At 72.6% G+C, this 57,542-nt stretch carries 50 protein-coding genes and 1 pseudogene (2 of these 51 running past the window's edge); 30 read left to right on the forward strand and 21 right to left on the reverse strand.

Going from position 1 to position 57,542, the window contains the following annotated elements; translation table 11 throughout:
* The 4 genes from AB0O48_RS26095 to AB0O48_RS26110 all read right to left on the reverse strand — a co-directional run.
* Positions 1–139, reverse strand: the 5' portion of a protein-coding gene (locus AB0O48_RS26095; RefSeq protein WP_357253262.1) for a nuclear transport factor 2 family protein. It extends 239 nt beyond the left edge of the window; the window shows 139 of its 378 coding nt (coding positions 1–139); the start codon lies at positions 137–139; the stop codon falls past the left edge of the window.
* A gap of 104 nt (positions 140–243) precedes the next feature.
* Entirely contained in the window at positions 244–663 is a 420-nt protein-coding gene (locus tag AB0O48_RS26100; RefSeq protein ID WP_357253260.1) for an ATP-binding protein, read from the reverse strand.
* A 247-nt stretch (positions 664–910) separates the two neighbouring features.
* Positions 911–1,747 (reverse strand): oxidoreductase, encoded by an 837-nt coding sequence (locus AB0O48_RS26105; RefSeq protein ID WP_357572921.1) that lies wholly within the window; start codon positions 1,745–1,747, stop codon positions 911–913.
* Between the two features lie 33 nt (positions 1,748–1,780).
* The gene (locus AB0O48_RS26110) at positions 1,781–2,113 is read right to left on the reverse strand and encodes a nuclear transport factor 2 family protein (RefSeq protein WP_357253256.1); all 333 of its coding nucleotides are present in this window, start codon (positions 2,111–2,113) and stop codon (positions 1,781–1,783) included.
* A 214-nt stretch (positions 2,114–2,327) separates the two neighbouring features.
* On the opposite strand from AB0O48_RS26110, the gene AB0O48_RS26115 reads away from it, so the two are divergent.
* A complete protein-coding gene (locus AB0O48_RS26115; protein ID WP_357253254.1) occupies positions 2,328–2,714 on the forward strand; it encodes a DUF2267 domain-containing protein in 387 nt (128 codons plus the stop codon).
* Positions 2,715–2,758: 44 nt separating this feature from the next.
* On the opposite strand, the gene AB0O48_RS26120 is transcribed toward AB0O48_RS26115, so the two are convergent.
* Positions 2,759–5,164 carry a ricin-type beta-trefoil lectin domain protein gene (locus tag AB0O48_RS26120; protein WP_365068897.1) on the reverse strand — a complete coding sequence of 802 codons (2,406 nt, stop codon included), beginning with the start codon at positions 5,162–5,164 and terminating at the stop codon, positions 2,759–2,761.
* A gap of 248 nt (positions 5,165–5,412) precedes the next feature.
* Entirely contained in the window at positions 5,413–6,234 is an 822-nt protein-coding gene (locus tag AB0O48_RS26125) for a copper resistance protein CopC (RefSeq protein WP_357572923.1), read from the reverse strand.
* A 145-nt stretch (positions 6,235–6,379) separates the two neighbouring features.
* On the opposite strand from AB0O48_RS26125, the gene AB0O48_RS26130 reads away from it, so the two are divergent.
* The 3 genes from AB0O48_RS26130 to AB0O48_RS26140 are packed head-to-tail and all read left to right on the forward strand — an operon-like array spanning position 6,380 to position 8,997.
* Entirely contained in the window at positions 6,380–6,844 is a 465-nt protein-coding gene (locus AB0O48_RS26130) for a hypothetical protein (RefSeq protein WP_357572924.1), read from the forward strand.
* Between the two features lie 5 nt (positions 6,845–6,849).
* Positions 6,850–8,190 (forward strand): hypothetical protein, encoded by a 1,341-nt coding sequence (locus AB0O48_RS26135; RefSeq protein WP_365068899.1) that lies wholly within the window; start codon positions 6,850–6,852, stop codon positions 8,188–8,190.
* Positions 8,191–8,226: 36 nt separating this feature from the next.
* Positions 8,227–8,997 (forward strand): nucleotidyltransferase domain-containing protein, encoded by a 771-nt coding sequence (locus tag AB0O48_RS26140; protein WP_365068901.1) that lies wholly within the window; start codon positions 8,227–8,229, stop codon positions 8,995–8,997.
* A gap of 16 nt (positions 8,998–9,013) precedes the next feature.
* On the opposite strand, the gene AB0O48_RS26145 is transcribed toward AB0O48_RS26140, so the two are convergent.
* Complete coding sequence (locus tag AB0O48_RS26145) at positions 9,014–10,408, reverse strand: FAD-dependent oxidoreductase (RefSeq protein WP_357253244.1); 1,395 nt, start codon at positions 10,406–10,408, stop codon at positions 9,014–9,016.
* Positions 10,409–10,624: 216 nt separating this feature from the next.
* Between AB0O48_RS26145 and AB0O48_RS26150 the strand changes: the two genes are divergently transcribed.
* Positions 10,625–11,098 (forward strand): hypothetical protein, encoded by a 474-nt coding sequence (locus tag AB0O48_RS26150; protein ID WP_365068903.1) that lies wholly within the window; start codon positions 10,625–10,627, stop codon positions 11,096–11,098.
* A gap of 218 nt (positions 11,099–11,316) precedes the next feature.
* Here AB0O48_RS26150 and AB0O48_RS26155 read toward each other — a convergent pair whose 3' ends face one another.
* Both AB0O48_RS26155 and AB0O48_RS26160 read right to left on the reverse strand, forming a co-directional pair.
* Positions 11,317–12,936 carry a DivIVA domain-containing protein gene (locus tag AB0O48_RS26155; protein ID WP_357253240.1) on the reverse strand — a complete coding sequence of 540 codons (1,620 nt, stop codon included), beginning with the start codon at positions 12,934–12,936 and terminating at the stop codon, positions 11,317–11,319.
* 231 nt (positions 12,937–13,167) lie between these two features.
* The gene (locus AB0O48_RS26160; RefSeq protein WP_365068906.1) at positions 13,168–14,742 is read right to left on the reverse strand and encodes a bifunctional NAD(P)/FAD-dependent oxidoreductase/class I SAM-dependent methyltransferase; all 1,575 of its coding nucleotides are present in this window, start codon (positions 14,740–14,742) and stop codon (positions 13,168–13,170) included.
* 76 nt (positions 14,743–14,818) lie between these two features.
* On the opposite strand from AB0O48_RS26160, the gene AB0O48_RS26165 reads away from it, so the two are divergent.
* On the forward strand, positions 14,819–15,397 hold the full coding sequence (locus AB0O48_RS26165) for a helix-turn-helix domain-containing protein (protein ID WP_365068907.1): 579 nt from the start codon (positions 14,819–14,821) through the stop codon (positions 15,395–15,397).
* A 41-nt stretch (positions 15,398–15,438) separates the two neighbouring features.
* Entirely contained in the window at positions 15,439–16,032 is a 594-nt protein-coding gene (locus AB0O48_RS26170) for a hypothetical protein (protein WP_365068909.1), read from the forward strand.
* Between the two features lie 80 nt (positions 16,033–16,112).
* Here the strand turns inward: AB0O48_RS26170 and AB0O48_RS26175 are convergent, their stop codons facing one another.
* The 3 genes and pseudogenes from AB0O48_RS26175 to AB0O48_RS26185 form a co-directional block, all read right to left on the reverse strand.
* A complete protein-coding gene (locus AB0O48_RS26175; protein WP_365068976.1) occupies positions 16,113–19,808 on the reverse strand; it encodes a hypothetical protein in 3,696 nt (1,231 codons plus the stop codon).
* Positions 19,809–19,844: 36 nt separating this feature from the next.
* Positions 19,845–20,864: pseudogene (locus AB0O48_RS26180) on the reverse strand (choice-of-anchor A family protein); the annotation flags it as partial.
* 270 nt (positions 20,865–21,134) lie between these two features.
* Positions 21,135–21,464, reverse strand: a complete 330-nt coding sequence (locus AB0O48_RS26185; protein ID WP_357253233.1) for a TraR/DksA C4-type zinc finger protein — start codon at positions 21,462–21,464, stop codon at positions 21,135–21,137.
* Between the two features lie 543 nt (positions 21,465–22,007).
* On the opposite strand from AB0O48_RS26185, the gene AB0O48_RS26190 reads away from it, so the two are divergent.
* The 7 genes from AB0O48_RS26190 (at position 22,008) to AB0O48_RS26220 (ending at position 27,721) form a co-directional block, all read left to right on the forward strand.
* Complete coding sequence (locus AB0O48_RS26190) at positions 22,008–22,991, forward strand: dehydrogenase (RefSeq protein ID WP_357253231.1); 984 nt, start codon at positions 22,008–22,010, stop codon at positions 22,989–22,991.
* 2 nt (positions 22,992–22,993) lie between these two features.
* Positions 22,994–23,392, forward strand: coding sequence for a 6-carboxytetrahydropterin synthase (locus AB0O48_RS26195; RefSeq protein ID WP_355029810.1), 399 nt, complete (start codon positions 22,994–22,996; stop codon positions 23,390–23,392).
* Entirely contained in the window at positions 23,392–24,474 is a 1,083-nt protein-coding gene (locus tag AB0O48_RS26200) for a glycosyltransferase family 4 protein (protein WP_357253443.1), read from the forward strand. The genes AB0O48_RS26195 and AB0O48_RS26200 overlap by 1 nt, the downstream gene beginning before the upstream one ends.
* Positions 24,471–25,289, forward strand: a complete 819-nt coding sequence (locus AB0O48_RS26205) for a class I SAM-dependent methyltransferase (RefSeq protein ID WP_365068913.1) — start codon at positions 24,471–24,473, stop codon at positions 25,287–25,289. The genes AB0O48_RS26200 and AB0O48_RS26205 overlap by 4 nt, the downstream gene beginning before the upstream one ends.
* A 66-nt stretch (positions 25,290–25,355) precedes the next feature.
* Positions 25,356–26,294, forward strand: a complete 939-nt coding sequence (locus AB0O48_RS26210) for a lysylphosphatidylglycerol synthase transmembrane domain-containing protein (protein WP_357253227.1) — start codon at positions 25,356–25,358, stop codon at positions 26,292–26,294.
* Between the two features lie 57 nt (positions 26,295–26,351).
* The gene (gene ribA, locus AB0O48_RS26215; RefSeq protein WP_357253225.1) at positions 26,352–27,017 is read left to right on the forward strand and encodes a GTP cyclohydrolase II; all 666 of its coding nucleotides are present in this window, start codon (positions 26,352–26,354) and stop codon (positions 27,015–27,017) included.
* Positions 27,014–27,721 carry a dihydrofolate reductase family protein gene (locus AB0O48_RS26220; RefSeq protein ID WP_357253222.1) on the forward strand — a complete coding sequence of 236 codons (708 nt, stop codon included), beginning with the start codon at positions 27,014–27,016 and terminating at the stop codon, positions 27,719–27,721. The genes ribA and AB0O48_RS26220 overlap by 4 nt, the downstream gene beginning before the upstream one ends.
* Here the strand turns inward: AB0O48_RS26220 and soxR are convergent.
* Positions 27,688–28,194, reverse strand: coding sequence for a redox-sensitive transcriptional activator SoxR (gene soxR / locus AB0O48_RS26225; RefSeq protein WP_357253220.1), 507 nt, complete (start codon positions 28,192–28,194; stop codon positions 27,688–27,690). The genes AB0O48_RS26220 and soxR overlap by 34 nt on opposite strands.
* Positions 28,195–28,279: 85 nt before the next feature.
* Here soxR and AB0O48_RS26230 point away from each other — a divergent pair, with 85 nt between their 5' ends.
* The 4 genes from AB0O48_RS26230 (at position 28,280) to AB0O48_RS26245 (ending at position 33,059) form a co-directional block, all read left to right on the forward strand.
* Positions 28,280–29,167 (forward strand): NmrA/HSCARG family protein, encoded by an 888-nt coding sequence (locus AB0O48_RS26230; protein ID WP_357253218.1) that lies wholly within the window; start codon positions 28,280–28,282, stop codon positions 29,165–29,167.
* Positions 29,168–29,201: 34 nt separating this feature from the next.
* On the forward strand, positions 29,202–29,663 hold the full coding sequence (locus AB0O48_RS26235) for a GNAT family N-acetyltransferase (protein WP_365068917.1): 462 nt from the start codon (positions 29,202–29,204) through the stop codon (positions 29,661–29,663).
* Positions 29,664–29,734: 71 nt separating this feature from the next.
* Positions 29,735–32,449, forward strand: a complete 2,715-nt coding sequence (locus AB0O48_RS26240; RefSeq protein WP_365068919.1) for an Hsp70 family protein — start codon at positions 29,735–29,737, stop codon at positions 32,447–32,449.
* A 37-nt stretch (positions 32,450–32,486) separates the two neighbouring features.
* On the forward strand, positions 32,487–33,059 hold the full coding sequence (locus tag AB0O48_RS26245; RefSeq protein ID WP_357253212.1) for a nucleosidase: 573 nt from the start codon (positions 32,487–32,489) through the stop codon (positions 33,057–33,059).
* A 10-nt stretch (positions 33,060–33,069) separates the two neighbouring features.
* Here the strand turns inward: AB0O48_RS26245 and AB0O48_RS26250 are convergent, their stop codons facing one another.
* Both AB0O48_RS26250 and AB0O48_RS26255 read right to left on the reverse strand, forming a co-directional pair.
* Positions 33,070–34,248: a low temperature requirement protein A gene (locus AB0O48_RS26250; protein WP_365068921.1), complete on the reverse strand. Its 1,179-nt coding sequence runs from the start codon at positions 34,246–34,248 to the stop codon at positions 33,070–33,072.
* 123 nt (positions 34,249–34,371) lie between these two features.
* Complete coding sequence (locus tag AB0O48_RS26255) at positions 34,372–35,553, reverse strand: low temperature requirement protein A (RefSeq protein ID WP_365068923.1); 1,182 nt, start codon at positions 35,551–35,553, stop codon at positions 34,372–34,374.
* 169 nt (positions 35,554–35,722) lie between these two features.
* Here AB0O48_RS26255 and AB0O48_RS26260 point away from each other — a divergent pair, with 169 nt between their 5' ends.
* From AB0O48_RS26260 to AB0O48_RS26275, 4 genes are all read left to right on the forward strand, one after another.
* Entirely contained in the window at positions 35,723–36,571 is an 849-nt protein-coding gene (locus AB0O48_RS26260) for a S1 family peptidase (RefSeq protein ID WP_365068924.1), read from the forward strand.
* Positions 36,572–36,668: 97 nt separating this feature from the next.
* On the forward strand, positions 36,669–37,691 hold the full coding sequence (locus AB0O48_RS26265) for a sugar kinase (protein WP_357253204.1): 1,023 nt from the start codon (positions 36,669–36,671) through the stop codon (positions 37,689–37,691).
* Between the two features lie 131 nt (positions 37,692–37,822).
* Positions 37,823–38,434, forward strand: a complete 612-nt coding sequence (locus AB0O48_RS26270; RefSeq protein WP_357253202.1) for a bifunctional 4-hydroxy-2-oxoglutarate aldolase/2-dehydro-3-deoxy-phosphogluconate aldolase — start codon at positions 37,823–37,825, stop codon at positions 38,432–38,434.
* Between the two features lie 225 nt (positions 38,435–38,659).
* Positions 38,660–42,373, forward strand: coding sequence for a S8 family serine peptidase (locus tag AB0O48_RS26275; protein WP_365068926.1), 3,714 nt, complete (start codon positions 38,660–38,662; stop codon positions 42,371–42,373).
* A 55-nt stretch (positions 42,374–42,428) separates the two neighbouring features.
* On the opposite strand, the gene AB0O48_RS26280 is transcribed toward AB0O48_RS26275, so the two are convergent.
* Positions 42,429–44,477 (reverse strand): penicillin acylase family protein, encoded by a 2,049-nt coding sequence (locus AB0O48_RS26280; protein ID WP_365068928.1) that lies wholly within the window; start codon positions 44,475–44,477, stop codon positions 42,429–42,431.
* A gap of 184 nt (positions 44,478–44,661) precedes the next feature.
* Here AB0O48_RS26280 and AB0O48_RS26285 point away from each other — a divergent pair, with 184 nt between their 5' ends.
* The 5 genes from AB0O48_RS26285 (at position 44,662) to AB0O48_RS26305 (ending at position 50,548) form a co-directional block, all read left to right on the forward strand.
* On the forward strand, positions 44,662–46,200 hold the full coding sequence (locus tag AB0O48_RS26285) for an aspartate aminotransferase family protein (protein ID WP_365068930.1): 1,539 nt from the start codon (positions 44,662–44,664) through the stop codon (positions 46,198–46,200).
* 62 nt (positions 46,201–46,262) lie between these two features.
* The gene (locus AB0O48_RS26290) at positions 46,263–47,540 is read left to right on the forward strand and encodes a SidA/IucD/PvdA family monooxygenase (RefSeq protein ID WP_357253442.1); all 1,278 of its coding nucleotides are present in this window, start codon (positions 46,263–46,265) and stop codon (positions 47,538–47,540) included.
* On the forward strand, positions 47,537–48,160 hold the full coding sequence (locus tag AB0O48_RS26295) for a GNAT family N-acetyltransferase (protein WP_365068932.1): 624 nt from the start codon (positions 47,537–47,539) through the stop codon (positions 48,158–48,160). The genes AB0O48_RS26290 and AB0O48_RS26295 overlap by 4 nt, the downstream gene beginning before the upstream one ends.
* The gene (locus tag AB0O48_RS26300) at positions 48,157–49,998 is read left to right on the forward strand and encodes an IucA/IucC family siderophore biosynthesis protein (protein ID WP_357572311.1); all 1,842 of its coding nucleotides are present in this window, start codon (positions 48,157–48,159) and stop codon (positions 49,996–49,998) included. Before AB0O48_RS26295 ends, AB0O48_RS26300 begins: the two co-directional genes overlap by 4 nt.
* Positions 49,999–50,047: 49 nt before the next feature.
* A complete protein-coding gene (locus AB0O48_RS26305; protein ID WP_357253190.1) occupies positions 50,048–50,548 on the forward strand; it encodes an anthrone oxygenase family protein in 501 nt (166 codons plus the stop codon).
* Positions 50,549–50,580: 32 nt separating this feature from the next.
* Here AB0O48_RS26305 and AB0O48_RS26310 read toward each other — a convergent pair whose 3' ends face one another.
* Positions 50,581–51,063 carry a MarR family winged helix-turn-helix transcriptional regulator gene (locus AB0O48_RS26310; protein WP_357253189.1) on the reverse strand — a complete coding sequence of 161 codons (483 nt, stop codon included), beginning with the start codon at positions 51,061–51,063 and terminating at the stop codon, positions 50,581–50,583.
* A 136-nt stretch (positions 51,064–51,199) separates the two neighbouring features.
* Between AB0O48_RS26310 and AB0O48_RS26315 the strand changes: the two genes are divergently transcribed.
* Entirely contained in the window at positions 51,200–51,760 is a 561-nt protein-coding gene (locus AB0O48_RS26315; protein WP_357253187.1) for an NAD(P)H-dependent oxidoreductase, read from the forward strand.
* A 74-nt stretch (positions 51,761–51,834) separates the two neighbouring features.
* Here AB0O48_RS26315 and AB0O48_RS26320 read toward each other — a convergent pair whose 3' ends face one another.
* The gene (locus AB0O48_RS26320) at positions 51,835–52,764 is read right to left on the reverse strand and encodes an SDR family NAD(P)-dependent oxidoreductase (RefSeq protein WP_365068935.1); all 930 of its coding nucleotides are present in this window, start codon (positions 52,762–52,764) and stop codon (positions 51,835–51,837) included.
* Positions 52,765–52,882: 118 nt separating this feature from the next.
* Between AB0O48_RS26320 and AB0O48_RS26325 the strand changes: the two genes are divergently transcribed.
* Positions 52,883–53,788 carry a LysR family transcriptional regulator gene (locus tag AB0O48_RS26325; RefSeq protein WP_365068937.1) on the forward strand — a complete coding sequence of 302 codons (906 nt, stop codon included), beginning with the start codon at positions 52,883–52,885 and terminating at the stop codon, positions 53,786–53,788.
* Positions 53,789–53,800: 12 nt separating this feature from the next.
* Here AB0O48_RS26325 and AB0O48_RS26330 read toward each other — a convergent pair whose 3' ends face one another.
* Complete coding sequence (locus AB0O48_RS26330) at positions 53,801–55,003, reverse strand: FAD-dependent oxidoreductase (protein WP_365068939.1); 1,203 nt, start codon at positions 55,001–55,003, stop codon at positions 53,801–53,803.
* 126 nt (positions 55,004–55,129) lie between these two features.
* Here AB0O48_RS26330 and AB0O48_RS26335 point away from each other — a divergent pair, with 126 nt between their 5' ends.
* Complete coding sequence (locus AB0O48_RS26335; RefSeq protein ID WP_357253172.1) at positions 55,130–56,422, forward strand: MFS transporter; 1,293 nt, start codon at positions 55,130–55,132, stop codon at positions 56,420–56,422.
* On the opposite strand, the gene AB0O48_RS26340 is transcribed toward AB0O48_RS26335, so the two are convergent.
* Together AB0O48_RS26340 and AB0O48_RS26345 are read right to left on the reverse strand one after the other, a co-directional pair.
* Positions 56,403–56,888, reverse strand: coding sequence for a GNAT family N-acetyltransferase (locus AB0O48_RS26340; RefSeq protein WP_357253170.1), 486 nt, complete (start codon positions 56,886–56,888; stop codon positions 56,403–56,405). The genes AB0O48_RS26335 and AB0O48_RS26340 overlap by 20 nt on opposite strands.
* 48 nt (positions 56,889–56,936) lie before the next feature.
* Positions 56,937–57,542 carry the 3' portion of an aminoglycoside phosphotransferase family protein gene (locus AB0O48_RS26345; protein WP_365068940.1) on the reverse strand. Its footprint extends 405 nt past the window's final position, so the window shows 606 of its 1,011 coding nt (coding positions 406–1,011); its start codon lies off the right edge, out of view; it ends in the stop codon at positions 56,937–56,939.

Here is a 57,542-nt window from a genome sequence, read left to right on the forward strand (position 1 = left end):
ACGTCCCGCCGCCCGGGCCGACGGCGATCAGCTGGTCGACGAGCAGTTGGTCGAGGGCGGCCACGTCGCCGGCCCGCTGGGCGGCCTGCAGGGTCCGCTCGGCATCGAGCAGCTCTGCCTCACGTGCGCTGTCCGGCATTGTGGCGTCCTCCCGATCGGTGTCGGCCCGGTGTCACCATCAGCCCGGGCTGTCCGCATTGTGGCAGCCGGCGCAGCCCGCGGCGGGTGGATCGCCGGCGGCGGTCACAGGCTCAGGCGGATCCGTACGACCGTCTCGTCCGGGCTGGTGAGCACGGCGACCTCGTCGCAGATCTGCTCCACGATCGCCAGCCCTCGACCCCGTATCGCGTCGGCGGCCGGCATGCGCCGGCCCAGCGCCCGGGTCGGCCCCCGGTCGACGACGTCGCAGAACAGCTGACCCGAATCGACCCAGAGCCGGACCCGGCCGCCGCCGGTGGTGTGCTGCAACGTGTTGGTGGCCAGCTCGCTGACCGCCAGCGTCAGCAGCTCCACCCGCTCGGGCGGCAGGCCGCGGGCCAGCGCCCCGACGCTGACGAACGCGCGGAGCGCTCGCACGTCCGTGGCGACCTGGTACGACATGGTGTCCGCGAGAGGGGCGGGGACGCTCTGCTCGGCCACGACCTCTGGTCGCTCGGCCGGCATCAGCCCGCCATCGGCGGGTTGTCGGCCAGCGTCACCACGACAGGCCCGGGTGCGGGGATCATGCGAGCCGCGAAGTGCGCCATCGGGCAGCAGCAACCCTTCTCCTAGCGACAGCTGTTTGTCGGCACATCATGTCACCTGTTGGTGCGCGGGCTGTCCCACCCGTTCGGCGGTCGATCCGGCGACGCCCGGTCATGCCTGTCGCACCCCCGTCCGATGGTGGTGTCGGTCGGGGGAGCCGCGCCGGTCAGGGGGCCGGGTCGAAGGCGATGGACTCGCTCAGCTCGCGCCACCGCGCGTCGGACGCGGCCAGCGCCTCGGCGGCAGCCGAGGCGCCCGCCACGGCATCGGCGCCGAGCAGCAGCCGCAGGGGCGGGTCGTCGACCCGGGTGATCTGGATGATCGCCTGGGCGGCGCGGGCCGGGTCGCCCGGCTGGTTGCCGCTGGCCTGGCGGAGCCGTTGCACGGCCGGATCGATGACCGACCGGTACGGGTCGCTGATCGGCAGCATGCTCATCGACGAGCCAGCCCAGTCGGTCCGCAACGCGCCCGGCTCCACGCTGGTGACCCGGATCCCGAACCCCTCGACCTCCTTGGCGAGTACCCCGGACAAGCCGCTGACCGCCCACTTGGCGGCCTGGTACGCGCCCAGTCCGGTGCTGGCGACCCGGCTGCCGACGCTGGAGATCTGGAGGATGTGCCCGCGCCCCTGGGAGCGCATCGCCGGCAGGGCCGCGCGGGAGAGATTGACCACTCCGTAGAAGTTGGCCTCGATCTGGGCCCGGAAGTTGTCCTCCGGCATGTCCTCGATCGCGGCGACGTCGGCGTATCCGGCGTTGTTGACCAGGATGTCGAGGCTGCCGAACGTGTCCACGGTGGTGCGGACGACGGCGTGGGCGGCGGCGGGGTCGGTGACGTCGAGGGCCACCGTCCTGACCCGTTCGCCGTACCTGTCGCTCAGGGCGTCGAGCTGGGCCGGGTTGCGCGCGGTGGCGACCAGGTGGTCGCCGTCGGCCAGCACGGCCTCGGCGAGCGCCCGACCGAGGCCTCGGGAACAACCGGTGATGAGCCAGACTCGCGGCACGTGGTCTCCTCCTGGCTGGCGGATGGGCGGCTGCTACGGGCGGATGTCCAGCGCTCCGACCAGGTCGTCGCGCAGGGTGAACCGGTAGCGCAGTTCGATCGGGCTGCCGGGGAAGTCGCCGGACACCCGGGTGCGGACCAGGTACGAGTCGCCCGCCTGCGGCGTGACACCGACCGGCTCGGCAGAGTACGAGTAGGCATCCATCGTCTTCTGCCGCCAGGAGCGGATCGAGGCCCGTCCGTCGTAGAGCCGGTCCTCGTCGGCGACGCTCGCGGTGTCCGCGAAGCAGGCGACGAAGGCATCCAGGTCCCGGTCGTTGACGGCCCGGAAGTACCTGTTGATCACGTCGGGCAGGTCCACCGCCATCTGCTCCTCCTGCGGCACGGGCCGCCGTCGGGCAGCCGTCGGGTTCCCGGTCCGACCTCACCGTACGAGAAGCGGACGCCACCGCGCGGGGCAACGATTCAGAACGACCGGGCGGGCGGTCAGGACGTGCCGTGCACGCCGTCCGGGCCGCCGGGCGGGGTTTGCCGCCGGTGGTCCCGGGTAGCCACGCCCTTCCGAAGCGAAGGGCGGGGGCATGGCCGAGCTGGGGTTCGTCGACAAGGTCGCGGCGCGGGCGGGCATCCCGCCGGAGCAGGCGCGCACACTGACCGAGGCTGTTCTACGGACCCTCACCGAGCGCCTCAGCGGCGGTGAGGCGGGCGCGTTGGCCCCCCACCTCGCCAACGAGTTGAGCCCGCTGCTGGTCAAGGCCGCGGAGCCGCCGGAGGCGTTCGGTTGCGACGAGTTCCTGCGCCGGGTGGCCGACCGCGCCGGGATCGACCGACCCGCCGCCGAGCGGGGCGCCCGCGCCGTCCTACAGACGATGCACCGGGTGGTCGGGCACCGGGAGTTCGAGGATGCCCTGGCCCAACTCCCGGCGGAGCTGCGGGCGCTGGCGCAGCCACTGCCACACGGCCCCTGAGGGGCGCGGCCCGACCCGCCGGTCGGACCACGCCCCCGCCGAGGTCAGCCGGTGACCCCGCTGCCGATCACCCACTTCTGATGCGCGCCGCCCGAGTACGTGCCGAGCTGGATCTGGGTGCGGTCGGCGCTGCTGCCGCCGGCTGCCTCCAGGACCTTGCCGGACTGCGGATTGCGGATCGACCCGTCGGACTGCGGCTGCCAGACCTGCGCCGCGGTGCCGTTGCACGTCCAGAGCTGAACCTTCGTGCCGTTCGCGGTGCCGGCGTTGTCCACGTCCAGGCACTTGCCCAGCACCCGGTACGTGTCGCCGACCTTCGTCCACGACTGCGCCGTGGTGCCGTTGCAGGTCCAGAGCTGGATCTTCGTGCCGTCGGCGGTGCCCGCGTTGTCGACGTCCAGGCACTTGCCACCGACGCCGGTGATGCTCCCGCCGGCCGGCGGCGGAGGGCTGCCCGGGATCGAGTTGAGCGTGTACCACGCCTCGGTGCTCCACAGTGACTGGCCGGTGGTGGAGGCGAACGGGCGCGGCGAGCGCAGGTGCACCACCCGGCCGGCCTTGCGGCCGGGCACCGTGAGGCTCACCTTCTTCCCGTCCGACGAGAGGGTGGCCGAGGTGACGGTCAGCGTCTCCTCGTCGATCTTCGGCCCGCCGTAGTTGGACGTCGCCACGTACCGCCACTGCTTGATCTTGTAACGCGCGGCCAGTCCGGCGGCGGTCTCCGTCGAGACGGGCTGGGTGTACTCGACCTCGAAGCCGGTCGTGGTGGCCCGCATGGCGAGCATCTCGAACGTGGTGGCGGTGTTCGGGGTGAGCTTCTGCAGGCCGTACGACAGCTTGCCGGTCTGACCCCAGTTGCCGCCCGCGCCGAGCCCGCCGACGTAGATCGCGCCGTCCGGGCCGACGTTGACCTCCGAGACGCCCGCCTCCAGGCCCTGGGTGAGCCGGAACAGCGCACCCTGGTACTCGCCGTTGACCTTCTCCACGTTGGCCCGCTGGAGGCCGCCGTACGTCACGTCGCCGATGACGAACTGGCCGGCGTATCGGCCGCTGGTCAGGTACAGCGGCGTGCTGGGCGAGTTGGCGATCTCGTTCTGCGGCATCCAGAGCACCGGGGACGTGACAGGTGCGGTGTCGAACGGGCCGGCCGGGTTGGTGTAGTGGTTGAAGAAGCGCCCCTGCTTGATGTGCACCAGCTTCGACGAGGGCAGCCAGCCGCCCTGGTTGTCGGTGACGAAGATGCCGCCCTCCGGACCCCAACCGATGCCGTGCGGGGTACGCAGGCCGCCGGCGACGTAGCTGACCGCGCCGGTGTCCTTGTTGATCTTGAGGGTGGTGCCCCGGTTGACGGCGGGCTGCGGGTTGGTGGTGGCACCGCCGGAGTTGATCGACACCGACAGGTTCAGGTAGAAGAACCCGTCCTGGTAGAGCAGCCCGAACGCGAACTCGTGGAAGTTGCCGCCGTACGGCCAGGTGGCGACGGTCTCCAGGCGCTCGGCCACCTCGTCGCCGCCGGTGTTGACCAGTCGGGTCAGCCGCTGTTTCTCCGAGACGTAGACCACCCCGTCGACGACCTTGAGCCCCTGCGGCTCCTTCAGCCCACTGGCGATCCGTTTGGTGGTCACGGCGCCCGGGGTGGTCGCGCCGCCGGTGTTGCCGAGGATCCAGACCTCACCGTCCTGGGAGGTGCCGGACTGGTCGCTGCCGCCCCAGGTCGAGATGACCAGCCGGCCGTCGGTCAGCCAGTCCATCCCGGTGACTTTCGGCTGGAAGCCGCTGGGCCGCAGATTGGTGAGCGTGTAGCCGGGGTGCACCCCGGTCAGCGGCAGGCCGTCGCCGGGGGTGTCGGCGATGCCCTCGCACTCCTTGCGGCCCGGCGCGGTCACCCGGACCACGCCGGCGTCGGTGCTCAACGCCGAGTTCGGTACGACCACGAAGGACGACGAGCCCGGCGTCTTCCACTCCAGGGTGATCTGCTGCCCGCCGCCTCGCTCGAAATGGTCGATGCGCAGCGGGTGCAGGCCGGCGGTGAGGGTGACCGTGCCCTCCTTCGGCGGCGTCGCGCCGTGCAGGCCGTCGTGGTTGATCACGACCGTGTTGTCGATCGCCAGTTTGGATCCGTCGTCGCTGCTGAGCCGGAACGTGTAGCTGCCGGCCTGGGTGGTGGTGATGTTGCCGAGCACCTGCGAGACGAAGTTGTCCTCGAAGCCGAAGTCGGACGCCGAGGTCCAGTTGATGGTGGGCATGAGCCTGTCCACGTTGGGGGTCTGCGCGGGCTTGAGGGTGCACAGTTCGGAGAGGGGCACCTGCACGTCGAAGACGCGCAGCGTGACGCCGGGCTCCTGCGCGGGCGCGGCGGTGGCCGGAGCGGCCCAGAGGCCGGTGGTGAGGACGAGTGCGAGCGCACCCAGGACGGGATGGGGGAGTCGGCGTTGCAGGCGTGGGCCCATCGTTCCTCCAGGAGGCAGTGGAGTGTCCGACGGCCGGTGCGAGGCAGCGGTGAGGATGGCCGTCGGCCCCGGCTCCGTAACGTCCTCGACGCCGACGAGTGACATTGTGGAAACACCGGGTTGATGAGTCGAGACATTAAGGTGTTTCGATTGGACTGTCCATGGCTTCGCGTCGATACATCAAAAGTTCCCGATGTCCGTGCGAAAGTTCGCGGTGATACGCGAAGAGTGCCGGCTCTGGGGGCGGCTCACCGCCGCCCGCGCCGGGCCGAACCACCCGTCTTACGCGGGGGAGCGGCCTTGCCGCTGGCGGCGCGGGACTTGCCAGCAGCGGCGCCGGACTTGCCGGCGGTGGCGCCGGACGGCCGACGGCCCGGTGTCGGGGCCCCGCGCGTGACGGGCCGGCGGCGCGCCGCCACCAGCACGAGCACTGCGACCGTGACGACGATCAGGGCCGGGACCAACCAGGCCGGAAACCCGCCACCGGCGCGCTCCTCGCTGGCAGCGGGCGGAGCGCTGGTAGGACCCGCCGGGCTGCCGGTCACCGCGGGGCTGGCCGATCCCTCGCCCTCGGCCTGGGCGAGTAGCGCCGGATCCGGCCCCGCCGTGGGTGCCGTCCAGCCGGCCGGGGCCGGTGTGCTCCGTCCCTGGTAGTCGAAGGTCACCTCGCCCCGCACCGCCTCACCGTCCGAGGCGACGGAGAGGTAGCTGGCGGTGTAGCGACCCTTCGCCGGCCAGTGCGCGACGGTCACCATGGCCGGGAAGCCGGTGTGGTAGAGCCGGGGCTCGAACACGCCGTTGACCATGAAGTATTCCGTGACCGGCTTGTCGAGTCGCTTGGGCTCACCGTTGGACCAGCCGTTGTCCACTCGCGACCCGTCCGGGCCGCTGATGGCGAAGTGCGCGTTGGCGGCCGGCTTCTCGGTGAAGTACAGGGCCAACTGGGTCAGGGGCTCGCGCACGACGGTGCCCTTGAGCGGAGTGGAGGTCGCCAACTGGCCGTGCGCGGACGCCGGCGCGGCGGGCAGCAGCAGCGACACCACAAGCGTCGCGGCCACCGCCGCCAGCATACGGCTCAGGGTGTTACGCGCAGTGACCAACCTCGATCGCATTCGTTCATCATGGTCATTTCCCCTCTGCCGAACAAGACGTAGAGTTCTCCTCCCCGACTCTCACCTCGACACCCGTCCCCCTCGCGTCGTTCGGAGTCCGCCCGTGTTCGTCCGTACCCCCGCCACCCGCGCCTGTGCCGCCCTCGCCGCCGGCGTCCTCACCGCCCTGCTGGTCACCGGTTGTGGGCACGACGACGACCCGTCCGTGGCCACCCCCTCCGCGCCAGCCACGTCCGCCGCACCGCCGAGCGCCGCCACCACCGCGCCGAGTCCGACGGCAAGCCCCACCCCCAGCGCACCGGCCGCGGACCGCGAGATCGTCGTGACGATCGCGAAGCGGCGGATCACTCCGCCGACCGGACGGATCACCGTGGCTAAGGGAGAGTTGTTGCGCATCACGGTCACCTCGGACGCGGCGGACGAGCTGCACGTGCACGGCTACGACTTGGGCGCCCGACTGCCGGCCGGCAAACCCGGCTCGGTGGAGTTCCGGGCCGACAAGACCGGTCTGTTCGAGGTGGAGACGCACGAGACCGAGCTGGTGCTGTTCCAACTCGTCGTCCGTTGACCGACATGACCACCCCCGCAACGGTGCTGGCGCACGGCGTCGGCGGCCGACAGGACCTGCCGATCACGCTGCCGCAGCTTGTCGTCGCCGCCGCGCTGACCCTCGTCGTCACGTTCGTGGCGCTGGGCCTGCTCTGGCGCGAACCCCGGCTCGACCGGGACGCCGTCGGCGGTCGCCCGGTGCCGCGCTGGCTCGCCCGGCTCATCGACGCGCCCGCGTTCCGGTGGGCGCTGCGCGGACTCGGCCTGCTCGCCGCCGCCTGGTTCTGCCTCGGTCTGCTGGGCGGGCCGGACATCGCCGACAACCCGACGGCAGGTGCGCTCTACGTGCTGCTCTGGGTCGGCCTGGCGCCCCTGTCGCTGCTGCTCGGCCCCGTCTGGCGGGCGCTCAACCCGCTGCGTACCGTGCACCTGCTCGCCACGCTGGCGCTGCGCCGCGACCCGGACCGCGGGCTTCGTGAGCTGCCGCCCGGTGTGGGCCTGTGGCCGGCCGCCGCCACGCTGTTCGGGTTCGTCTGGCTGGAGCTCGTCGCACCCGACCGGGCCACCCTGCCGGTCATCACCGCCTGGCTCGCCGCGTACGCGGTGGTCCTGCTGGCCGGGGCGGCGCTGTTCGGCGCCGCCTGGTTCGACCACGCCGACCCGTTCGAGACGTACAGCTCCCTGATCGGTCAGCTCGCCCCGATCGGCCGCGCCGCGGACGGCGTGCTGGTCTGGCGCAACCCGCTCGACGGGATCGCCGGGCTGCGCCCCCGCCCCGGGCTGGTCGCCGTGGTGATCGTGCTGCTCGGCTCGACCATGTACGACAGCCTCTCCAACGCGCCGGCCTGGTTGCGCTTCGGCCAGGAGAACGGCCTGCACCCGGCGGCCACCGGCAGCGGCGGGCTGGTCCTGGTCATCGCCGCCGTCGCGGTGGCGTACCTGCTCGCCACCGCTGCGGCGGCGCGCATCGGCCGGGCCGACCCGGCCGACGCCCGGGCGGTGCCGGGCGAGATCGCCCACTCGATCGTGCCGATCGCGGTGGGCTACGTGGTGGCGCACTACTACTCGCTGCTGATCCTGGAAGGCCAACGCACCGTCGCGCTGCTCTCCGACCCGCTGGGCACCGGCGCCAACTGGCTCGGCACCGCCGGCTGGGAGCCGCACACCGGGCTGGTCACGCCCTCCGGGGTGGCCACCCTCCAGATCACCGTCATCATCCTGGGACACCTGGTCGGCACGCTGCTCGCCCACGACCGCGCCCTGTACCTGTTCCCCAGGGCTCGGGCGGTGGCCGGTCAACTCCCGCTGCTGGCGCTGATGGTCGCGTACACCGTCGGCGGTCTGCTGCTGCTCTACGCGGGGTAGTCCCGTCCGGCTCCGACCAGTGCGTCATGATGACCCGTGGACACCGATCTTCAGCACTACCTCGACGACCTGGTCGCCGCCGCCCGCGACGTGCTCGGAGCCGACCTGGTCGGCGCGTACGCGGCCGGTTCGGTGGGGCTCGGCGCGTACCAGGCCGGCCGCAGCGACGTGGACGTGGCGCTGGTCAGCGCCGGGCCGCTCAGCGACGGCACCAAACGGACGCTGGTGGCCCGGCTGCGGCACGAAGCCCTGCCCTGCCCGGCGCGCGGGCTGGAGCTGGTCGCGTACCGGCGTGCGGTGGCCGCCTCCGGGACCCCCGAGCCGGGCTTCGAGGTCGAACTGAACACCGGCCCCGGCATGCCGTTCCGGTGCACCCTCGACCCCGCCGACCGGCCGGCCGCTGACGGCCGCTTCTGGTACGGCCTCGACCGCAGCATCCTGCACCAGAGTGGACTGCCGCTGCTCGGCCCGCCGGCGCGGCAGGTCTTCGCCGACCTCGCCCCCGCCGACCTGCGCCGCCTGCTCGTCGACGCGCTCACCTGGTGGCTGGCCCTACCGACACCGCCGGACGACCAACCCGCACCCGGCACGGAGGACGCCGTGCTCGGCGCCTGCCGGTCGCTGGTGCGCCACCGCGACGGCGTCTGGCTGGCCAAGGTCGCGGCCGGTCAGCGGCTGATCGCCGCCGACGACCCGGCCGAGGTGATCCGTCAGGCGATCGCCGCACGGCACGGCGGCCCGCCACCCACCGGGGCGCAGGCCCGCGCCTTCCAACAACGGGTACGCGACGAGATCGCCGCCGCGTAGGCGGGTCTTGCGGCACTCAGCGGACCGGGCGGGACTGAAGCGAGGCGAAGAGCAGGTTGAGCCCCTCGGTCATGGTCGGGTGGGTGATGATCGCGTCACGCAGTGCGGTCCACGGCATCCCGGCGAGCATGGCCAGCTGCACCGAGGTGATCACCTCACCGGCCTCGGCGCCGAGCAGCGCCGCGCCGAGGATCCGGTCGGTGCTGGTGTCGATGACCGCCTTCCACATGCCCTGGGTCTGGCGCAGGGTGCGCGCCCGGGGGATCGCGGCGACCGGCAGGTGGGCGACCTGGATGTCGTACCCGGCGCGGCTCGCCTCGGTCTCGGTGAGCCCGACCCGGGCCAGCTCCGGGGTGGTGAAGACGGTGTACGGGATCACCCGGTCGGCGGTGCTGCGTTCCCCACCCGCGAGGTTGGCGCGGATGATCCGGTAGTCGTCCAGCGAGACGTGGGTGAACTGCGGGCTGCCGGCGACGTCGCCGGCCGCCCAGGTCCGCTCGGCGCTGGTGCGCAGGTACTCGTCGACGAGCACGAAGCCCCGCTCGTTGAGGCGTACGCCGGCCACGTCCAGGCCGAGCCCGTCGGTGACCGGTTCCCGCCCGGCCGCCACCAGCACGTCATCCCCGGTCACCAGGCTGCCGTCGTCGAGCGTCACCCGGAGCGTGCCGTCGACGTCACGGTCGACGCGGGCGACGGCGATGCCGACGCGGACGTCGATGCCGTCGTCGAGGAACACGCGCAGCACCGCGTCGCTCATGTCGGGATCCTCCCGGGGGAGCAGCCGCGGGCCGCCCTCGACGAGCGTCACCGCGCTGCCGAACGACGCGAACATCTGCGCGAACTCCATCCCGACGGTGCCGCCGCCGAGCACCACCAGTCGGGCCGGCAGCCGATCCAGATGCAGCAGCTCGTCGCTTGTCAGCACCCCGGCCTCGGCCATCCCGGGCACCGAGGGCAGATGCGGACGCGTACCCGTGTTGATGACCACGTCGTCGCCGCGCAGCAGCCGCTCACCGCCGTCGGCGAGGGACACCCGCACGGTCCGGGGGCCGACGAACCGGGCCTCGCCGATCACCAGGTGCAGGCCGGAGTCGAGGAACTGCTGCCGGTTGGCGGCCACCATCCCCTCGACCACGTCCTGCTTGTGCGCGCGCAGCAGGTCCACGTCGACCCGGCCGCCGTCGACCGTCAGGCCGAGCGCGGACGCGTCACGTAGCAGGCGCGCCGCCCGTGCGCTGGTCACCAGGGCCTTCGTCGGGATGCACGCGACGTTGATGCAGCTGCCGCCGATCATGCCGCGTTCGACCATGGCGACCCGTTGCCCGGAGCGGGCGACGTCCATGCTCAACGTCTTCCCGGCCTTGCCGCCGCCCACCACGAGCAGGTCGAACTCCTCCGGTTGGTCGGTCACCGGGTGCTCCTCTCGGTCACCGGGCAGACCGGCGGCCACCGCTGGTGCGCGGCGGCCAGCCCAGCCTGCCAGTTGAGAGCAGGTCGGCGGCCCCGTTCCGCGCAGAATCGTCCCAGGTCGCCGCCGTCGAAGGCGGTCGTCAAGGTTTCCGGGTCGGCACCGCTCTCGACGTGGTCAGGGCGGGCGGTGCCAGTGTTGGTAGGGGATCATGCGTGGATGGGTGACGTCCCGCTTCGGTTCCGGGCCCGGGTCCGCCACGAGCCGGACCGCTCCTACGCGGTGCTTGTCGAAGGACCCGAAGAGGAGGCGTACGTCGGCACCACCCGCAGCACGAGGGAGGTGCGCACGCTGGCCCGCGAGGGCGCGGCGCGACTGTTCGACGTGCCGCCGGATCGGATCGCCGAGCGGCACCTGGACGTGGAGATCCCGCAGCCGCCGTACGGGCGCGACGGCCAGTGGGTGCGGATCATCTCGGCCGGTGCATCCACCGCCGAGGAGGACCTCGCCGACCTCGGGGTGGCGGGGCAGGCGCACTGGTTCGGGCACGAGGGTGCCTGGTTCGTCACGGTGGCCGGCTCCGGCACCGCCATCCACCCCAGCGAGCACCTCGACTTCACCCCGGTCCTCACCGCTGCGGAGGTCGCCGAGCTGCGGAGCTATCTGGCTCGGTCAGCCCCACCTCCCTCGTGAGGCGGGGCGTCGGCCGACGAGGCACCGGTCCGGGGTGCGGCCGCGCTGTTCTGGGCAATCAGAGCCATCCACCTCTCCTGCGTCGACCGGGAGGGCGAGCGCTGATTCACACGGCCACCACGGCGCGGTTGATCGTGTCCAGTTCGGTGGCTGGCGATCGGGTTGTCGTCCCGGGACCGTGCGAGTTCGCTGCGGACCCGGGACGACCGTGGTCGAGGTCAGTGCCGGGCCGCGCCGTTCTCGCTGACCGGCTGTCCGAAGGCGAGGAACGGCACGGGCGTCGGGGCGTCCGGTCGGGTGAAGATCCGCTCGGGCTCCTGGACGTGCCCGTCGGGGCCGGTCGCCCGGTCGGCGGACGCGGTCACCGGCTCGTCCACCGTGGTCGGTCGGTCGGAGCGCTCACCGTCGGACGGGTCGGCACCGGACCGGTCGCCCCTCGACTGATCAGTAACGGACTGGTCGTTGCCGGGTTGGTCGCTCTCGGCCCGCCCGCCCCCGTCCCGGTCGACGAAGGGCCGGTCGGTGCTCGGCCGGTCAGCGGTCGGCCGGTCGAGGTGGGACCGGGTGCCGACCATAGGGTACTCGGCGGTCTCCGGACCACCGGCTGCCGCCGCCATGACCGCGGCGGCGGCGAGGTCGGCGACCCGCTTCGCCTCGCGCTGCACCCGGGCGCGTACCTCCTTGGCGTGCCGCTCGGCGGAGTCGCCGGCGCGACGGGCCTCCTCCAGCCGGGCGCTCTCGGCGGTGAGGTCCCGGCGGACCTCGCTGAGCCGCTGCTGCATCCGCGACAGCTCGTTCTCCAGCGTCTCACCCTCCTGCTGGATCTCCGCGAGCTGCTGGCGGGCGGTGTCCAGTTCGGCGTGCAGCTCCTCGGCCTCCTGCCGGCGCTCCTCGATGTCCTGCTGGAGGGCGGTGAGTTGCTCCTGGTGACTGGCAGCCTGCTCGTCGGCCCGGTTACGCAGTTCGGTGACGTGCTGCTCGGCCTCGGCCAGCAGAGCGGCGATCTGCTGCTCGGTGGCGCTGCGCTGCTCGGCGAGCTCCTGCTCGGTGGCTGCCTGCTGCTCGGCGATGTCCTGCTCGGCGGCGGTCCGCCGCTCGTTGACCTCCCGCTCCACGCTGGCCTGCCACTGGGCCATCTCCTGCTGGTTCTTGGCGCGGGCCGACTGGAGTTCCTGCTGGATCTGGGTACGGGCCGACTTCATCAGCGCGTCGGCGGCGACCCGGGTCTGGTTGAGCTGCTGGGCGCTCTGCTCGGTGATCCGTTTCGCCTCGTGCTGGGCGCGCTCGTGGGCGGCCTCACCGTCGGCGCGCAACTGCTCGGCGTGCTCGCGGATCGCGGTCAACTCGGCCTCGGCCAGCGTGCGCCGCTCCTCGTGCGCCTGCTCCTGTTCGGAACGTCGCGTCGCCAACTCCTCGGACAGGTCCTGCCGTGCCTGCGCGGCCCGCTCCCGGGTGTCGGTGAGGATCCGCTCCGACTCGCTGCGCAACTCGTTCGCCCGGTCGGTGGCCGACTCGATGATCATCGCGGCCTGCTTGTCGGCGAGCGTCATGATCTCGGCGACCATCGGACCCAGATCGTGGATCGAGGCGCGGTCCACCTGCACTGGTTGCTCCCGCATCTCGGCCAGTTCGGTGCGCAACCGCTGCACCTCGGCGGTCAGCTCCCGGACCCGGACCGCGGAGCGGCCGTGCTCGCCGCTCAGCATCGTGATCTGGCCGTCGAGCTGCTCCAGGTGCCGGTCCACCTGGCGTTTGTCATAGCCGCGCAGGGCGAGCTCGAAGCTCGGCCGCGAGGCCGCATCGTCGCGTGCTGCGTGCGGCTCAGCGCCGATGGACATGCACCATCCTCCGTACGATCGGGGGCGTGCGGGTGGGCGGTCGCCTGCCCCGCGGGCCGTCAGTGTGGCGCAACGCTACCGCCGAGCCCACCACATGCGAAGTCCCGCCCCACCACGTCTCGTATCGTCCCCCGCTCCCGCATCGATCATGGAGTTGTGGTGGCTGACATAGGTGGTGGACCACCATCATTCCGGCACCACCACTCCATGATCGACGGGTTTCGGGTGGGGCTAGCGGCGGCGGGCCAGCAGGACCGCGTCGTGCAGGGTGAGGGGCTGGCCGTCCGGGTCGTTGGCTGGGCGGGGGCGGGCCTCAGCGGTCAGCACCTCCCAAACCGTCGGGTCCAGGGTGGCGGCCACGTCCTCCGCGGTGAACATCATGTCCGGCATGTGCATCCGGCGCGCCGACGTCCACAGATCCGACGGGTGGTGCCCGACGATCAGCAGAAGGCCTCCCGGCACCACCGCCTCGGCCAGCCGGGCGAACAACTCCCGCCGCTGCACCGGGGGCAGGTGCATGAACTGCGACGACACCAGGTCGTACGCCTGCTCGGCGGGCGGCTTGTCGCGCAGGTCGGCATGGGTGAACTCGATCCGGTCGCCGACGCCGACGGTGTCGGCGTGCGTGGCGGCCCGGCTCAACGCGGTGCTGGAGATGTCCACCGCCGTCACCCGCCAGCCCCGCTCGGCCAGCCACACCGCGTCACCGCCCTCACCGCTGCCCACGTCCAGCGCGCGCCCCGGCGTCAGGTCCGCGACCTCGGCGACCAACTGCGGGTTGGGCCGGCCGCTCCACACCGAGGGCCGGGACTGGTAGCGCTCCTCCCACGCCGGCTCCTCGAACGCCGTGGCCACCACCTGGCGGTACGCGGTCACCGCCACACGGGTGTCCTCGGCGATGAGATCGGCGTTGATCGCCGCGGCGGCGGTGAGGCCGGCAGCGGCGGACGTGATCACCTGGCCACGGATGTCGGCCACGTTGCCGGCCACCCAGACGCCCGGGACGCTCGTCGCGCCGGCGGGATCGGCAGGGATCTGGGCGCCGATGACGTGCTCGCCCATCATCAGCTCTTCCGGGGCGAGGCCCAGCCCCACCAGCAGGCTGGCGCGAGGAGTCAGCCGTGTCGCGACCACCACCGCGTCCAGCGCCACCACCCGGCCGTCGGTCAGCCGTACGCCGGTCAGCTTGTCCTCGGTCACCTCCAGCGCGGCGACCGGACCCGGCACCACCGCGATGCTCCGGGCGGCGAGCCGTTCGGCGGTCTCCGCATCCGGCGCCGGAGCGTCGTGCAGGAGGAGCAGCACGCTGGAACTCCACTGTCGCCACATCTCGGCCTGGTGCACGGCCAGCGGCCCGGTCGCCAGCACGCCGATGCGCCGGTCCCGGACCTCCCAGCCATGGCAGTACGGGCAGTGCAGCACGTCGCGGCCCCACCGCTCGGCCACGCCGGGCACGTCGGGCAGCTCGTCGGTCAGCCCGGTGGTCACCAGCAGCCGACGGGCCCGCACCGCACTCCCGTCGTCGAGGTCGAGCCGGAATCCGTCGTCCTCGCGGGTCGCGGTCTCCACCCGTCCGGCGCGGAACTGCCCGCCGTACCCGGCGACCTCGGCCCGCCCGACCGCGAGCAGCTCGCCCGGCGGCGTTCCCTCCCGTCCCAGGTAGTTGTGCACGTGGCCGGCGGGCGCGTTGCGCGGCTCGCCGGCGTCGATCACCAGCACCGACCGTCGCGCCCGGCTCAGCGCCAGGGCTCCGCTGAGCCCCGCGGCGCCGCCGCCCACCACCACCACGTCGTATGTCTCGTCCACCGGTATCTCCCTCTGACCTCGTCGGCTGAGCCCACCATCCGTCGTCTCCGGCAAAGTGGCAACTAATCTTGCTGTTATGGCAAACGAGGACACTGCCGCGCTGGCGGCCGTCGGCCCACGACTGCGCGCTCTGCGCCACCAACGCGGGACCACCCTGACGCAGCTCGCCGACCTGACCGGCATCTCCGTGAGCACCCTGTCCCGGCTGGAGTCCGGCAGTCGCCGGCCCACCCTGGAGCTGCTGCTCCCGCTGGCCCGTGCCTACCAGGTGGCGTTGGACGAGCTGGTGGACGCGCCGGCCACCGGCGACCCCCGGGTCCGCCCCAAGCCGATCGTCATCCACGGCATCACGTTCCTGCCGCTGACCCGCCGACCGGGTGGCCTGCGGGCGTTCAAACAGATCTTCCCGCCGGATCCGACGGCGGGGGAGCGGACCCCGCAGACCCACGAGGGGTACGAGTGGCTCTACGTGCTCTCCGGCCGGCTGCGCCTGCTGCTCGGCGACCGCGACCTGACCCTGGCCCCGGGCGAGGTGGCCGAGTTCGACACCCGCATCCCGCACCTCGTGCTCAACCCCGGGCCCGGTGTCGCCGAGGCCCTCAGCCTCTTCGGGCCGCAGGGCGAGCGGCTGCACGTCCGGGCCCGACCGTCCTGATCCACAGATCTACCTTGGCGGCCTGTTCGTACCCTCCGGGCATGACCACGGGAGGGGCGAGCGGGCTGAGTTCGGTGCAGGGCTACTACTGGCACGCCGTCCTGCTCGGAAATCGCTCGCTGGCGCGTCGCCTGCAATCGAGGGCGTTCCTGGACCGACGAGCCTTGGGGGGTGTGGTGAGGGGGATGTTCCGGGTCGCGCTCGAATGGCTCGACCCCGACCCACGCAACCATGCCGAGATTCGCCAGTTCGCCGAGCGGGTGACCAGGTACACCTACGCGACGTACGGCGTGCCCGCGGATGAGGTGTCGCAACTCATGCTTCGGGAGATGGGAGAGGTGCCGGACGACGACGTCCCATCCGCGCATCCGGGCATCGCGGAGTTGGTGGTGGTCATGACCGCCGTGCGTGATCTGGAGCTCAAGCCCGGCCACCTCGATCGGCTGATCAGCGGCGCGGAGGAATACGTGAGGCAGTTGGGCATCAGCCTCCCCGCCTATCGACCCGGGCTCATCACGCGGTTGCGCTTCGAGTTGGCAGAAGGTCGACGGTACGGGTACCCGGCCCGGAGACGCTGGAGCGCCGAGCGAATGGGCGCCTTCGTCGACTGGTTGCGGGACGACAGCGCCGGCTGAATGAGAGAGTCCGCCGGTGGTGACGTGGCGCGAGGGCCGGACCGGTTCCCCTCCGGTCCGACCCTCGCGATCGTTCCGCGCTAGGCGCGGGCCCTACGCTGCCGGACGATCAGCAGCAACGTGGCGCCGAGGAGCACCGCCAGCAGGCCGGCGGTCATCCAGCCCCCGATCGGGAACGACTCGCCGGTCACCGGGAGCTTGCCCTTCACCGGGATGGTGATGGTCGATTCCGGGGAGACCGGTGCCGGACCGTCCGGCGGGGTGCCGGTCACGGTCGCCGTGTTGCGCACCGACCCGTGGTGATAGTCGGCCTTGCTGACGGTGTAGGTCGCCGAACAGGTGACGGCGGCGCCCGCCGCGAGGGTCACGGCCCCGTTGGGTGTCCGGTCTGGACCGCAGGTGATCGCGCCGAGGTTCGTCGGCGCGGCCGGCGCGGTGAGGGTGTCGGTGATCGTCACGCCGGTCAGGGCCACCTGCCCGGTGTTGGTGACCACGAACTGGAACGGCACCTGCTGGCCCGGCCGACCGATCTTGTCGGTGCTGCTGGACTTCACCACGGCGATCGCCGCACCGCGGGTGGCCGTGACCTCGGCGGTGGCCGGCTGGGAGCGTACCGGCCCCGGTGGTTGTTGCCCGGGGATGGTCGGCGGCGTGCCGGCGGCGACGGCGGTGTTGGTGATCCTGCCGGCCTCGATGTCGGCCGCGGTGACGGTGTAGGTCGACGTGCAGGTGGTGCTTCCTCCGGCCGGCAGGGTGACGTCGCCGCTGGCCACCGGCGGCGTGCCGCAGGTGATCGCCCCGGGCGTGCCGGTGCCGGAGAACTCGGTCTCGTCGACCGTCACCGCGCTGAGCGAGGTGTTGCCGGTGTTGGTCACCACGAATTGGTACGTGACCGTGTCACCGGCCGCGGACACCACGCTGGGCGTCACCGCCTTGGTGATGGCGATCTCCGGGTGCGGGATCGGAATGTCCAGCGACGACGGCGGGGAGACCGGAGGCGTTCCGCTCGGTGGTGTGCCCGTGGCGGTGGCGACGTTGATCAGCGCCGTGCCGGCGAAGTCCTCCGCGGTCACCGTGTAGGTCGCCCGACACTGGATGTCAGCGCCCGGAGCCAGCGTCACCTCGCCGTTCGGGGTGTTCTGCGGACCGCAGGTGATCGGCCCGAGCCCGTTGCCCACGGACGGCGGCAGCACGGTGTCGTTGACGGTCACGCCGGTGAGGGTGAGGCCACCGGTGTTGACCACCAGGAAGGTGAACGGCACCTGCTGCCCCGGCGCGGTGATCGCCACCGTCGTCGACGACTTGATCACCTCGATGTCGGCGGTGAGCCCCGCCTCGGGGATGGTCAGCGTCGAGGGCGGCGAGTTCACCGGCGCGGCGCCGGGCGGCGTCCCGTGTGCGGTGGCGGTGTCGGTGACCCCGCCGTTGTCGAGGTCGGCCTGTGTGACGGTGTACGTCGCGGTGCAGCCGGTGGCCTCGCCCGGCGCGAGCGTGGTGGTCGCGCAGGTGATCGGCCCGAGGTTGGCGTTCGACGACGGCGGTGCCTGAACGTCGGTGACGTTGACGGTGGTCAGCGTGAGCCCGCCGGTGTTGACCACGTGGAACCGGTAGGGCACCTGCTGCCCGACCGCGCCGATCATGACGGTCTCGGAGACCTTGACCACCGAGATCGCGGCGACCAGGCCGGTCTCCGGGATCGTCAGCGTGGACGGTGGCGAGTCGATGGGCGTGTCACTGCCCGGCGGGTTGCCGTGCGCGGTGGCGACGTCGACGACCGTGTTGTTGTCCAGGTCGGCCTGGGTGACGGTGTAGGTGGCGGTGCAGGCGGTCACCGCACCGGGCGCGAGCGTGGTCTGCGGGCAGGTGATCGGCCCGAGGTTCGCGTTCGACGAGGGTGGGGTCTGCGCGTCGGTGACATTTACGTTGGTCAGCGTGAGGTTCCCGTTGTTGATCACGAGGAACTGGTAGGGCACCTGCTGCCCGACCGTCGTGATCGACGTGGTGGTGGACGACTTGACCACCGCGATCGACGGGGTGACGTCGGCCGCCGGAATGGTCAGCACCGACTGGTCCGAGTCGACCGGCTCCTCCGTGCCCGGCGGGGTGCCGTGCGCGGTGGCGATGTCGGTCACCTCGTCGTGGTCCAGGTCGGCCTGGGTGACGGTGTAGGTGGCGGTGCACGTGGTGGTCTGGCCGGGGCCGAGCGTGGTCTGCGGGCAGGTGATCGGCCCGAGGTTCGCGTTCGACGACGGGGGATCCTGCACGTCCGTGACGTTGACGTTGTTCAGGGTCAGGCCGCCGGTGTTCGCGACGAGGAACTGGTAGGGCACCTGTTGACCCACCGACCTGATCGCCTCGGTGGTGGAGAACTTCACGATCGCGATGGCCGGGGCCACCTCACCGGTCGGGATGACAAGCGTCGACGGCGGCGACTGCACGGGCGGGCGGCCGCCGGGCGGGGTGCCGTGCGCGGTGGCGGTGTCGCGTACCGAGCCGGCGTCCAGGTCGGCCTGGGTGACCAGGTACGTGGCGGTGCACGCGGTCCGCGCTCCGGGGGCGAGGGTGGTGGCGGCGCAGGTGATCGGCCCCAGGTTGGCGTTGGACGACGGCGGTGTCTGAACGTCGGTGACGCCGACGTTGGTCAGGGTGTACCCGCCGGTGTTGACCACGTGGAACGAGTACGGCACCCGCTGCCCGATGGTGGTGATCGTGGTGGTCGTGGACGTCTTCACCACCGCGATCGAGGCGACCAGGCCGGTCTCCGGCAGGGTCAGCGTCGAGGGCGGCGAGTCCACCGGTGTGCCACCCCCGGGCGGGGTGCCGTGGGCGACGGCGGTGTTGGTGACGCCGTCGTTGTCGAGGTCGGCCTGGGTGACGGTGTAGGTGGCGGTGCACCCGGTCCGCGCGCCGGGGGCGAGGGTGGTGACGGGGCAGGTGATCGGGCCGAGGTTGGCGTTCGACGACGGCGGCGCCTGTACGTCCGTGACGTTGATGTTCGTCAACGTGAGCCCGCCGGTGTTGACCACGTGGAACGAGTACGGCACCTGCTGTCCGACCGTGGTGATCGACGCGGTGGTGGAGGTCTTCGTCACCGTGATCGACGGCGTCAGACCCGCCTCGGGAATGGTCAGCGTCGAGGGTGGTGAGGTGACCGGGGTGCCACTGGGCGGCGTGCCCTGCGCGGTGGCGGTGTCGGTTACCCTGTTGTTGTCGAGGTCGGCCTGGGTGACCGTGTAGGTGGCGGTGCAGGTGGTGGTCTGGCCGGGAGTCAGCGTGGTGAGCGGGCAGGTGATCGGGCCGAGGTTCGCGTTCGACGACGGCGGTGCCTGCACGTCGGTGATACCGATGTTGGTCAGGGTCACGCCGCCGGTGTTGGCGACCAGGTAGCGGTAGGGCACCTGCTGGCCCACCGAGCCGATCGACGCGGTGGTGGACGACTTCACCACGGTGACGGCGGCGGTGAGCCCCTGCGCCGGGATGGTCAGGGTCTCCGGTTCGGAGACCACCGGGGAACCACCTGGCGGAGTGCCCTGGGCGGTGGCCACGTTGGTGACCCCGTTGTTGTCGAGGTCGGCCTGGGTGACGGTGTAGGTGGCGGTGCACGCGGTCCGCGCCCCGGGGACGAGGGTGGTGGCGGCGCAGCTGATCGGACCCAGGTTGCCGTTCGACGACGGCGGGGTCTGCGTGTCGCTGACCGAGATGTTGGTGAGCGGGACGCCGCCGGTGTTGACCACGTGGAACGAGTACGGGACCTGCTGGCCGACGCTGGTGATCACCGTGGTGGTCGACGACTTGACCAGCTCGATGTCCGCCGGGGTGCCACCCGCGCAGGCGAGCGTGGTGCTGAACGGGAAGTAGTGGATCTCGCCGCCGCGGTGGTCCAGCGTACGGGTGATGACGCTGCCCTCGGTGTTGCTGGCCGAGAGGTCGGTGAGGCTGGCGTTGGGGGCGTAGATGGTGCCCTCGACCGTGGCCGCCCCCTGGGTGAGGGTGAGCGTGGTGGCGGTCGGGAAGTTGAAGAGGATGTAGCGCGCCTGCGGGCCGCCGATGCCGGAGAAGTTCGGGGCGGTCCAGGCGAAGTCGTTGCCGACACCGCTGGTGTCCACGTTGACCAGCAACGGAGTGTCCGCGGTGGGCTGGCTGGCGAAGGTCAGCGTCTGGATGTTGCTCAGATCGCTCGCGCTGAGGTTGAGCACGTTCGTCACACCGGGTGTCAGGGTGACCACGGCGTTGCTGCCCGCCGGGATCGGCCGGGGCAGCACGTCACCGTTCGGTGTGCGCAGCACCACCGTGTTGTCGCAGGTGGCCAGCCCGGCGGTGGTGTCGCGGAAACTCGCGAAGGCGCCGACGAAGTTGATCGGGGAGGCGGGTCCGACGCTGGCGACCGGCTGCCGGGTGACCAACTCGACGCGAGGTGCGGCGTCGTAGTTGTCCGACGGCAGGATCCGGGTGTTGACCTGGGCGCCGTTGTTGTCGGTGTCCCGGACGAACGTGCCGGTCAGGTCGCCGACCTTGGCGTACCCGCCGTTGAGCACCTGGAGCCGGCTGCCGCCGACGCTGCCGGCGAAGTTCACCCGTCCACCCACGACCAGCGCGGTCGGGTTGGCGTCGCCCGGCACGACGAACGACCCGGCGGTGGCCCCGGCCAGTTGGTAGCCGCCGAAGGTGAGGTCGCCACCGACGGCGAGGGTGCCCTCGTTCTCGTCGCTGAACACACCGGCGTTGCCTTCGGTCATCACCCCGAAGCTCAGCGCCTCGGCGACCGGGTTGACCGGTCCGATGTCCTCGGCCGCGACCAGCACCTGGCCCAGCGGGGGTTCGGCCGGCGTCAACGCCAGCAGAGTGTTGACTGCCAGCACGCCGCCGACGGCGACCAGCGCCGCGCCCCGTGACCTGCGCCTACCCCACGAAGAAATCCTCATCACGCCCCCGTTGGTTCGAATGTGCCAGGGGAGCGTATAGGGGTAAAAGAGTATTTGATGGGCTTTTGTCCGTTTAGCCGGGCGGCTGGCCGTAGCCGAGATCGTCCCGGGTCGCGGGCCGCGCGGGCCGGATCGGATCCCCTCCGGTCCGGCCCGCGCGAGTTCGCACCAGCCCAGGTGTCACCCCTTGTGCTTCTCCTGGCACGGCACGCAGAAGCGGGCATGCGGGAGGACTTCGAGGCGCTCGGCCGGGATGCTCGCGCGGCACCTCTCGCAGGCGCCGTAGGTGCCATCGGCGATCCGGCTCAGCGCAGCGGTGATCTGCTCGATGTGGCGGCGGGTGGCCACCAGCAGGGCGGCCTGGTTGTGGGCCTCGCCCGGGTCGCCGGTGTCGGCGTTGAGTTCGGTCAGTTCCCGTAGCCGAGCCGTCTGCGTCGCGAATTCGTCCGTCAGGGACGCTCGTAGATCAGCCAGCCAACCGTGCTCGACAGCGCGTTGATCGATGCTCATGGTCTGCCCTTCAGAAAGACGAGGAAAAAGAAAAAGGGCCGAAGCCTGAGTAGCTTCGCCCTGCGGTCGTTCTGGGATGCAACGATTCCGCGGGAGGGCCTCGGCCGGTGCGCGCCGGGCTGGACGTCCCGAGCGTGGGCACGATGTAGAGGGCACCGACGACCGGAACCCCCATGCACGCCTTGCCGCGCGCAGCCGTCACGACGCGGGCAGCACTGCCAGCCGTCACGTCGGTGACGGCTGGCGAGCGGAAGTTCACCCACGGCATGCCCCCACCATAGGGCGGCCAACGCCCGGAAGCCAACGCCCCTTGATCCACGCTCAACGCATCGGGACAGGCGATGGCACCCCGGGCGGCATCGGACTTCTGAGCACAGTCGAGGCACGGGACCGGTGACGCGTCGCCAGCACGGCTGGCAGCGCCCTGGGCCGATCACCGGAGACCGTCGAACTGTGGACTCGGTACCTCCGTGCTTATGATCGACGACCCGACCGGGGACGGCCGCGCTGTGCGGCCGGGAGTACGAGGTGAGGTGTGCGACGGTGATCCGCGAGGCGTACGCCTGCTGGGTGCGCGAGCCCGGCACGGCGGAGATCCGGCCGGTGTCGCTGCCGACGCCCGGCCCCGACGAGGTGCTGGTCCGCGCCCGCTACTCCGGGGTAAGCCGGGGCACCGAGACGCTCGTCTTCGCCGGCCGGGTGCCCACCGACCAGTACGCCGCGATGCGCGCGCCCTTTCAGGAGGGTGACTTCCCCGGCCCGGTCAAGTACGGCTACCTCAGCGTCGGGGAGGTCGAACAGGGTCCGCCGGAGCTGCTCGGGCGCACGGTGTTCTGCCTGCACCCGCACCAGAGCGCGTACGTCGTGCCGGCCACCGCCGTGGTGCCCGTGCCGGACGGGGTGCCGCCCGCCCGGGCGGTGCTCGCCGGCACGGTGGAGACCGCGATCAATGCGCTGTGGGACGCCGCGCCGCTGGTCGGCGACCGGGTCACCGTGATCGGCGCGGGCATGGTGGGCTGCTGCGTCGCCGCCCTGCTCGCCCGGTTCCCCGGCGTGCAGGTCGAACTCGTCGACGTCGACACTCGCCGGGCCGGGGTGGCTGGCGCGCTCGGCGTCGGGTTCGCCCAACCGGCCGACGCGAGCGGCGACCGCGACCTGGTCGTGCACGCCAGCGCCACCGGCGCCGGCCTGCAACACGCCCTGGACCTGCTCGCGCCGGAGGGCACGGTCATCGAGCTGAGCTGGTACGGCGACCGCCCGGTGCAGGTGTCGCTGGGCGGGTCGTTCCACTCCGGTCGGCTCACCGTACGCAGCAGCCAGGTCGGCATGGTCGCTCCCGCCCGGCGGGGACGGCGCAGCTACACCGACCGGCTGGCGCTCGCCCTGGACCTGCTCGACGATCCGGCCTTCGACGCGCTGATCACCGGCGCGTCCCGGTTCGCGGAGTTGCCCGACGTCCTCGCCAGACTGAGCGCGGGCGACCTGACCGCCCTCTGCCACCTCATCACCTACGACGACGGGGAGTGACCGTGTTCAGCGTGACCGTTCGGGATCACATGATGATCGCCCACAGTTTCCAGGGCGAGGTGTTCGGTCCCGCCCAACGCCTGCACGGGGCGACGTTCGTGGTGGACGCGACGTTCCGCCGTGCCGACCTGGACGCCGACGGCATCGTGGTCGACATCGGCCTGGCCACCGAGCAGCTGCGGGCCGTCCTGGGCGAGCTGACCTACCGCAACCTCGACGACGAGCCGGCCTTCGCCGGGGTGAACACCACCACCGAGGTGCTGGCCCGTACGGTCGCGGACCGGCTGGCCGAGCGCGTGCACGCCGGCCAGTTGGGGGCCGGTGCCCGCGAGCTGGCCGGCATCACCGTCACCCTGCACGAGTCGCACGTCGCCTGGGCCAGCTACGAGCGGTCACTGTGATCGATGCGGGCCGGGCGACGCTCTCCGCCGGCTCGGGTAGCACCAGCCGTACGGTGCACGTCGTCCTGCCCGGCGACATCGACGACCCGGCCGCACCCAGTGGCGGCAACACCTACGACCGGCGCGTCTGTGCGGGGCTCACCGACCGAGGCTGGGCGGTGCACGAACACGCGGTGCCCGGGGCCTGGCCGAGCCCCGGGCCGGCCGATCGGGCGGCCCTGGCCGCGGTGCTCACCGCCGCCCCGGACGACGCCGTGGTGCTGCTCGACGGTCTGGTCGCCTCGACCGTGCCGGACCTGCTCGCCCCGCACGCCGACCGGTTGCGCCTGGTCGTCCTCGTGCACATGCCGTTCGACGACGAGGCGGAGGGCCGGGCGCTGGCCGCCGCGCGGGCCGTCGTCACCACCAGCGAGTGGACCCGCCGCCGCCTGCTGCTGCGCCACCCGCTGCGCCGCGACCGGATCCGGGTCGCGCCGCCGGGCGTGACGCCCGCTCCGCTGGCGCCCCCCGGCTCGGCCGCCGGAGACCGGCTGCTCTGCGTGGCCGCGGTCACCCACCACAAGGGCCACGACGTGCTCGTCGACGCGTTGACCATCCGGGCCGAGTCGACCTGGACGCTTGTCTGCGCCGGCACGCTGACCCGGGAGCCCGAACTGGTGCACCGGCTGCGCGACCGGCTCGTCGACGCGGGCCTCGCCGACCGGGTGCGGTTCGCCGGGCCGCTGACGGGCGCCGCGCTCGACGCCGCGTACGACGCCGCCGACCTGCTGGTGCTGCCGTCGCGGGGCGAGACGTACGGCATGGTCGTCACCGAGGCGCTCGCCCGGGGCCTGCCGGTGCTGACCACCCAGGTGGGTGGCCTGCCCGAGGCGCTCGGCCGGACCGCCGACGGTGACGTGCCGGGGCTGCTGGTGCCACCGGACGATCCGGCCGCCCTGGCCGGCGCGCTGAGCTGGTGGTTGGGCGACGAGCTGCTGCGGGCCCGGCTGCGCTGGTCGGCTCTCGCCCGGCGGCACACCCTGACCGACTGGACGGTGACGACCGCGTCGCTGGCCGCCGTACTGGAGGAGGTGGCGGCATGACCGTCGAGGAGACCCTGCCGTTCGCCGACTGGTTGCGATTGCGGGAGCCGGCCGACGCGGCGGCGCGAGCCGAGGACCTGCTGGACGCCGTCCGCCCCCGGCTGACCGGTGGCACGCCGACGGTGATCCACGACCTGGGCAGTGGCACCGGCTCGATGAGCCGCTGGCTGGCCACCCGGCTGCCCGGCCCGCAGCACTGGGTGCTGCACGACCGCGACGCCGACCTGCTGTCGCGTGCCGCCGCGGGCATGACCGGCGTGAAAGCCGCCGACGGCGCCCCGGTCACCGTGGACACCCGGTGCGGCGACCTCACCCGGCTCAGCGCCGCCGACCTGGCCGACGGGTCCCTGGTCACCGCGTCCGCCCTACTGGACATGCTGACCGCCGAGGAGGTCGAACGGGTGGTGGCCGCCTGCGTCGGCCGGCCCACCCTGTTCGCCGTCTCGGTGACCGGGCGGGTGCGACTCACCCCGGCCGACCCGTTGGACGCCGCGGTCGAGGCCGCGTTCAACGACCACCAACGGCGCACCGTCGACGGCCGACGACTGCTCGGTCCGGACGCCGTCGCCGCCACCGCCGCCGCGTTCGCGCGACGCGGCGTGGACGTGCGGGAACGGCCCAGCCCGTGGCGGCTCGGCCCGGAGCAGGCCGACCTGGCCGCCGAGTGGTTCCGGGGCTGGCTGAGTGCGGCCTGCGCGCAGCGTCCCGACCTGGCCGGCCCGGCCGAGGCGTACGCCCGGCGGCGGCTGGCCGACGCGGCGGCCGGTCGGCTCGGCGTGCTTCTCGAACACAGTGACCTCCTCGCGGGTGGATGAACCGTTCCCACCCTGGGTACGTGCACTAGAACAAGTGGACGATCTTCAAGGGGAGGGCCGGCGTCGATGTTCTGGGCCTGGGCACGAGTGGTCGGCGGGGTGGGTCTGCTCGCCGTCCTGCTGTGGCAGGTGGGCAGCGGCCCGTTCGTCGCCGGCGTCCAGCTGATCGACGCGCCGGCTCTGGCCGCCGCGCTTGTCATCGGGGTGCTCACCACGGTCTGCGCGGCGTGGCGGTGGAGTCTGGTCGCCGGTGGCCTGGGCGTGCGGCTGCCGCTGGCGACCGCGGTGGCGCACTGCTACCGGGCCGTGTTCCTCAACGCCACCCTGCCCGGCGGGGTGCTCGGTGACGTGCACCGGGCGGTCCGCCACGGCCGCGACGCCGGGGACGTCAGCCGGGGCATCCGCGCGGTGGTCTGGGAACGTACCGCCGGGCAGGTGGTGCTCGTCGGCGTCGCGCTCGTGGTGCTCGCCGCCTTCCCGTCCCCGGTGCGGACGTATCTGCCGCTCGCCGCCGCGCTGCTGGTCGCGGCCGGACTGGTCGCGGTGCTGCTGGCCCGGGCCGTGCCGAACGCCGGCCCGTCGCGCTGGGCGCGGGCGCTGCGCACCGCCGGGGCGGACGTGCGGTCCGGGCTGCTGTCCCGGCGCACCTGGTTCGGCGTGCTGATCGCCTCCACGGTGATGGTCGCCGGTCACCTGGCAACCTTCCTGGTGGCAGCCCGCACCGCCGGATCCGACGCCCCGCTGACGCGGCTGCTGCCGTTGACGCTGCTCGCACTCCTCGCCATGGGCCTGCCGCTGAACGTCGCCGGTTTCGGACCGCGCGAGGGAGTTGCCGCGTGGGTGTTCGGCGCGGCCGGCCTCAGCGCGGCCGAGGGCGTCGCCACCGCCACCGTCTACGGTGCGCTGATCCTGGTCGCGAGCCTGCCCGGGGCCGCGGTGCTGCTGGTGCGACGGAACCGACATCCGGTCGCCGCCCGGGAAGCCGCCCCCGTTGGCGGTTGTTGAGTCGGTGGTGAGGAACACGCGTCGCCGCGCGCCGGTGACGCCGGACAGAGGAGTCCCATGCCCGAAGCATTGCCGGTAGCCACGATCCGTACGCAGGTCACGGTGCCGTTGACGTTTCCCGACGGCTACACCACGACGGTCCGGGTGTTCTCGTTCAAGGGCCTGGTGGACGGTCGGGAGCACCTCGCGCTCGGCCTCGGCGACTGGGCGGGCGCCCTGGACCGGCTCGCCGCCGGGGGAGAGCCGCCGCTGGTCCGCCCGCACAGCGAGTGCCTGACCGGCGACGTGTTCGGCAGCCAACGCTGCGACTGCGGGCCGCAGTTGCGCGAGGCGGTGCAGCGGATCACCGAGACCGGCGGTTTCCTGCTCTACCTGCGGCAGGAGGGCCGCGGCATCGGCCTGTACGCCAAGCTCGACGCGTACGCGTTGCAGGACGCCGGGCTGGACACCTACCAGGCGAACGTCGCGCTGGGCCGGGGTGAGGACGAGCGGGACTACACCGCCGCCGCGCAGATGCTGAGCACGCTGGGGGTGCCGCGGATCCGACTGCTGAGCAGCAACCCGGACAAGGCCGTGCAGCTGACCCGCCTCGGGGTGGACGTCACCGAACAGGTGCCCACAAGCGTCTTCCTCTCGCCGGCCAACGCCGACTACCTGGCCGCCAAGGCCGCCAAGGCGGCGGAGGTCGTCTCGGTCGCGCCCGACCTGCCCGTCGACAAGTGAGCCGCACCCCGGCGCCGACGCGGCCGTACGTGCTGCTCAGTTGCGCCGCCTCGATCGACGGGTACATCGACGACACGTCCGACAAGCGGTTGCTGCTGTCCAACGACGACGACCTGGACCGGGTCGACGCGGTTCGGGCCAGCTGCGACGCGATCCTGGTCGGCGCCGGCACCGTCCGCCGTGACGATCCTCGACTGCTGGTGCGTTCCGCGAGCCGCCGGGCCGAACGGGTGGCGGGTGGTCGGCCCGCCTCGCCCGCCAAGGTCACCCTGACCGCCCGCGGTGACCTCGACCCGACCGCCCGGTTCTTCACCGCCGGCGACTCGACCCGGCTCGTCTACTGCGCCACCGGCGCGCTGGAGAAGACCCGGGAACGTATCGGTCGACTGGCCACGGTGGTCGACGCGGGGGAGCCGGTCGACCCCGCGTGGCTGGTGAGCGACCTGGCCGCGCGGGGCGTGCGGCGGCTGATGGTGGAGGGCGGCGGGACGGTGCACGCCCAGTTCCTCGCGGCCGGTCTCGCCGACGAGCTGCACCTGGTGGTCGCCCCGTTCTTCGTCGGCGACGGCCGGGCGCCCCGGTTCGTCGGCGAGGGGAGTTTCCCCTGGCACCCGGGCCGCCGCGCCCGGCTGGTCGAGGCCCGCCAGATCGGCGATGTGGTGCTCCTGCGCTACGCCCTCTCCGACCGCTGCACGGAAAGCTGACCCGGGGGGAGCGGGGGTTGCGGCGTGGGTAGGCGGCGGGCGCCGGGACCCTCGCGGCCCAGCACGTCGCGGGGGTTGGTCAGGTGGCAGTCCCGCAGGGAGAGGCAGCCGCACCCGATGCACGCGGTGAGGTCGTCCCGCAGCGCCCGCAGGTGCTCGATGCGCTCGTCGAGGACGTTGCGCCAGTCGGCGGACAGACGAGCCCAGTCGTCGCGGGTCGGGGTGCGTTCGCTCGGCAGCTGATCGAGGGCCTCCCGGATCACCGTCAGCGAGATGCCGACGTGTTGGGAGGCCCGGATGAATGCCACCCGGCGCAGCGTGTCGCGGGCGTACCGGCGCTGGTTGCTCGCCGTCCGGCTGCTGCTGATCAGGCCCTTGCGTTCGTAGAAGTGCAGCGCGGAGATCGCGACGCCGCTGCGGTCGGCGACCTGGCCGACGGTGAGTTCGTGAAACGTGGTGCGCGCCCTGGGCATGGGACCAAGCCTAGGACTTGACCTCAATCGAGGTTGAGGCCAGAGACTCGGCGGCGTCCACAACCGCGAGTCAGGGAGCACCCTCATGGCACACGTTCTCGTCATCGGCGCCACCGGCAAGCAGGGCGGCGCCGTCGCCGACCTGCTGCTCGACCACGGCCACGACGTCGTCGCCTACGTGCGGTCGCCCGATTCGCCCGCCGCGGTGGCGCTGTCCACCGCCGGAGTCCGGCTCGTCGCCGGGGACCTGGCCCACCCCGAGGGCCTCGCCGACGCCGCCAAGGACGTCGATGCGATCTTCGGCCTGTCCGTCCCGTTCGGATCCGGCGGGAAGGACGAGGAGGTCGCCCAGGGACGCCACCTCGTCGACGTCGCGGCGCGTGTCGACGCGCACCTGGTCTACTCGTCCGTACGCGGTGCCGGCCGGTTCGTGCCCACCGAGCTCGACCATGCCGACAGCAAGCAACTCGTGGAGGCGTACCTGCGGGATCAGCAGGTCCGGGCCACAGTCCTCGGGCCGGTGTACTTCATGGAGAACGCGCTCAACGTCGGGTTCAGCCGCCTGACCGACGGTGTCCTGGCCAATCCGCTGACCGCCGGCAAGCCGCTGGACCAGGTGACCGTCCGCGACATCGCCGGTCTCGCCGTGCACGCCGTCGAGCACCCGGACCGGTTCGTCGGCGAACGGATCGACGTCGCCTCCGACCGGATCACCGGCGACGAGGCGGCCGGCATCCTCAGCGACGTGCTCGGCCGTGAGATCCCGTACCAGCAGATGCCGTTGGACCAGGTCCGGCAGTGGGCCGGCGACGAGATCGCCGACATGTTCCAGCGGTTCGAGGACAACACCGACTTCGTCGACATCGACGGGCTGCGCGCCAGGTACCCGGAGGTGACCTGGCACCGTTACGCGGAGTGGGTCCGCACGGTCGACTGGGACCGCGTCCTCGCCGAGCGGCCGAGCTGGCAGTAGGCCCGCAGCGGCCCGCCCCGATAGGGTGGCCGGCGTGCCGCGACTCGTGCAGATCACCCCGGACAACGTCGAAGCCGCCTGCCGGGTGAGCGTGCGACCGGAGCAGGAGAAGTTCTCGTCTCCGGTCGCCTGGTCTCTCGCCGAGGCGTACGCGCAGCCCGACGTCGCGTGGCCACGGCTGATCGTCGAGGGGGACGACATCGTCGGCTTCCTGATGGGCTTCTTCGACATCGTGTGGGACCCGGCCAGCCCGGACGACAGGCGCTCGGGCCTGTGGCGGCTGAACATCGCCGCCGAGCACCAGGGTCGCGGGTACGGCCGTTTCGCGGTGCGGGCCGTCTGCGCCGAGGCGCGCGACCGCGGGCACGACCGCGTGTTCACGACGTGGGAACCGGGGACGGACGGCCCGGAGCGGTTCTACCTGAAGCTCGGCTTTCGCCCCACCGGGGAGACCAGCGGCGGCGAGATCGTCGGGGTACGGCACCTGACCGACTGATCAGCGGGGCGGCGGGGCCTGCGTACGATGCGGGGTCGAGTTCCCCTCGTCGCGGCGGAGGTATCGGGCAGATGGCAGGCCAGCACGAGGGTTTCGCCCTCGGCGTCGACCTCGGTACGTCCAACACGGTCGCGGTGCTGCGCTGGCCGGACGGGCGGACCCGTCCGCTGCTGATGGACGGTCAGCCACTCAGTCCGTCCGCCGTGTACGCCGACCCGGACGGCACCCTGCACACCGGGTGGGACGCCCGCCGGTTGGCCCAGACGGACCCGGCCCGGTTCGAGGCGAACCCGAAGCGCCGGGTGGACGAGCCGACGATCGTGCTCGGGGACCGCTCGTACCCACCGGCCGACCTGCTCGCCGCGGTGCTGGCGGCGGTCGCGCGGGCCGCCGTGGGCGCCGTGGGGTTCCTGCCCCCGGCCGTGCTCACCTGCCCGGCCGCCTGGGACGCGACGCGGCGGCAGGTGCTCGCCGACGCCCTGCTGCTGGCGGGCTGGCCGCAGGTGGCCGAGCACACCCTCGCCGGGCCGACGCCGCCGGGCACCCGGCTGCTGCGGGAACCGGTGGCCGCCGCCCGCTACTACACGCAGGTGCTGCATCGTCCGGTGCCGGTCGGCGAAGCGATAGCGGTGTTCGACTTCGGCGGCGGGACCCTCGACGTCGCGGTGCTGCGCAACGAGGGAGCGGACCCCTGGGGTGACTCCGGGTTCAGCGTGGTCGCCGACGGTGGCCTGCCGGACCTGGGCGGCCTGGATCTCGACGCCGCGTTGGTGCGGCGGGTCGGCGAGCTGGTCGGGGAGCGGCACGCCGCGCAGTGGTCCCGGCTGATCCGACCGGAGGACCCGACGCAACGCCGCGACCAGGTGCGGCTCTGGGACGAGGTACGAGGCGCGAAGGAGACGCTGTCCCGCTCGACGGTGGCGCCGGTCGCGGTGCCGGGGGTGGCCGAAGCTGTCCAGCTCACCCGGGCCGACGTCGAGCGGGCGGCCACGCCGCTGCTGCGCCGCGCGGTGGACCGGGCGCGGGAGGTGATCGCCGCCGCCGGGCTCAGCCCCGACCAGCTCGCCGGGCTGTTCCTCGTCGGTGGCTCGTCGCGGATCCCCCTGGTGGCCCGCATGGTGCACACCGAACTGGGGGTGGCGCCAACGGTGCTCGACCAGCCCGAACTGCCGGTGGCCGAGGGCGCGTTGACCGACCTCCCGCTGCGCCGACAGGTGCCGACACCGGCGTACGCCGGGCCGCAGCTTGCCCCACCGGCTGCGGTGAGTCCGCCCGCGCCGGCGGGGCCGGCGGGGGCCGTGCCGGCGCAGCAGCCCTGGCCGGGCTCGCCCACGCCGCTGGGACCGGGCTGGGCGGGCGCCCCACCGGCCGGTCCGCCCCCGCCGGGCTGGAAGGGCGGCCCGCCCGCCGGTCCGGCGGGCGCTCCGCGCTGGCGGCGGGCGCGCTGGGTGGTGCTGGGCGCGGTGCTGGCCCTGCTCGGGGTGGGCGCCGCCGCGACGCTGTACCTGACCCGGGACCGCTACCCGGACCTGGAGTTCGCGTCGTCGCTGCGCGAACTGTCCCGGCCGACGGCCGGCGGCGAGCGACCGCCCGAGATGTGGACGGCGGTCCTCGGCAACCGGGCCTACCTCGGCTTCCCCCTGCCGGACGACCGGCTGGAGGTGGTGGCGGTCGACACCGGCACCGGCGACGAGCTGTGGCGCAGGGCGACCGACGTGCGGGCCGACGACTGGAAGGCGATCATCGCCGCCCCCGGGGCGGTCGCGGTCCTCGGCGACGCACCGGGCGACAGCACCCCGCGCCCGCTGGCTGTCCTGGACGGTCGTTCGGGCACGCAGCGCTGGCAGCGCACGGTGCGCGGTGACGACGACATCTACGTCGCGGACGACACGGCGGTGCTGGTGGACCGGGGGGCGGCCCGGCTGGTCGGGCTGCGCCTGAGCGACGGCACCGAGAAGTGGAACCAGCCGAACCCCCGCGACCAGTACGACGGCAGTCGCACCGTGGTCCGGCCGGTGGGCAGCGACGAGGCGGCGGGTGGACCCGCCTTCCTCGACGGGACGCCCCGCCACCCGTGGGCGGGCAAGGGGCGGCGACTGGTCCAGGTGGGTGCGGACCGGTCGGTGCGGGTGCTCGACCTGGCATCCGGCAAGGTGCTCCGCCAGTGGGGCAACGTCGCCGACCTCGACGATCTGGTGGTCGCCCACGAGGACCGCCTGTTCGTGGCCGCCAACGAGGGCGGTTACCAGCTGCTGGCGTACGACCTGGGTTCCACCGCGGAACCGGTGGTGCTCTACCGCTCCGGCAACGACGAGCAGCGCCCGAAGGCACTTGTGGCCTGCGGTGAGCGGCGGGCCTGCCTGTTGCAGGTGCCGAACAGCGACGTCCAGCGCACCGAGGTGGTGGCGGCCACCGAGGGCGAACAGGCGGACCACTGGCCGGCACCGGGTGTGACCGACCTGGTGCCGGTGGGGGAGCAGTTGCTCGCCCAGCGGGAGTACCCGGAGCCGGCGTTCACCCTCTTCGACGCCTCCGGCAAGGCGGTGTTGCGCGACCGGAGCGGTGTGGGGGTCCGGCTGGACGCGGGCAACCTGCTGGTCTTCGCCAAGGCGCCCAGCGTCGTCGCGGACAACCGGGTGCTGGCCGGTGTGTGGGCCGAGTCCGGGGAGGTGGACGAGTTGGGCGAGCTGAAGGACGTCCGTAGCTCGTCCTGTTCGTGGAACACCCACGTGATCGCCTGCGGCGCGGAGAAGGACTTCGTCGTGTACCGCTTCACCACGGACTGACGTCACCGGCCCCGAAGCCGGCTCGTACGATGCTCCGGTGAATCTTCGGGGTACGGTCCGCGCCGATCGTCCGTTGGTGGTGCTCGCCGTCGGGGAGGAGGCCCGCTACCTCCCGCCCGAGCTACCGGTGCTGCTGACCGGCATGGGCAAGGTGAACGCCGCCAGCGCGGTGGCCGCCGTGCTGGCTGCCGGGCCGCGCCCCAGCCTGCTGCTCAACCTGGGTACGGCGGGTGCGTTGCGCCCCGGATGGGCCGGCATCCACGAGGTCGCCACCGTGCTCCAGCACGACCTGGACACCGACCTGCTGCGGACGCTCACCGGCGAGACCTACGGGGCGCCGCTGGCCCTGGCCGCCGAGGGTGCGGTGCTGGCCACCGGTGACACGTTCGTGGCCGACGACGCGGCGCGGGACCGGTTGGCGCAGCGCGCCGACCTGGTCGACATGGAGGGGTACGCGGTGGCGTGGGCGGCCGCCCAGGCGGGTGTGCCGTGCCGACTGGTCAAGCAGGTCAGCGACGAGGCGGGGGACGGCGCGGCGCGCACCTGGCGGGAGTCGGTGGACGCGTGCGCCCGGGACCTCGCCGAGTGGGCCGGCCAACACCTCGGCTGACCGGGCCGCGTCAGTCGTCGGGTTGCCGCACCCGCAGACCCGGCGTGGTCTCCCGGGCCGCTCCCGGTATCAGGATGTGCGCGGCCAGCCCGAGCGCCACGGTCGTGGTGACCAGCAGCGGCGGCCACCGGCCGGCCCAGGGCAGGGTCAGCAGCGGCAGGGGGAGGCAGAGCATTCGCCGCCACGGCACGACCATGGACACCAGCAGGGTGAACAGGGCGCGGCCGAGCACGAACAGCGCCGGACCACCCAGGATCAGCAGGAGCCAGCCCACCGGTGTCGTGCCGGTCGGCCGGCTGACGACCCGGTCGAACGAGGCCGCCGTGGCGACCACGCCGGCCAGCATCACCAGATGGGTGTACGGGGCCACCCGCGCCGGCCGCCCCGCCCTCGCGCCGGCCTCCAGCAGTTCGCCGGCCCGGAACACGTAGACCTGCCAGAGCAGCAACATGATGGCGAACGCGCAGAACAGCGCGGCGACCCGGAGCCCGGCGAACTCGCCCCGGCTGACCTGCAGGGTGGGCACCAGGATGATGTCGCCGAGGGCCAGGATGACGAACTGCTGGTACCGCTCTCCCAGGTGCGCCGTGGTCCGCTCGTACTGGTCGAAGGGCACCCGACCCAACCCGGGCGTGGGGTAGCGGGCCGCCGCGGAGACCAGGTCGATCGTGATGGCGATGGTCCAGAGGGTCCAGAGGGCACTGTCGGACAGCGCGCCACTGATCCAGAAGACGCCGGACACCAGGAACCAGAACAGGAACCGGGTGGCGCGGATCATGGCGGACCGGTGCCGCTGCTGGTGCAACTTCGTGATCAGGATGATGCCGCGAATCACGTGCGTGCCGACGTACGCCGTGGCGAAGACCAGCGCGTGCCCGCTGGTGACCTTCGGCAGCGAGGCGCCCATCCCCACCGACCCGACCATGGCGACCATCAGGATGGTCTGGATGGGGCGCTGCTGCGGGTCGTAGAACTCGGTGGTGGTGGAGGTGACCGACCAGGTCCACCAGATCGCCGTCAGCATCAGCAGCACCGTCGCCGCGCCGGCCCAGGTGTGGCGTTCCGCGAGCAGCGTCGAGGTCAGCGCGAGTGAGGCCACGAAGACCACGTCGAAGAGCAGTTCCAGCAGCGTGGCCCGAGTTGACCCGTCCGGCCGGCGTACCAGTGCCGCGGTGCCTCCGGTGGTCATGCCCGGCCTCCCGCCGTGTCTCCCGAGAATTATCGGCGGTGCCGGTGGAGACCGTCCCCGGATCGGCGATTCCCGCCGGTCAGGGAGGTGGGCGGTGCCGGCCGGCCCGCACCTCGTCCGAGGTCAGTCGTCGGTTCGCCGGACGTCCAGCCCCGGCGTGGTCTCCCGGTCTCCGACGGGGACGAGGACGTGACCGGCCAGCGCGAGCGCCACGACGGCGGCGACCAGCAGCGGCGGCCAGCCGCCAGCCCACGGCAGCACCAGCAGGGGCGTGAGCTGCCAGGCCACCCGCCGCCACGGCACGGTCCAGCCCACCAGCAGGGCGAACAGGACGCGACCGAGCACGAACAGCGCCGGGCCGCCGATGATCAACACGAGCCACCGCACCGGTGTCGTTCCGGTCGGATGGCGAACGACCATCTCGAACGAGGCCGCCGTGGCGACCACACTGGCGAGCAGCGCCAGGTGGGTGTACGGAGCCAGCCGTACCGGCCGGGGCGCCCTGGCCTCGGCCGCCACCAACAACTCGCTGGCGCGGAACACGTAGATCTGCCAGAGCAGCAGCATGGTGGCGAATGCGCAGAGCAGGGCGACGACCCGGAGAAATTCGAGTTCGCCGCGGCTGACCTGCAGGGTCGGCAACAGGATGATGTCGCCGAGGGCCAGGATGACGAACTGCTGGTACCGCTCGCCCAGGTGCCCGGTGATCCGCTTGTACTGCTCGATGGGCACCTTGCCCAGCCGGGGGGTGGGGTAGCGCGCCGCCCCGGCCACCAGGTCGATCGTGATGGCGATGGTCCAGAGCACCCAGTTCGGACGGTGGGACAGCGCCCCGGCGAACCAGAAGACGCCGGACACCGTGAACCAGAACAAGAACCGGGTGGCCCGCTCCCTGGCCGTCCGGTGCCCCTGCCGGTGCAGGGCGACGACCAGGATGACGCAGCGCGTCACGTGCGTGCCGACGTACGAGATCACGAAGAGCAGCAGGTGGGCGACGCTGACCATCGGCAGCGCCACCGCCATCCCCACCGAGCCGACCATGGCGATCATCAGGACGGCCTGGATCGGGCGCTGCCGCGGATCGTAGAACTCGGTGGTGGTCGCGGTGAGCGACCAGGTCCACCAGATGGCGGTCAGCATCAGCAGCACCTTGGCGCTGCCGGCCCAGGTGCGCTCCTCGGTCAACAGTGTCGACAGCAACGCGAGGGCGGCCACGAAGACGACGTCGAAGAGCAACTCCAGCAGCGTGGCCCGGGTCGACCCCTCCATCCGGCGTACCAGCGCCGCGTCTTCTCCGGTGGTCATGCCCGGCCTCCCGCCGTGTTCCCGAGGATTATCGGCGGCGTCGGTGGGCTCCGTCTCCGGATCGGCGATTCCCGCCGGTCGGCGAGGGGACGGCCGGAGGTTGCCACGGCGGCGGACCCGGGGCGATGCTTGGGGGCATCCATCATGCTCGATCCTCGCGGAGGTTCGGATGCGCCGCTCCCCGCTCGTCGCCCTCGTCCTGACCACCCTCCTGCTCGGCACGCCCAGCACGGCGCGGGCCGCCGGCCCCCACCGGGCCGCCGACGCGGCCGCCGTGCTTCCCGGGGTACGCACCGCCGGCACCGCCTGGGGCCTCGACCCCGCCACCGGCCGGATGACCCTCACCGTCGACGACACCGTGGCCCCGAGCGAGCTGGCCGCACTGCGGGCGGTGACCGACCGGGCCGGCGTGGCGCTGCGCCGCGAACCCGGAACGCTGCGCCCCCTGATCGCCGGTGGGCAGGGCATCTACGGCGGTGGCGCGCGCTGCTCGCTCGGCGCGAACGCGCGCAGCGGCAGCACCTACTACGTGATCACCGCCGGGCACTGCACCACCGCCGCCGCCACCTGGTACACCGACAGTGCGCAGACCACCGTGCTCGGCACCCGCACCGCCACCAGCTACCCCACCAACGACTACGGGCTGATCCGCTACACCGGGCGGATCGCCCACCCGAGCGCGGTCTACACGTACCCGGGTCTGCTGACCATCCACGGACCCGGCACCGCGTACGTCGGTCAGGCGGTCTGTCGCAGCGGCGTCACCACCGGCGTGCGGTGCGGCACCGTCACCGGCCTCAACCAGACCGTCAACTACGCCACCGGCGTGATCTACGGCCTGATCCGCACCAACATCTGCGCCGAGCCGGGCGACAGCGGCGGGCCGCTCTACGTGGCCTCCACCGGCACCATCCTCGGCATCCTCTCCGGCGGCAGCGGCAACTGCACCTCCGGCGGCACCACCTACTACCAGCCGATCGGGGAGGTGCTCGCCGCTTACTCGTTGACATTGCCCTGAGCGCCGATGGGTGTGACGTATGACGGGTTGCTCGCCTCGCGTTCCAACACCTAGGCTCGGCGACGCCCAGCACCCCCGCCGCGAGGACGTGTGCCCGATGCCGACCGACTCCCCACCTGACGACGCGACCGTCCCGGGCTCCGCGCCGATCGAGGTGGCCACGGTCGGGGAGACGATGGTGGTGCTCTGCCCCGCGCCGGGCGAGCCGTTGGAGCACGCCGACCGGGTCGCTGTGTCGGTCGGCGGCGCGGAATCCAACGTGGCCGGTTACCTGGCGCGGCTGGGGCACCGGGCGGCCTGGGTGAGCAGGGTCGGCGACGACCCCTTCGGCCGGGCCGTCGTCCGGCACGTCGCCGCCACCGGCGTCCACGTCGACCAGGTCAGCGTGGACCCGGCCGCCCCCACCGGCCTGTACGTCAAGGACCCGAGCCCGGAGGGCACCGCCGTGCACTACTACCGGGCGGGCTCGGCGGCCTCCCGGATGGATCCCGGCACGCTTGCCGCACCAGAGCTGACCGGTGCCCGGGTGCTGCACCTGTCCGGCATCACGCCGGTGCTCTCCGCCTCCTGCCGGGCGCTTGTCGAGCACGCCGTGGCGGACCGGCCGCTGGCGGGGGCACTTGTCAGCTTCGACGTCAACCACCGGGGCCGGTTGTGGCCCGCCGCGCAGGCCGCGCCGGTGCTGCGCGACCTGGCCGACCGCAGCGACCTGGTCTTCGTCGGGCAGGACGAGGCGGAGACGCTGTGGGGCACCGCCGACCCGATGGCCGTACGCCGGCTGTTGCCCGGGCCGGAGACGGTGGTGGTCAAGGATGGCGCGGTGGGTGCCACCGCACTGTGCCGGGACGCCGAGCCGGTCTTCGTATCCGCGCCCCTGGTGGCGGTGGTGGAGCCGGTCGGCGCGGGAGACGCGTTCGCGGCCGGCTATCTGGCCGGGCTGCTCCGTGGCCTCGATCCCGTGCGGCGCCTGCGCCTCGGGCACCTCGTCGCGGCACAGGCGTTGACCAGCAGCGGCGACAACGCCCCGGTCCCGGCATGGGCCTGGTTCGAGAGGCTGATCGACGCCCCCGTCGAGGCCTGGTCGCCGCTCGACCTGACCGGCGCCCTGGCGACGACCTGAGTCATACCGTCGCAGTCCGACCCGGCCAGGTCGGCGCTCGACCCGGCCAGGTCGGCGTTCGACCCGGCCAGGTCGGCGTTCGATCCGGCCAGCAGGCAACAGATTCACCGCGATCTCGGATGGAGTGCACCATGACCACAGCGGACTTCGAGCACATCTTCGGCAGCGCCCGGGTGATGGCGATCCTGCGCGGCCTGCCGGTCGCCGAGACCGTTCGGCTCGCCGAGCGAGCCTGGGACCTCGGCATCGACGTGGTGGAGGTGCCGGTGGCCACCCCGGACGCCGTAGCGTCGCTGCGCGCCGCCGTCGAGGCGGGCACCGCGCGGGGCCGGATCGTGGGCGCGGGCACCGTGCTCGACGTCGAGCAGGTCGCCGCTGCCGCCGACGCGGGCGCCCGGTTCACCGTGGCGCCCGGCCTGGACCTCGCGATCGCCGACGCGGCGGCCGCCCGTGGTCTGCCGCACCTGCCCGGTGTGGCCACCCCCACCGAGGCCCAGCAGGCGCTGCGGCACGGGCTCACCTGGCTCAAGGCGTTCCCCGCGATCTCGCTCGGACCGGCCTGGTTCAAGGCCATGGCCGGCCCGCTGCCGCAGTTGCGCTTCGTCGCGACCGGCGGCCTGGACGCGGGCAACGCCGAGGCGTTCCTGCAAGCCGGCGTACGGGTGGCGGCGGTCGGCTCAGCCCTGTCCGACCCGACCCAACTCGACCGGCTAGCCGCCCTGCTAACCCGCCCCTCCAGCTAACCCACCCACCCCCACCCACGACCGGGTTGATCAAGAAGTTTGCGTCACCGGAAGCCGGAATCCTGACGCAAATCTCTTGATCAACCCGGTGGGGCGGGGCGCGGGAGCCAGGGCGGGTGGCGGGTTTGTGCCATGGCGTAAGTGCGTCGGGGGTTGGTGGGCGTCGGGGGTGGGTGTTGCGTCGATGCTGTGCGGCGTACCACTTCTCGACGCAAAGAGGTCATCTTGGCTCTGTCTCGCCGGCGTCGCCGATCCGGGCTGATCGCCCTCGGCACCGCCCTCACCCTGGCGGCCGGGTTCACCCCACCCGCCGCGGGGGCGTCCGCCGCCCCGCCGACCACCCCCGACCGCCCGGTCGGCCTTCCTCCGGCCGCCGCCGGACGCGCGTCCACCGTCACGCTGATCACCGGTGACACGGTCACGGTGACCACCGCGGCGGACGGCAGCACCGTGTCGACCGTGCGCCGCCCGGACGGCAGTACGCCGACCTTCCACCGCACCGTGCTCAACGGCGACACGTACGTCTACCCGGACAGCGCGCTGCCGTACGTCACCAGCGGCGCGCTGGACCGGCAGCTGTTCAACGTCACCGAGCTGATCGCCGACGGCTACGACGACACCCACACGGACAAGCTGCCGCTGATCGTCACGATGACCGACGCGGCGGTCCGCGCCCGCACCCGCCCCACAGTGGACGGCTCCGAGCTGGTCCGCCCGCTCGACAGCGTGCGGGGTGCCGCGCTGACGCGCCAGCGCGCCACCGCCGACCGGTTCTGGACCGCCCTCACCGCCGGCACCGCCCGGCGTACGGGTGCCGCCCCGACCCTCGCCAACGGCATCGCCAAGGTCTGGCTGGACGGACGGGTCCACGCCGACCTGGCCGACTCCACCGCGCAGATCGGCGCCCCGACCGTCTGGGCCGGGGGCAACACCGCCACCGGTGTCGACGTCGCGGTCCTCGACTCCGGCGCCGACGCCGAGCACCCGGACCTCGCCGGTCAGATCGCCGAGTCCAGCAGCTTCGTGCCCACGGAGCCGGACATCCTCGACTACAAGGGCCACGGGACGCACGTCGCCTCGACGATCGCCGGCACCGGCGCCGCGTCCGGCGGGGTCGAGCGGGGCGTCGCCCCCGGTGCCCGCCTGCACATCGGCAAGGTGCTCAACAGCGAGGGCAGCGGGCAGGACTCCTGGATCATCGCCGGCATGGAGTGGGCGGCCCGCGAGCAGAAGGCCCGGGTCGTCAGCATGAGCCTGGGCGGCGAGGCCACCGACGGCAGTGACCCGATGAGCCAGGCTGTCGAACGGCTCAGCGCCGAGACCGGCGCGCTGTTCGTGATCGCCGCCGGCAATGGCGGGCCGAACAGCATCGGCAGCCCGGGAGCCGCGGACTCCGCGCTCACCGTGGGCGCCGTCGACGCCACCGACCACCTCGCCGAGTTCTCCAGCCAGGGACCACGGGCCGGCGACGGCGGGCTCAAGCCCGAGATCACCGCGCCCGGCGTGGACATCCTGGCGGCCCGCTCCCACCACGTACGGGGTGGGTCGGGGGACTACACGCTGATGAGCGGCACGTCGATGGCCACCCCGCACGTGGCCGGCACGGCAGCGCTGGTTGCCGCGGCGCACCCGGACTGGACCGGTCAGCGCATCAAGGAGGCGCTGGTCAGCACGGTCAAGACCACTCCGGAGTACACCCCGTACCAGGCGGGTGCCGGCCGCGTCGACGCGGTCGCCGCCACCCGGGCCACCGTCTTCGCCACCCCGAGCGCGTACTCCGGCTTCCAGGCCTGGCCGCAGCAGCCGGGCAGGACCGTCGACCGGACGGTCACCTACACGAACCTCGGCACCGCGCCGGTCACGCTGAAGCTGGCCCTCGACGCGACCACCGCGCCGGCCGGCCTCTTCGCCCTCTCCGCCGACCGGGTGACCGTGCCCACCGGCGGCACCGCCACGGTCACGCTGACCGCGGCGTACGACAAGCTGCCGGTGGAGAAGCAGGTCAGCGGCATGATCGTCGCCACCGACGACGCCGGTGTGGTCCGCGGTCGCACCCTGATCGGCGCCGGCAAGGAGGGTCAGCGGCAGAACCTGACGCTCGTCGCCAAGGACCGGGACGGCAAACCGCTCGTCGGCAAGGTCATCCTCACCACCGACGGGCTGTTCACCGCCGTGGACCTGCCCGAGAGCGGCACCGCCACGCTGCGGCTGCCGGTGGCGAGTTGGACCGGCTGGATCACCGCGGACGTGCGCGGCGTGAACGGTCCGCGTTCCAAGGGCATGGCGATGCTCAGCTTCACCGACGTCAACCTGGACCGCGACCGCACCGTCACCCTGGACGCGCGGGCCGCCCGGCAGGTACGGGCCACGGTGCCGCAGCAGGTCACAGCCACCTCGCTGCGGATGGACATCCACCGGTCCACCGCTAACGGCCTCACCGAGAGTCAGGTGCTGCCCAACGACTCGTACGACAGCATGTGGGCGTTGCCGACGAGCCGCAAGGTCACCGACGGCGAGTTCGAGTTCGGTGCCCGGTGGCGGCTCGAACAGCCGGCGTTGACGATCTCCGCGGCCGGCCGCGCGTACGACGATCTGCTGGTGAAGCGGGCGACCCCCGCGCTGCCGGCCGGTCGTCGCCAGCTGGACGCGGTCTACGTCGCCGACACCTCGGCGGCCGGGCTGGCCAAGCGTCCGGTCCGGGACCGGGCGGTGGTGGTGCGGCGCAGCGACACCGTGGACATCGCCACCCAGGCGCGGGCCGTCGCGGCGGCCGGGGCGACGCTGCTGCTGGTGGTCAACGACGGCGTCGGTCGGCTCGACCCCTGGGACGAGACGCCGTGGAGCCCGCAGAGTCCGGCCCCGGTGACCGTGGCGACGCTGACCGCCGACGAGGGCGACCAGCTCATCGCGGCGCTGGGCCACGGCCCGGTGCGGCTGACCGCCGAGTCGCACCCGGAGACCACCTACCTGTACGACGTGGCGCACCACTGGACGGGAACGGTGCCGGCCGACCCCACCTACCGGCCGGCCAAGCGGGACCTGGCCCGGGTCGACGTGGAGTTCCGCAACTACCGCCCGGGCAAGGCGCTGGAGTTCCGCACCGACGTCTGGAAGGGCATGGCCTCGGGCAACCAGGAGACCGTCCCGGCCCAGGGTCGGCGCACCGACTGGGTGACCGTCGGCGAGCGGTGGATCGACGACGCGTACATCGTCGGCGAGACGGGCCAGCACCTGATGGAGGTGGCCACCTATCCGGCCGGCCGGCCGAGCGCCGTCGAGTGGTTCGGGCCGATCCAGCGACCCCGGATGGGTGGGGGTTACGTGCCGGTGCGCTACCTGGACACCCTCTACCTGCCCGCGCCCGGCTGGGGCGACGGGGGTGGTCACATCGGTGAGGCGCGCGCCAACTACGACATGGTCAACCGGACCACCCTCTACCAGGGTGACCGGGAGCTGAACTGGGGCAACGCCGAGTATCTCCAGGTCTCCGGCCTGGCGGCGCAGCGTCTGCCGTACCGGCTGGTGGTGGAGAACGACCGGGCCGCCTGGACCAACCCGTACTCCCGGCAGACCCGCACCGAGTGGGGCTTCACCTCGGCCGCCACCGGGGAGGAGTCGTCGGCGGTGCTGCCGATGATCCAGGTGGACTACCGGGTGGCCCTCGACTCCGCCGGCACGGCGTCGCGGCGGGCACCGTTGACGGTGGTCGCCGCCCACCTGCCCGGCGTCTCGGGCACGGTCGGCGCGGTCACCGTCGAGGTGTCCTACGACGACGGGGCGACCTGGCAGAAGCAGCGCCTGAGCCGGCACGGGGACGGCTGGCGTACCTCGCTCGCCGCACCGGCGAAGGCCGGCTTCGTGAGCCTGCGCACCACCGCGCGGGACGCCGCCGGCAACACCGTGAGTCAGCACATCACCCGGGCGTTCGGCCTGCGCTGACGCCCGTGTGACCGGCCGCCGGTCGGGTGCCTCGGCATCCCGGCCGGCGGCCGTGTCAGTCCCGCTCCTCGGTGAGCTGGTCCCAGGAGGTGGTCACCGGCAACAGTCTTCCGGCCAGCCAGGCGGCGGTCTGGTCGTCGTGGTGCGGGTCGCCGGGCACCCCGCAGGCGCCCAGCGGGACCACCCAGCGGCTGTCCTCGCGCCGGGCCAGGTCCCAGACGAAGCGCGCCGCCGGCCCCCGGAAGCACCAGTGGGTGACCCCGGGCACGCTGGAGGTGGCCAGCACGCAGTCGTGGTCGCCGTCGAGTCCGGGGCCGGGTCCGAGATCCGGGTCGGGCAGCGCCCGCCACGCCGCGAGCCGGTGCAGGTCCCCCCACCGCACCGGGCCGTCCGCCGCTTCGGCGACCTCCTCGGCCGCGGCGCGCACCAGCGCGGCCACGTCCACACCGGGCAGCGGGGCCGCGCCGACCAGGTGCTCCAGCGCGTGACCGACGCGCGGGGTAAGCGCCAACCAGGGCGCGAAAACCTCGGGGTACGCGGGCGGGTCGGCCAGCGCGGCCAGCGCCGGGTGGGCGGCGAACCGGCGGACGACCGCGGCCCGCAGGAGGGCGAACTCCGCCGCGTCGGTGCTGTTGGCGGCCATCCGCCGGTCCCAGCGCAGCAGCCGTTCACGCAGCGCGGCGGCGGTCGGACCGAGGCCGGTCGACTCGGCCAGCACCGCCAGCAGCGGTCCGGCGGAGCCCAGGTGTGTGTCGGTGTGCACCGCGGCCACCGCGTCGGCCGTCCAGGCGTGCCCGGCGTCGAGCAGTTCGGCGATCCGGTCTGCCCGGTGCGGTGGGGCGAACTCGACGCCGAGCGGCGCCGCCAGCCCCCGCTCGTTGGCCATCACCGCCCGGCCGACCACCTCGGCCCGGGGCATCGGCGCGTACCAACCCTGCCAGGCGTGCGCGGCCTCCCAGGCGGGGACCACCCGCCGGCCGTTGTCCGGATGCCGTACCGGCACCGCCCCGGCGACCCGGTGCAGCAGCCCACCGGCGGTGTCCGCCGCCTGCACCACGTTGACCGGCTCCACCCAGTGCCGCAGCGCGTGGTCCACATCGGTCACGGTGCGGGCGCGCAGCAGCTCCGGCAGCGTCGCGAAGCCCAGCTCGGCGCGGACCCGGGGCGGGTAGCGCAGGCTGATCGCCGTCGCGTCGTCCGGCCCGCCGCTGATCACCGGACCCCGGTCGGTCTCTACCACCTCCACCTGGACCGGGTCGGCCCCGGCCACCAGGATCGTCTCGACGTGGGCGTGCACCGGCCGCCAACCGTCCGGGCCGAGGGCCTGCACCTGCTCGCCGTCGCGGCGCAGTTGCTCGACGTAAAGGTCCTGGTAGTCGGCCATCGCGTTGGTGATCGACCAGGCCACCGCACCGGTGTGCCCGAAATGCGCGATGCCCGGCACGCCCGGCACCGCCAGCCCGACCACGTCGTACTCCGGGCAGGCCAACCGGATCTGCTGGTAGACGCCGGGATCCTCCAGGAACCGGTGCGGGTCACCGGCGAGCAGCGCGGCGCCGGTGCCGGTGCGCGCGGCGGCGAGCAGCCACCCGTTGCTGCCGGCCACGGCGGGACCGTCGGTGGCGAACGCGTCGACCGCGTCCGGGCCGAGCCGCTGCGCCACGTGCTCACGCCAGAGCTTGCTCGGGAACCCCGCGAACAGGATGTGGTGGCCCAGCCAGACCGCCAGCGGTGTCCACGGCTCCCACCGGCCCGGTCGCAGCCCGGTCTTGGCGAACTCCGGCGCGCGTGCCGCCCCGGCGGCGAGGCCCTCGTTGACCCCGTCCACGTACGCGCCCACCCACTCGGCGGTCGCCGGGTCGAGTGCCGCGTGGCAGCGGCGTGCGGTGTCGTCGAGCCGGACCTGCCGGGCGAACCGGTCCCAGCCGAGCGCGTCGACGCCGAGGAAGGTGGCGCTGCTGCCCTGGGCGCGGTGCCGTTCCACCTCGAGCTGCCACGCCCGGTCGTACGCGGTCACCCGGCCCTGCGCCGCCGCCAGCGCGAGGGGGTCGTCGGCCCGCAGGTGCGGTACGCCCCACGGGTCGCGGAAACGCCGAGCATTCACGTGTGGGGCTCCCCAGTGGTGTGACGGCGAACCGCTGTTGACAATGACCGAGGTTAGGCTAACCTAACCCCGCTGCCTCGGTCGACCCGACCACCCCTTGATCGACAGCACTGCCCCCGGGAGGCGCGCGACCGCCCCGGGGGTGGTTCCGGCTGCCCTCGTCGAGAACGTGGAAGGACATCCAGTGACCGTGCCGACGTACCCCGTCGAGACCACCGCGCCACGACCGGCGCCGGCCGCCGCGCGGGCCCACCTGTTGCAGGACGGCTCGGTCGAGCAGTATCGGCGGACCATCGCCGAGGGCGTCGACCGGGTCGCCCGCCGGGTGGCCACGGTGGACCGCCCGCTCACCGGCATCACGCCGGCCGAGCTGGCCCCCCTGGTGGACCGGGTAAACCTGGACCGGCCGCTGGGCGACGCGAGCGCCGCGCTCGACGAGCTGGAGGACGTCTACCTGCGCGACGCCGTCTGGTTCCACCACCCCCGCTACCTGGCCCACCTCAACTGCCCGGTGGCGATCCCGGCGCTGCTCGGCGAGGCGGTGCTCACCGCCGTGAACTCGTCGCTGGACACCTGGGACCAGAGCGCCGGAGCGACACTGATCGAGCGACGGCTGATCGACTGGACCGCCGAACGGATCGGCCTCGGTCCCACCGCGGATGGTGTCTTCACCAGCGGCGGCAGCCAGTCCAACCTCCAGGCCCTGCTGCTGGCCCGGGAGGAGGCGTGCGCCGACGCGATCGGGCCGGCGGCGCGCGCCGAGTTGCTGCCCCGGCTGCGCGTACTCACCTCCGCCGCCGGTCACTTCAGCGTGCAGAAGTCGGCCAAGCTGCTCGGCCTCGCCCCGGACGCCGTGATCGCGGTGCCCACCGACGCGCGGCGGCGGATCCGCCCGGCCGCCGTCCGCGAGGAGATCGCGCGGTGCCGGCAGGCCGGCCTGGTGGTGATGGCCGTCGTGGCCACCGCCGGCACCACCGACTTCGGCTCCATCGACCCGCTCCCGGAGCTGGCCGAGATCCGCGCGGCGACAGGCGTCTGGCTGCACGTCGACGCCGCGTACGGCTGTGGGCTGCTCGTGTCGCCGACGCGGCGGCACCTTCTCGACGGCATCGAGCGGGCCGACTCGGTGACCGTCGACTTCCACAAGTCCTTCTTCCAGCCGGTCAGCTCCAGCGCGCTGCTGGTCCGCGACCGGCAGGCGCTGCGGCACGCCACCTACCACGCCGACTACCTCAACCCGGCCCGGATGGTGCAGCAGCGCATCCCCAACCAGGTCGACAAGAGCCTGCAGACCACCCGCCGCTTCGACGCGCTGAAGCTCTGGCTGACCCTGCGGGTGATGGGGCCGGACGCCCTCGGCGCGCTCTTCGACGAGGTGATCGACCGGGCCGCCGACGCGTGGCAGTTGGTCAGCGAGGACCCCCGCTTCGAGGTGGTGACCCGCTCCGACCTGAGCACCGTGGTCTTCCGGTACCTCCCCACCGGGGCGGGCCGGGGCCTCGCCGACGCCGCCAACCTGCACGCCCGGGAGGCCCTCGCGGCGTCCGGTCTCGCCGTGGTCGCCGGCACCCGGGTCGACGGCCGACACTTCCTGAAGTTCACCCTGCTCAACCCGGCCACCACCGTCGACGACGTCGGCTACGTGCTGGACCTGATCGCCACCCACGCCGGCCGGTACGTGCACGACCACGTCGCCGCCGAGCTGACCTGCCAGGTCGGCTGATGCCGACTGACCTGCCCCGTCGGCTGATGCCGGTGAACCCGAATTCGCGCCTGGAGACCCGGATGTCCACCCACGACTTCATCGCCATCGGGCTGGGCCCGTACAACCTGGGGCTGGCCTGCCTCACCGCGCCCATCGACGACCTGGACGGGGTGTTCCTGGAGGCCCGGCCGAGCCTCGCCTGGCACCCCGGCATGCTGCTGGAGTCGGCCCGGTTGCAGACCCCGTTCATCGCCGACCTGGTCAGCCTCGCCGACCCGACCTCGCCGTACTCCTTCCTCAACTACCTCAAGGAGATCGGCCGGCTCTACCCGTTCTACATCCGGGAGAGCTTCTACCCCCTGCGCAGCGAGTACGACGCGTACTGCCGGTGGGCGGCGGCGAAGCTGCCGAACCTGCGCTTCGGTCAGACCGTGACCACTGTGGAGTTCGACACCGCCGACCAGCGGTACGTGGTGCGGGCCAGCACCGGCACGGGGGAGACCGTCGAATATCGCGCCCGGCACCTGGTGCTCGGCACGGGCACGCCGCCGCACCTGCCCGACGCGGTCGCCGACCTGCCCGGCGACGCCGTGCACAACTCGCGCTATCTGGAGCAACGGACGGCGCTGCGCACCAAGCGCAGCATCACCGTGGTGGGCAGCGGACAGAGCGCCGCCGAGGTCTACCACGACCTGCTCGGCGACATCGACAGGTACGGCTACCAACTCAACTGGGTGACCCGGTCGCCGCGGTTCTTCCCGCTGGAATACACGAAGCTGACGCTGGAGATGACCTCACCGGACTACGTGGACTACTTCCACGCGCTGCCCGAGACGACCCGCTACCGGTTGGAGTCCGACCAGAAGGGCCTGTTCAAGGGGATCAACGCCGACCTGATCAACGACATCTTCGACCTGCTGTACGCGCTGAGCGTCAACGGGCCGGTGAACACCCGCCTGCTCACCAACACCGAGCTGGTCAGCGCCGCGCACCAGGACGGCGCGTACACGTTGGGGTTGCGTCAGGTCGAGCAGGAACGGGACCTCACGCTGCGTACGGAGGGCCTCGTCCTGGCCACCGGCTACCACTACCGGGTGCCGGAGTTCCTCGCGCCGGTGCGCGATCGGATCCGCTGGGATGCGCACGGCCGCTTCGACGTGGCCCGCAACTACAGCATCGACCACAGCGGGCGGGGCATCTTCCTGCAGAACGCGGGCACCCACACGCACAGCATCACCTCACCGGACCTGGGGATGGGCGCCTACCGCAACTCCTGGATCATCCGGGAGCTGCTCGGCCGGGAGCACTACCCGATCGAGAAGAGCATCACCTTCCAGGAGTTCGGGGTGACGTCGTGAGCGCCGTCTTCACCCGCCTCGACGATCGGCTCGGTGGGTTCGCGCTGCGTCCGCTCGACGCCGACGCCGACGCCGCGCTGCTGCACACCTGGGTGACCCACCCGAAGGCGGCGTTCTGGCTGATGCAGGACGCCGACGTGACCCGGGTGGCCGACGAGTACCGGCAGATCGCCGCGCACCCGCACCACGACGCGTACCTGGGGCTGTGGCGGGGGAGTCCCGCGTTCCTCGCCGAACGCTACGACCCGGCCCACGTCGAGCTGGTCGGCCTCTACGACCACCAGCCCGGTGACGTGGGCATGCACTTCCTCTGCGCGCCGGTCGGCACTCCGGTGCACGGCTTCACCCGGGCGGTGCTCACCACCGTCATGGCCTGGCTCTTCGCCGACCCGGCGACCCGTCGGGTCGTGGTCGAGCCGGACGTCCGCAACACCGCGGTGCACGCGCTGAACGCCGCCGTCGGCTTCACCGCCGTCGGCCCGATCGTCAAGCCCGAGAAGGACGCGCTGCTCAGCGTCTGCACCCGAGCCCAGTTCCAGGCCGCTGCCGACCGCGCCGCTGCCGACCGCGCCGCTGCCGACCGCGCCGCCGCCACCCGAACCGAAGGAGCCCCGGCGTGACCGCCACCGCCGTCCCCGCCCAGACCGCCGCCGCCTATGACAGCATCGGCGACCCGGTCGGGCATCTCACCCCCCAGCGTTGGGCCCGGGCCAACCGGCTGCTGGTCCGCAAGGCGCTCGCCGAGTTCACCCACGAGCGGCTGCTCACCCCGCAGCCGGTGCCGGGTCCGGACGACCGGCAGTGGTACGAGGTGCGCAGCGACGACGGCACGGTCACCTACCGGTTCGCCGCGCGGGTCCTGGCCCTGGCGCACTGGCAGATCGACGCGGACAGCATCACCCGGCACCGCGACGACACGACGCTGCCGCCCGACGCGGTGGACCTGATCGTCGAGCTGCGCGGCACCCTCGGGCTCTCCGCGCGGGTGCTCCCGGTCTACCTGGAGGAGATCACCTCGACGCTGGCCGGCACCGCGTACAAGCTCTCCCAGGCCGCGCCGAGCGCCGCCGAACTGGCCGACGCGGACTTCCAGACCATCGAGACGTCGATGACCGAGGGCCACCCGTGCTTCGTGGCCAACAACGGCCGGCTCGGCTTCGGCGTCGACGAATACCACAGGTACGCGCCGGAGGCCGCCGCACCGGTCCGGCTGGAGTGGCTCGCCGCGCACCGGGACCACTCGACGTTCAGCAGCGCCGCCGACCTCGACTACGACACGCTGATCGAGAGCGAGCTGGACGCCGAGACCCGGGCCCGGTTCGCGGCCACGATGACCGATCTCGGGCTGGACCTCGCCGACTACCACCTGATCCCCGCGCACCCGTGGCAGTGGTGGAACAAGCTGGCGGTCACCTTCGCCGGGGAGTTGGCCGCGCGCCGGCTGGTGCACCTCGGCCCGGGGCCGGACGTGTACCTCGCCCAGCAGTCCATCCGCACCTTCTTCAACGTCACCGCGCCACACCGGCACTACGTGAAGACCGCGTTGTCGGTGCTGAACATGGGCTTCATGCGAGGGCTGTCGGCGGCGTACATGGCGGCCACCCCGGCGATCAACGACTGGCTGGCCGAGCTGATCGCCTCCGACGAGGTGCTGACCGGCACCGGCCTGACCGTCATCCGGGAGCGGGCCGCCGTGGGTTACCGGCACCGGCAGTACGAGGCGGCGACCGACCGCACCTCCCCCTACCGCAAGATGTTGGCCGCCCTGTGGCGGGAGAGCCCGGTGCCCGACCTCGCGCCGGGACAGCGACTGTCCACCATGGCCGCGCTGCTGCACGTCGACGACGAGGGTGGCTCACTGGCGGCGGCGCTGATCGCCCGGTCCGGCCTGGCCCCCGAGGTGTGGCTGCGCCGCTACCTGGACGCCTACCTGACCCCGCTGCTGCACAGCTTCTACGCCCACGACCTGGCCTTCATGCCGCACGGCGAGAACGTCATCCTGGTCCTCGACGAGCACGACACGGTCCAGCGGGTGATCTTCAAGGACATCGCCGAGGAGATCGCGGTGATGAGCGACGAGGTCGAGCTGCCCGCCGAGGTGGAACGGATCCGGGTCGACGTGCCCGACGACACCAAGCTGCTGACCATCTTCACCGACGTGGTGGACTGCTTCCTGCGCCACCTCAACGCGGTGCTGGTCGAGGCCGGTGTGCTCGCCGAGGACGACTTCTGGCGTACGGTCGCGACCTGCGCCGCCGACTACTTCGACCGGGTGCCGCACCTGGCCGAGCGGGTCCGCCACTACGACCTGTTCGCACCGGAGTTCACGCTGTCCTGCCTCAACCGGCTCCAGTTGCGCGACAACCAGCAGATGATCGACCTGTCCGACCCGTCGGCGGCGCTGCAGTTCGTCGGCACCCTCGTCAACCCGTTGGCTGCCCACGCTCCGACCCGGTGACCATGATCGGGTCTGGTCAGCAGGCGTGCCAGCGGGTGCAATGGTGCCCATGGGATTCCTGAGTACCGCGAGCCTGTTCGTCGCCACGGTGACCACCGGCCTGACCGCCGGGTTGTTCGCCGCCTTCGCGTACGCGGTCATGCCGGGCCTGGGCCGCACCGACGACCGGACGCTGGTGCTCGCCATGCGACGGATCAACGAGTCCATCCTCAACGGGTGGTTCGCCGTCTGCTTCGGCGGTGCGCTGCTGTTCACGCTGCTGGCGGCGGCGCTGCACCTGGCCGCCGACCGCCGGGCGGTGCTGCCCTGGATCGTCGCCGGGCTGCTGCTGTACCTGGTGGTGCTCGGTGTCACCGCCGCGGTGAACGTGCCGCTCAACAACGTGCTGGCCCGCGCCGGCGACGTGGACGGGGGCACCGACCTCGCGGCCCTACGGGAGCGTTTCGAGGTGAGCTGGGTACGCGGCAACGTGCTCCGCGCGGTCGCGTCGACCGGCGCCTTCGGGCTGCTGGCGTGGGCGCTGGTCGTGGCGGGGCGGCTACCCGGTTGAGTCGCCGGACGACCGGCTGGGCCGGGCCGGGCTCAGTCGGTCGTCTCGGTGCTCTCGGCGGTGCCGGCCCGCTGGAACGCGCGGGTCAGCTGGGCGAGGTCGAAGCTCTCGAAGTGCTGAAGGAAGCGCCGGCGGACGGCGTCCAGGTGGCTGGGCCAGGACTCCTCCAGGCGGGCGAACCCCGCGTCGGTGAGCACGGCGTTCCAGCCGCGCGCGTCCTCCGCGCAGCGCTCCCGCTTGACCAGGCCCTGTGTCTCCAGCCGGATGATGGTGCGGGTCATGCCGCTGAGCGAGAGGTAGCAGGCCGCGGCGAGCTCGTTCATCCGCATCCGCCGGTCCGGCGCCTCGGATAGGTTCATCAGAGCGGTGTATTCGGTGAGCGGTAGCTGACGGTCACCGACCATGTCGGCGTCGATCGCGCGGGGCAGCACGTGCATCACCTGACCCAGGGCGCGGACCAGGGCCTCCTCGTCGGGGTTGAGGGGTTGCAGGGGTTCTGCGGCGGGGTTGGACATCCTCACAGCATACTTGCTTGATTGAGCAACTGATTACTCAGCGTGTGACCACGACCATAGAGGCGACATTTGCTTGACCAAGCAATCACCGGCTAGCGTCGGGCCGTCAGCCCAAGCACCGAGGAAAGGCGCCACCATGACCAGGATCGGGATCATTCTCGGCAGCACCCGCCCGGGGCGTAACGGTGAAGCCGTTGCCCGCTGGGTGCTCGAGATCGCCAAGCAGCGCTCCGACGCGGAGTACGAGCTGATCGACCTGCTCGACTACCAGCTGCCGCACCTCGACGAGGCGTACCCGCCGTCGATGGGCCAGTACTCCCAGCCGCACACGAAGCGGTGGGCCGAGACGATCGCCTCCTACGACGGGTTCATCATCGTCACCCCCGAGTACAACCACTCGACCTCGGGTGCCCTGAAGAACGCGATCGACTTCCTGTACGCCGAGTGGAACAACAAGGCCGTGGGCTTCGTCAGCTACGGCTCGGTCGGCGGCGCGCGAGCCGTGGAGCACCTGCGGTTGATCTCCGGTGAGCTGCAGATGGCCGACGTGCGTTCGCAGGTCGCGCTGTCGCTCTTCACCGACTTCGAGAACTTCAGCGTGTTCAAGCCCAACGAGTTCCAGCGGGACGCGCTGACCACCACCCTCGACCAGGTGGTCGCCTGGAGCGCCGCGCTCGCGCCGCTGCGCCAGGCCTGATCGTCTCGAGCACGTCCGTAGGCGGCCGCGGGATCCCTCCCGCGGCCGCCTGCGTCTGTCCGCCTCCCGGGTGGTCAGGCCCGCCCCGCGTCGGCGAGCAGGTCGAGCGAGACCTGCCACAGCCGCGCCGCCGCCACGGGATCGGTCGCGTGGTCGGCGACGCCCTGCAACGGCGTCTCCGGGCGGTGGCGTGCAGCCTGGTCGCAGTCCTCGAAGTAGCGACCGCCGACGCCGTCGAGCTGCGGCCAGGCGGCGAGCAGCACCGAGGTCGCCGCCCCCTGCTCCGGGGTCTTGAAGTCGAACGCCGGCAGCCCCGCGTAGTCCTCCTCGGTGAGGTGCCGCCCCAGGTTCGTGGCGACCGCTCCCGGGTTGGCCGCGTTGACGGTGATGCCGTCGTCGGCCCAGCGCCGGTTCGCCTCGACCGCGAACAGCGCGGTGGCGGTCTTCGACTCGCCGTAGGCGAGCAGCCGGTCATAGGGGCGTGCGCGGAAGTTGACGTCCTCGAAGACCATCGGCGCCTGCACGTGGGCGATGGAACTGAGCGACACCACGCGGGCCCGGCCGGCCGCCGCGAGCGCCCGGTGCAGCCCGGTGGTGAGCGTGAAGTGGCCGAGGTGGTTCGTGGCGAACTGCAACTCCCAGCCCTCCGGCGTGCGCGTCTCGGGGGTCGCCGACACACCGGCGTTGTTGACCAGGATGTGCAGGGGACCCGCCCAGGCCGCGACGAAGGCCGCGATCGACCGCTGGTCGGAAAGATCCAACGGTACGACCCGGATGGACGCGCCGTCCCCGATGTCCTGCGCTGTCCGCTCCCCGGCCCGGATGTCCCGTACCGCCAGGGTCACCTCGGCGCCCGCGCTGGCGAGGGCTCGGGCCGTCTCCACGCCGATGCCCGACGAGGCGCCGGTGACGACGGCGCGCTGCCCGCTGAGGTCGACACCGGCCACCACGTCACTGGCGGTGGACCGGGCGTGGAACGGCGTGGTGAGTCGTGTTGCACTCATGATCGGCTTCCTTCGGTGGGTGTCGTCGGGAGGCCGTTACCGCCTCCCGAACGATCCTGCGCGGAGGTCCGACGAGACGGCCAACACACGCTTCCTGACCTGGCTACAGTCTGTCCCTGTGGCCACCCCTGAGCTGCGGCAACTGCGATACTTCCTGGTCCTCGCGGAGGAGCTGAGCTACACCCGTGCCGCCGCCCGGCTGATGATCGCCCAGCAGTCGCTGTCCCAGCAGATCACCGCACTGGAACGCACCCTCGGGGCGAAGCTGTTCGACCGCGACTCCCGCGGCACCACCCTGACCGACATCGGTGCCCTGTTCCGGCCCGAGGCGCAGGCCGTGGCAGACCGCGCCGACGAGGCCGTCGCCGTCGTGGGGCGCGCCCTGCGGGGCGAGGTCGGCAGCCTGCGACTCGCCTTCCTGACCACCGTTGCCAACCACCTCCTGCCCCCGGTGGTCCGGGCCGTGCACCGGCAACTTCCCGATCTTCACCTGGCCACCGAGTCCACCGCCATCGCGCCGCTGGTGCGGGGCGTGCTCGGCGGCCACTACGACGTCGCCTTCACCCGGACCCCGCTGGTCCCCGGCCTGGCGTCCCGGAGGCTGACGACCGAACCGGTGTGCGCGGTGCTGCCCGAGGGCCACCCGCTCGCGGACCGCGCCGAGCTGACGCTCGCCGACCTGGCGGACGAGCCGTGGGTGACGACGCCGCGCACCTCCTGGGAACCCTGGCACCGCACCTTCGAGGAGCAGTTCCGGGAGGCCGGGTTCGTGCCGAACGTCGTCCAGGAGGACGCCAGCGTGCAGAGTCTCCTCGGCCTGGTCGCCGCCGGAGTCGGCGTCACCCGGCTCGCCAGCTCGGCAGCCAGCCTTCGCCGCAGCGGCGTGGTGTTCGTCCCACTGACCGGCGCCTACGCCCACACCGAGATGGTCTGGCTGCCGGGCGACGCCGCGCCTGCCCTGCGCCGGCTCCTGGACGTGGTAACCGACCTCGCGGCCACGACCGACCTCACCAGGACCGGCTGACCGGCCGGCCCGTCAGCGGCTCAGCCCGTCCGGAGATGGTGGGTGGTGCCGTCGGCGACCGCTCGGAGCTTGTCGGGGTTGGCCACGTTGTGGATGGCGGTGACGCGGCCAGCGGCGTCGATGTCGAGGCAGATGGTGGCGACCACGCGGCCCGCACCGCTGAACACCAGGCCCGGACCACCGTTGATCTCGACCAGGGCGGCGTGCATGTCGTGCGGCTCGACGCCCTGGTAGGTGACGGTGCCGATGGCCGCGAACCAGGCGGCGACCGACTCCGCGCCCCGGACGGGACGTCGGGCCTGGCACTCCGGTCGGCATGCCGCTCTGGCAGGTTCCGTGCAGGACGCCGTAGCCCTGCCGGATCGCCGCCGCGTCGCCGATCGCGTACACGTCGGGGTGCGACACCGACCGCAACGTGGCGTCGGTGACGACGCGACCGCGTTCGTCCACGGTCAGCCCCGCGGCGGCGGCCAGCGGCGACACCCGCGTACCGGCCGTCCAGAGGACGACGTCGGCCGCGATGGTCCGCGCACCGGCCAGTTCGACCCCGTCGGGCAGCACCTTCGTGACCGCTGTCCCGCTGATCACCTGGACACCGAGGCGGGTGAGCGCGGCCCGCAGGTGTGACCGCGCCCTCGCGGTCATCCTCGCCCCGGGATCCTGCCGGCCCACCAGCACGACGTCGAGTTCCGGGTGGCGTTCGGCGATCTCCGCGGCCGACTCGACGCCGGTCAACCCGCCGCCGACCACGACGACCGTGCCGCCGCCGAGCCGCGCCAGCCGATCCGCCAGCGTCGTCGCGTCGCTCGGACCGTCCAGCGTGTACGCGTGCTCCTCGACACCCGGCACCACCGCCGTGTCGGTCACGCTGCCCAACCCGTACACCAGGGTGTCGTAGCGCAGCACCCGACTGTCGTCGATCCGGACGGTCCTCGCCTGCGCGTCGACAGCCGTCACCCAGCCGCGGACGAAGTGTGCGCCCGTGTCCGCCAGCAGCGTGGGGATGTCCAACTCGGCGACGCGTTGCCCGGTCGCCGTCAGGTGCAGCCGGAGGCGCTCGGTGAACCGCTCGTGCGCGTTCACCAGGGTCACCCGCACGTCGGCCTTCCTGGTCCGGGCCGCGAGCTGGGTCGCCGCGGCCATGCCCGCGTAACCCGCACCGAGCATCAGGACGTGGTGCGTGCCCGCCGGGCCGGTGGTGTGCGCTGTGCTCATTGTTGTCGCCTCTCTGCGGGGATTGACGACCACGAGATGCGCGGCGGCCCCGGCTTCGTGACATCGGGTCGGTGTGACGCCCGCCACGGCCAGCACTGGGTGGCCGGGTCCACTACCCTCGTCGCGATGAGCCGATCCGCCGCCCTCGGCCGGCCTCCGCTGTGGCGGGACCGCACCTTCGGCACGTACTGGGTCGCCCAGTCGCTCTCCGCGGCCGGTGACTCGTTCGCCTACCTGGCGGTGCCGCTGCTGGTCCTCCAGGCCACCGGGTCGGTGGCGCAGATGGGCCTGCTCACCGCCGTCGCGGGCGCGGCGTCCGTCGTCGCCGGGATCTTCGGCGGGGTGCTCGTCGACAGGTACGACCGCCGCACCCTGATGATCGTGGCGGACCTGGCTCGGTTGGTGCTCTACGGCCTGGTGCCACTTGCCTGGCTCGCCGGCCCGCAGGTCTGGCTGCTCTTCGTCGTGCTGCCGATCTGCGAGGCGGCCGGCATGCTGTTCCAGGTCGCGGCGGTGACCGCGGTCCGCAACCTCGTCGACTCCGACCGGATCACCGAGGCCAACGGCCGGTTGCAGGCGACGTACGCGGCGGCGGCCGTCCTCGGGCCGCTGCTCGCCGGCGTGGTGTCGGCCAGCTTCGGCCCGGCGCTCGCCATCGCCGTCAACGCGGCGAGCTTCGCCCTCTCGGCAACCGGTCTGTGGCTGATCCGGCTGCGACCCGTACGAGCCGACGCCGCCGCACCGGCGACCCGCGAGCGGCCACTGGCCGAGTTCCTGGCCGGTGCGCGGTTCCTGTGGCGGCAGCCCGTGCTGCGCGCGCTGACCGTCCTGTTGTCGGTGTTCATCTTCCTGACCTACGGCTTCACCGACGTGCTGATCTACCACGTCACCCACGACCTCGGCGGCTCCGAGGGCACGGTCGGCGCGGTGCTCGGCCTGGCGGCGCTGGGCACGGTCGCCGGTGCGCTGCTGGTGGCCCCGCTGCGCCGTCGACGTGGCTTCGGCGCGACCTGGATCGGCGCGCACTCGGTCTGCGGTTTCGCCGTGGCGGGCGTCGGCCTCGCGACGAGCGTGCCGGCGGTCACCGCGCTGACCGCGGTGTACCTGTGCTGCCTGAGTGTCGGCGGGATCTGCTCGATGTCGCTGCGCCAGGAGATCACCCCCGACCACCTGCTCGGTCGGGTCACCTCGGCGTTCTGGAGCACGCACTACGCCCTCGGGCCGATCGGCGCCGCCACGCTGACCTGGGCCGCCGGCCGGTACGGCGTCCAGGCGGTCACCCTCGCGGCCGGCGCTGGCTGCCTGTTGGTCGCGGTCGGTGGCCTCTTCACCCCGGTCCGCCGCGCCGGCGCCGAGGCGCGTCGTCCGCCGGCCGTGGCCGAGGCCGGTCAGCCGCCGGTCAGAACTCCTGGTACATGACGTGCAGACCGACCCGGCCGAGGGTGGGGTGGCGGAACGCGCCGGGCACGGTGCCGACCACCGCGAAACCCTCCCGCCGGTACAGCTCGACCGCTGAGCTGTTGCTCTCCACCACGGCGTTGAACTGCATGCCGGCGTACCCCTGAAGGCGGGCCCAGGTCAGGGCGTCGCGGCACAGCGCGGTGCCCACGCCCCGGCCCCGGGCCTCGGCGGCGACCAGAAAGCTCGCGGTGGACACGTGCGCTCCCGGCCCGGGCCGGTTGGTGCCCATCTTCGCGGTGCCGAGCACCCGCTCGCCGTCGACCGCGACGACGGTCCGACCCGGCGGCGTCTCCACCCACATGCCGTACGCCTGCTCGGTGGTCATCGCCGGGTCGTAGGGGAAGGTCTCCCGCGCCCGGATCACCTCCTCGACGATCGGCCACACCTGCGACCAGTCCTCCGCCACGAACTCCCGAATCTGCACGCCGAGAAGGGTAGGAGCGGCGAGCCGCCCGGACAAACGGAATTGGGGTCAGGCCGTGAGCGCGCGAAGTTCCGCGTCCAGCAGCGTTGCGAGCCGGGCGTGCCGCTGCGGATGGCTGCTCGGGGTCATGCCACGGCTGGGCATCTCCACGGTCATCAGCAGGTACAGGTGCAGTCGATAGAGACCGAGGCGGCGGCGTGCGGAGGCGTCCAGCACCAAGGGTGTGTCGGCGGCGTCGCGGTAGCCGCGCAACAGCGGATGCTCCGGGTCGTCCTCGACGCGCCGGAAGAGCAGCGGCGAGACCAGGTCCAGCAGGGGGTCGCCGTAGAGGAACCGTTCGCCGTCGACCAGGCCGCACAGCCGAAGGCGACCCTGCGCGTCGGGCGCGGCCAGCACGTTGCCGTCCCAGCAGTCGAAGTGCAGCAGCGCCGGTCGGCGTACCTCGTCCAGCGCGTCGGCGTGCCGTCCGACGAGCGTGTGCAGGCGATCCGGGGTCACCGGCAGCCGCACGTGCCAGTCGGTCGCGTCGGCGAGCAGCGCGTCGAGCATCGCCGTGAACGCCACCCGCCAGGTCGCTGCGCCGGCCCGGGCACCGTCGTACCCGAACCGGTCGCCGGTGACCCGGTGCAACGCGGCGAGGGCGACGCCGAGGTC

Source organism: Micromonospora sp. NPDC085948 (assembly GCF_040686315.1).
In the GTDB taxonomy this organism is placed as follows: domain Bacteria; phylum Actinomycetota; class Actinomycetes; order Mycobacteriales; family Micromonosporaceae; genus Micromonospora.

Coding starts and splice junctions, on each gene's coding strand:
- AB0O48_RS26170 (WP_365068909.1), top strand. CDS start 15,439: ATGACCACGGGAGGGGCGAGCGGGCTGAGTTCGGTGCAGGGCTACTAC.
- AB0O48_RS26120 (WP_365068897.1), bottom strand. CDS start 5,164: ATGGGCCCACGCCTGCAACGCCGACTCCCCCATCCCGTCCTGGGTGCG.
- AB0O48_RS26155 (WP_357253240.1), bottom strand. CDS start 12,936: ATGTCCATCGGCGCTGAGCCGCACGCAGCACGCGACGATGCGGCCTCG.
- AB0O48_RS26230 (WP_357253218.1), top strand. CDS start 28,280: ATGGCACACGTTCTCGTCATCGGCGCCACCGGCAAGCAGGGCGGCGCC.
- AB0O48_RS26260 (WP_365068924.1), top strand. CDS start 35,723: ATGCGCCGCTCCCCGCTCGTCGCCCTCGTCCTGACCACCCTCCTGCTC.
- AB0O48_RS26315 (WP_357253187.1), top strand. CDS start 51,200: ATGACCAGGATCGGGATCATTCTCGGCAGCACCCGCCCGGGGCGTAAC.
- AB0O48_RS26240 (WP_365068919.1), top strand. CDS start 29,735: ATGGCAGGCCAGCACGAGGGTTTCGCCCTCGGCGTCGACCTCGGTACG.
- AB0O48_RS26125 (WP_357572923.1), bottom strand. CDS start 6,234: ATGCTGGCGGCGGTGGCCGCGACGCTTGTGGTGTCGCTGCTGCTGCCC.
- AB0O48_RS26185 (WP_357253233.1), bottom strand. CDS start 21,464: ATGAGCATCGATCAACGCGCTGTCGAGCACGGTTGGCTGGCTGATCTA.
- AB0O48_RS26330 (WP_365068939.1), bottom strand. CDS start 55,003: ATGAGCACAGCGCACACCACCGGCCCGGCGGGCACGCACCACGTCCTG.
- AB0O48_RS26290 (WP_357253442.1), top strand. CDS start 46,263: ATGTCCACCCACGACTTCATCGCCATCGGGCTGGGCCCGTACAACCTG.
- AB0O48_RS26250 (WP_365068921.1), bottom strand. CDS start 34,248: ATGACCACCGGAGGCACCGCGGCACTGGTACGCCGGCCGGACGGGTCA.
- AB0O48_RS26305 (WP_357253190.1), top strand. CDS start 50,048: ATGGGATTCCTGAGTACCGCGAGCCTGTTCGTCGCCACGGTGACCACC.
- AB0O48_RS26150 (WP_365068903.1), top strand. CDS start 10,625: ATGGGTGACGTCCCGCTTCGGTTCCGGGCCCGGGTCCGCCACGAGCCG.
- AB0O48_RS26255 (WP_365068923.1), bottom strand. CDS start 35,553: ATGACCACCGGAGAAGACGCGGCGCTGGTACGCCGGATGGAGGGGTCG.
- AB0O48_RS26320 (WP_365068935.1), bottom strand. CDS start 52,764: ATGAGTGCAACACGACTCACCACGCCGTTCCACGCCCGGTCCACCGCC.
- ribA (WP_357253225.1), top strand. CDS start 26,352: ATGCCCGAAGCATTGCCGGTAGCCACGATCCGTACGCAGGTCACGGTG.
- AB0O48_RS26210 (WP_357253227.1), top strand. CDS start 25,356: ATGTTCTGGGCCTGGGCACGAGTGGTCGGCGGGGTGGGTCTGCTCGCC.
- AB0O48_RS26115 (WP_357253254.1), top strand. CDS start 2,328: ATGGCCGAGCTGGGGTTCGTCGACAAGGTCGCGGCGCGGGCGGGCATC.
- AB0O48_RS26100 (WP_357253260.1), bottom strand. CDS start 663: ATGCCGGCCGAGCGACCAGAGGTCGTGGCCGAGCAGAGCGTCCCCGCC.
- soxR (WP_357253220.1), bottom strand. CDS start 28,194: ATGCCCAGGGCGCGCACCACGTTTCACGAACTCACCGTCGGCCAGGTC.
- AB0O48_RS26265 (WP_357253204.1), top strand. CDS start 36,669: ATGCCGACCGACTCCCCACCTGACGACGCGACCGTCCCGGGCTCCGCG.
- AB0O48_RS26270 (WP_357253202.1), top strand. CDS start 37,823: ATGACCACAGCGGACTTCGAGCACATCTTCGGCAGCGCCCGGGTGATG.
- AB0O48_RS26205 (WP_365068913.1), top strand. CDS start 24,471: ATGACCGTCGAGGAGACCCTGCCGTTCGCCGACTGGTTGCGATTGCGG.
- AB0O48_RS26310 (WP_357253189.1), bottom strand. CDS start 51,063: ATGTCCAACCCCGCCGCAGAACCCCTGCAACCCCTCAACCCCGACGAG.
- AB0O48_RS26135 (WP_365068899.1), top strand. CDS start 6,850: ATGACCACCCCCGCAACGGTGCTGGCGCACGGCGTCGGCGGCCGACAG.
- AB0O48_RS26335 (WP_357253172.1), top strand. CDS start 55,130: ATGAGCCGATCCGCCGCCCTCGGCCGGCCTCCGCTGTGGCGGGACCGC.
- AB0O48_RS26165 (WP_365068907.1), top strand. CDS start 14,819: ATGGCAAACGAGGACACTGCCGCGCTGGCGGCCGTCGGCCCACGACTG.
- AB0O48_RS26110 (WP_357253256.1), bottom strand. CDS start 2,113: ATGGCGGTGGACCTGCCCGACGTGATCAACAGGTACTTCCGGGCCGTC.